The 51,819-nt window shown below is 39.2% G+C and carries 37 protein-coding genes and 5 tRNA genes; 23 read left to right on the top strand and 19 right to left on the bottom strand.

The annotated features are described in order from the left end of the window. Window positions 1–43 precede the first annotated feature (43 nt). The 3 genes from H5089_RS10855 to H5089_RS10845 all read left to right on the top strand — a co-directional run bounded on the left by H5089_RS10855 (window position 44) and on the right by H5089_RS10845 (window position 3,784). Window positions 44–119: transfer RNA gene (locus H5089_RS10855), tRNA-Glu, on the top strand. 283 nt (window positions 120–402) lie between these two features. After that, window positions 403–3,270: a pitrilysin family protein gene (locus tag H5089_RS10850; RefSeq protein ID WP_182712208.1), complete on the top strand. Its 2,868-nt coding sequence runs from the start codon at window positions 403–405 to the stop codon at window positions 3,268–3,270. Between the two features lie 247 nt (window positions 3,271–3,517). Then, window positions 3,518–3,784 carry a DksA/TraR family C4-type zinc finger protein gene (locus tag H5089_RS10845; RefSeq protein ID WP_024605380.1) on the top strand — a complete coding sequence of 89 codons (267 nt, stop codon included), beginning with the start codon at window positions 3,518–3,520 and terminating at the stop codon, window positions 3,782–3,784. Window positions 3,785–4,068: 284 nt separating this feature from the next. Here H5089_RS10845 and gloA read toward each other — a convergent pair whose 3' ends face one another. After that, window positions 4,069–4,470: a lactoylglutathione lyase gene (gene gloA, locus H5089_RS10840; protein WP_024594782.1), complete on the bottom strand. Its 402-nt coding sequence runs from the start codon at window positions 4,468–4,470 to the stop codon at window positions 4,069–4,071. 625 nt (window positions 4,471–5,095) lie between these two features. Between gloA and H5089_RS10835 the strand changes: the two genes are divergently transcribed. From H5089_RS10835 to H5089_RS10780, 12 genes are all read left to right on the top strand, one after another. Beyond that, window positions 5,096–5,974: an NAD(P)-dependent oxidoreductase gene (locus tag H5089_RS10835; RefSeq protein WP_002962960.1), complete on the top strand. Its 879-nt coding sequence runs from the start codon at window positions 5,096–5,098 to the stop codon at window positions 5,972–5,974. A gap of 147 nt (window positions 5,975–6,121) precedes the next feature. Continuing rightward, complete coding sequence (locus H5089_RS10830) at window positions 6,122–8,380, top strand: polysaccharide lyase 6 family protein (RefSeq protein ID WP_182712207.1); 2,259 nt, start codon at window positions 6,122–6,124, stop codon at window positions 8,378–8,380. A 5-nt stretch (window positions 8,381–8,385) separates the two neighbouring features. After that, window positions 8,386–10,602, top strand: a complete 2,217-nt coding sequence (locus H5089_RS10825) for a heparinase II/III family protein (protein ID WP_182712206.1) — start codon at window positions 8,386–8,388, stop codon at window positions 10,600–10,602. A 5-nt stretch (window positions 10,603–10,607) separates the two neighbouring features. Beyond that, on the top strand, window positions 10,608–10,952 hold the full coding sequence (locus H5089_RS10820; RefSeq protein ID WP_002962963.1) for a cupin domain-containing protein: 345 nt from the start codon (window positions 10,608–10,610) through the stop codon (window positions 10,950–10,952). 2 nt (window positions 10,953–10,954) lie between these two features. Continuing rightward, on the top strand, window positions 10,955–12,262 hold the full coding sequence (locus H5089_RS10815; protein ID WP_002962964.1) for an MFS transporter: 1,308 nt from the start codon (window positions 10,955–10,957) through the stop codon (window positions 12,260–12,262). 74 nt (window positions 12,263–12,336) lie between these two features. Next, complete coding sequence (locus tag H5089_RS10810) at window positions 12,337–13,269, top strand: sugar kinase (RefSeq protein WP_182712205.1); 933 nt, start codon at window positions 12,337–12,339, stop codon at window positions 13,267–13,269. 229 nt (window positions 13,270–13,498) lie between these two features. Then, complete coding sequence (eda, locus tag H5089_RS10805) at window positions 13,499–14,116, top strand: bifunctional 4-hydroxy-2-oxoglutarate aldolase/2-dehydro-3-deoxy-phosphogluconate aldolase (RefSeq protein ID WP_058154918.1); 618 nt, start codon at window positions 13,499–13,501, stop codon at window positions 14,114–14,116. A gap of 14 nt (window positions 14,117–14,130) precedes the next feature. Continuing rightward, on the top strand, window positions 14,131–15,213 hold the full coding sequence (fbaA, locus tag H5089_RS10800) for a class II fructose-bisphosphate aldolase (protein ID WP_039489411.1): 1,083 nt from the start codon (window positions 14,131–14,133) through the stop codon (window positions 15,211–15,213). Then, window positions 15,210–16,172 (top strand): class 1 fructose-bisphosphatase, encoded by a 963-nt coding sequence (locus tag H5089_RS10795; RefSeq protein ID WP_182712204.1) that lies wholly within the window; start codon window positions 15,210–15,212, stop codon window positions 16,170–16,172. Before fbaA ends, H5089_RS10795 begins: the two co-directional genes overlap by 4 nt. Window positions 16,173–16,623: 451 nt before the next feature. Beyond that, entirely contained in the window at window positions 16,624–19,356 is a 2,733-nt protein-coding gene (locus H5089_RS10790; RefSeq protein ID WP_182712203.1) for a poly(beta-D-mannuronate) lyase, read from the top strand. 325 nt (window positions 19,357–19,681) lie between these two features. Continuing rightward, window positions 19,682–22,714 (top strand): TonB-dependent receptor, encoded by a 3,033-nt coding sequence (locus tag H5089_RS10785; RefSeq protein ID WP_182712202.1) that lies wholly within the window; start codon window positions 19,682–19,684, stop codon window positions 22,712–22,714. A 523-nt stretch (window positions 22,715–23,237) separates the two neighbouring features. Continuing rightward, window positions 23,238–26,201, top strand: coding sequence for a TonB-dependent receptor (locus H5089_RS10780; protein WP_182712201.1), 2,964 nt, complete (start codon window positions 23,238–23,240; stop codon window positions 26,199–26,201). A 372-nt stretch (window positions 26,202–26,573) separates the two neighbouring features. On the opposite strand, the gene H5089_RS10775 is transcribed toward H5089_RS10780, so the two are convergent. The 16 genes from H5089_RS10775 to H5089_RS10700 form a co-directional block, all read right to left on the bottom strand. Then, the gene (locus tag H5089_RS10775) at window positions 26,574–28,484 is read right to left on the bottom strand and encodes an aminotransferase class V-fold PLP-dependent enzyme (protein WP_033021837.1); all 1,911 of its coding nucleotides are present in this window, start codon (window positions 28,482–28,484) and stop codon (window positions 26,574–26,576) included. A 464-nt stretch (window positions 28,485–28,948) separates the two neighbouring features. Then, complete coding sequence (locus H5089_RS10770) at window positions 28,949–29,233, bottom strand: hypothetical protein (RefSeq protein WP_007587265.1); 285 nt, start codon at window positions 29,231–29,233, stop codon at window positions 28,949–28,951. Window positions 29,234–29,514: 281 nt separating this feature from the next. Beyond that, window positions 29,515–30,876 (bottom strand): S41 family peptidase, encoded by a 1,362-nt coding sequence (locus H5089_RS10765; protein WP_182712200.1) that lies wholly within the window; start codon window positions 30,874–30,876, stop codon window positions 29,515–29,517. 157 nt (window positions 30,877–31,033) lie between these two features. Continuing rightward, window positions 31,034–31,519 (bottom strand): DUF3592 domain-containing protein, encoded by a 486-nt coding sequence (locus H5089_RS10760; protein ID WP_182712199.1) that lies wholly within the window; start codon window positions 31,517–31,519, stop codon window positions 31,034–31,036. Window positions 31,520–31,661: 142 nt separating this feature from the next. After that, a complete protein-coding gene (gene nth, locus H5089_RS10755) occupies window positions 31,662–32,294 on the bottom strand; it encodes an endonuclease III (protein WP_024595475.1) in 633 nt (210 codons plus the stop codon). A gap of 49 nt (window positions 32,295–32,343) precedes the next feature. Beyond that, entirely contained in the window at window positions 32,344–33,042 is a 699-nt protein-coding gene (locus tag H5089_RS10750; RefSeq protein WP_002962263.1) for an electron transport complex subunit E, read from the bottom strand. Continuing rightward, the gene (rsxG, locus tag H5089_RS10745; RefSeq protein ID WP_182712198.1) at window positions 33,039–33,680 is read right to left on the bottom strand and encodes an electron transport complex subunit RsxG; all 642 of its coding nucleotides are present in this window, start codon (window positions 33,678–33,680) and stop codon (window positions 33,039–33,041) included. Before rsxG ends, H5089_RS10750 begins: the two co-directional genes overlap by 4 nt. Further along, entirely contained in the window at window positions 33,677–34,735 is a 1,059-nt protein-coding gene (rsxD, locus tag H5089_RS10740; protein WP_182712197.1) for an electron transport complex subunit RsxD, read from the bottom strand. The genes rsxG and rsxD overlap by 4 nt, the downstream gene beginning before the upstream one ends. Next, window positions 34,732–37,308: an electron transport complex subunit RsxC gene (gene rsxC / locus H5089_RS10735; protein ID WP_182712196.1), complete on the bottom strand. Its 2,577-nt coding sequence runs from the start codon at window positions 37,306–37,308 to the stop codon at window positions 34,732–34,734. The genes rsxD and rsxC overlap by 4 nt, the downstream gene beginning before the upstream one ends. Window positions 37,309–37,316: 8 nt before the next feature. Then, window positions 37,317–37,871, bottom strand: a complete 555-nt coding sequence (gene rsxB / locus H5089_RS10730; RefSeq protein WP_007585357.1) for an electron transport complex subunit RsxB — start codon at window positions 37,869–37,871, stop codon at window positions 37,317–37,319. 1 nt (window position 37,872) lies between these two features. Continuing rightward, window positions 37,873–38,454: an electron transport complex subunit RsxA gene (rsxA, locus tag H5089_RS10725; RefSeq protein WP_008172491.1), complete on the bottom strand. Its 582-nt coding sequence runs from the start codon at window positions 38,452–38,454 to the stop codon at window positions 37,873–37,875. A 212-nt stretch (window positions 38,455–38,666) separates the two neighbouring features. Beyond that, complete coding sequence (locus H5089_RS10720; RefSeq protein WP_182696126.1) at window positions 38,667–40,610, bottom strand: EAL domain-containing protein; 1,944 nt, start codon at window positions 40,608–40,610, stop codon at window positions 38,667–38,669. Window positions 40,611–40,758: 148 nt separating this feature from the next. Next, a tRNA-Asn gene (locus H5089_RS10715) sits at window positions 40,759–40,835 on the bottom strand. A gap of 29 nt (window positions 40,836–40,864) precedes the next feature. Further along, window positions 40,865–40,941, bottom strand: a tRNA-Asn gene (locus tag H5089_RS10710). A 21-nt stretch (window positions 40,942–40,962) separates the two neighbouring features. Beyond that, window positions 40,963–41,039 (bottom strand) — tRNA-Asn (locus H5089_RS10705). Between the two features lie 21 nt (window positions 41,040–41,060). Further along, window positions 41,061–41,137: transfer RNA gene (locus tag H5089_RS10700), tRNA-Asn, on the bottom strand. A 1,051-nt stretch (window positions 41,138–42,188) separates the two neighbouring features. Here H5089_RS10700 and H5089_RS10695 point away from each other — a divergent pair. The 5 genes from H5089_RS10695 (at window position 42,189) to H5089_RS10675 (ending at window position 48,305) form a co-directional block, all read left to right on the top strand. Next, window positions 42,189–43,568 (top strand): MATE family efflux transporter, encoded by a 1,380-nt coding sequence (locus H5089_RS10695; RefSeq protein ID WP_138489356.1) that lies wholly within the window; start codon window positions 42,189–42,191, stop codon window positions 43,566–43,568. After that, the gene (gene uvrB / locus H5089_RS10690) at window positions 43,565–45,559 is read left to right on the top strand and encodes an excinuclease ABC subunit UvrB (RefSeq protein WP_039487290.1); all 1,995 of its coding nucleotides are present in this window, start codon (window positions 43,565–43,567) and stop codon (window positions 45,557–45,559) included. The genes H5089_RS10695 and uvrB overlap by 4 nt, the downstream gene beginning before the upstream one ends. Before the next feature lie 2 nt (window positions 45,560–45,561). Then, window positions 45,562–46,500 carry a class I SAM-dependent methyltransferase gene (locus H5089_RS10685; RefSeq protein ID WP_182712195.1) on the top strand — a complete coding sequence of 313 codons (939 nt, stop codon included), beginning with the start codon at window positions 45,562–45,564 and terminating at the stop codon, window positions 46,498–46,500. Beyond that, window positions 46,501–47,181 (top strand): tRNA (adenine(22)-N(1))-methyltransferase TrmK, encoded by a 681-nt coding sequence (locus H5089_RS10680; protein ID WP_182712194.1) that lies wholly within the window; start codon window positions 46,501–46,503, stop codon window positions 47,179–47,181. Window positions 47,182–47,282: 101 nt separating this feature from the next. Continuing rightward, a complete protein-coding gene (locus H5089_RS10675; RefSeq protein ID WP_182712193.1) occupies window positions 47,283–48,305 on the top strand; it encodes a hypothetical protein in 1,023 nt (340 codons plus the stop codon). A gap of 4 nt (window positions 48,306–48,309) precedes the next feature. Here H5089_RS10675 and H5089_RS10670 read toward each other — a convergent pair whose 3' ends face one another. After that, complete coding sequence (locus H5089_RS10670) at window positions 48,310–48,552, bottom strand: hypothetical protein (RefSeq protein WP_010553668.1); 243 nt, start codon at window positions 48,550–48,552, stop codon at window positions 48,310–48,312. Between the two features lie 469 nt (window positions 48,553–49,021). Between H5089_RS10670 and H5089_RS10665 the strand changes: the two genes are divergently transcribed. Continuing rightward, entirely contained in the window at window positions 49,022–49,471 is a 450-nt protein-coding gene (locus tag H5089_RS10665) for an isoprenylcysteine carboxylmethyltransferase family protein (RefSeq protein ID WP_007378935.1), read from the top strand. A gap of 94 nt (window positions 49,472–49,565) precedes the next feature. Here H5089_RS10665 and queC read toward each other — a convergent pair whose 3' ends face one another. Further along, window positions 49,566–50,222: a 7-cyano-7-deazaguanine synthase QueC gene (gene queC / locus H5089_RS10660; protein ID WP_002960416.1), complete on the bottom strand. Its 657-nt coding sequence runs from the start codon at window positions 50,220–50,222 to the stop codon at window positions 49,566–49,568. A 145-nt stretch (window positions 50,223–50,367) separates the two neighbouring features. On the opposite strand from queC, the gene queE reads away from it, so the two are divergent. Both queE and H5089_RS10650 read left to right on the top strand, forming a co-directional pair. Then, window positions 50,368–51,033, top strand: coding sequence for a 7-carboxy-7-deazaguanine synthase QueE (gene queE, locus H5089_RS10655; protein ID WP_024591014.1), 666 nt, complete (start codon window positions 50,368–50,370; stop codon window positions 51,031–51,033). Window positions 51,034–51,259: 226 nt separating this feature from the next. Continuing rightward, on the top strand, window positions 51,260–51,819 hold a 560-nt coding region (locus H5089_RS10650; protein WP_182712192.1), incomplete at its 3' end, for a class I SAM-dependent methyltransferase.

Genomic DNA, 51,819 nt, shown 5'->3' with positions numbered 1-51,819 from the left:
AAACGAGTCTAAAAATTCAGTTGTCCTAGTGACACATTTATGTGTCCCCATCGTCTAGAGGCCTAGGACACCGCCCTTTCACGGCGGTAACAGGGGTTCGAATCCCCTTGGGGACGCCACTTACTTATTTTAAGTATTGTGTAAAGTAGTGTGACACCGCACTCTCTATGCACGACGTTATCAAGAGTACCAATCTCTTAGATATGTCATTTACTACTTAGATAGGAAAGTGCAGTGTTATTAGAATAAAACCACAAATTAATACCCTCATTTTATACTTCATTTTTATATCAATCTATTTACACTTTGTTACAAAACCAAACCCATAATCGCTCCATATTCCTTGTTGTACTTTTAATTAGTCTTTAAACTCATTGAGTTAATTTAAATATGGACTAAAAAATGAAACTCACAAAAATTGCACTTGCTGTTTTACTTGCATCAGGGTTGGCTGCATGTAATAGCTCAACTCAAGCTGTTGATAAAAATATTGTTACAGAAACATCAATTCCTGGCGTTACACTTATTGAATCAGTGAAATCTAATGCAGGTGAAATCAACATACCGTATAAAAAATATAAACTAGATAACGGTTTAACTGTAATTGTGCATGAGGATCATTCAGATCCCTTAGTACACGTTGATGTAACATACCACGTTGGTTCTGCTCGCGAAGAGTTGGGTAAGTCAGGCTTTGCTCACTTTTTTGAGCATATGATGTTTCAAGGATCAGAGAATGTTGCTGATGAGGAACATTTTAAAATAATATCTGAAGCAGGCGGTACTTTAAATGGTACAACTAACTCTGATAGAACAAATTATTTTGAAACAGTACCTGTAAATCAATTAGAAAAGATGTTGTGGCTAGAAGCTGACCGAATGGGCTTTTTACTCGATGCTGTAACCCAAGAAAAATTTGAAGTACAACGCGAAACAGTAAAAAATGAGCGCGGCCAACGTGTTGATAATCGCCCTTATGGTCGTTTAGGTGAACGTGTTGCTCAAGCGATGTATCCAGACGGCCATCCATATTCATGGCCTGTAATTGGTTTTATGGACGATTTAAATCGCGTAAATGTAAATGATTTAAAAGCATTCTTTTTAAAATGGTACGGGCCAAATAATGCAACGCTTACCATTGGTGGTGACATCAGCGCTAATGAAATACTGCCATTAGTTACTAAATATTTTGCACCAATCCCAAAAGGTCCTGAAATACCTAAAGTTGAAAAAACAGCTGTAATACTAGATGCCGATAGATATATTTCAATGGAAGATAAGGTTCACTTACCTTTATTAAGTATGAGTTTCCCAACGACTTATGCTCGCTCTGAAGATGAAGCACCTCTTGATATACTTGCTGAAATATTAGGTGGAGGTAATAATTCACTACTATACAAAAACCTAGTTAAAACTCAACTTGCTGTTCAAGCAAGTGCAAATCATCCATGCCAAGAGTTAGCGTGTTCAATTAGTCTTTATGCTTTACCAAATCCTACAGCAGGGAAAACGTTAGCTGATATGGAAAAAATCATTCGTGATTCATTTGTTGAATTTGAAGAGCGTGGCGTTACACAAGATGATTTAGATAAAGTAAAAGCTAAAATAGAGTCAGGTGCAATTTTTGGTCTGCAAAGCGTATCAGGAAAAGTCTCTCAACTAGCCGCATCTGAAACGTTTACAGGTAACCCAAACTCAGCTAAAGATGAGATTGCACGTTATAACAAAGTTACAAAAGCTGATGTTATGCGTGTTTTTAATCAATATATCAAAGGTAAATCTGCCGTTATTATGAGTGTTGTGCCAGAAGGTCAAACTCAACTTATAGCTGCCCCAGATAACTTTACGCCTAAAGCGCATGATTTTGGAGGTCCATCTACAACTTCAGCTGATGATTTAGTAGCACGAAGAGCTGTTGATACATTTGATCGAAGTATTCACCCTGTAGCCGGCGCAAATCCTGCTGTTGACGTTCCTTCTCTTTGGCAAACTAAGACCGAAAACGGTATTAAAATATTAGGTACGCAAAGTACAGAAACGCCAACCACCGCTATTTTCATTAAAGTTCCGGGTGGCTTGTATAATGAGCAAGCTAGTAAAGTGGGTTTATCGTCAATGACTGCATCGTTAATGAGCGAGTCAACGCAAAACTACACTACAGAGCAAATGAGTAACGCGCTTGAAAAACTGGGTAGCCAGGTAAGTATCTACTCAGACAAAACACATACAAATGTGTATGTTTCTAGCTTAACTAAAAATGTAGATGCAACGCTAAAGCTTGTTGAAGAGAAATTATTTAAACCAGCATTTAATGCCGATGACTTTGAGCGTAATAAAAAGCAAATCATTCAAAATATTCAACATTCAATGAAGGATGCAGGGTATTTAGCATCTAATACATACAGCAAATTACTATATGGCGACAATATAGCTGCACTTCCAAGTACTGGAACGCTTAATAGTATTGAGGCTATTACATTAGATGACGTTAAAGCTTTTTATAACGCAAACTTTAAACCACAAGGCGCGCAAGTCATTATTGTTTCTGATTTAAAAGAGTCAACAATTGAGCCAAAGGTTAAAGCTACACTTGCAAACTGGCAAGGTAAATCGAGCCCAGTTACTGTTGATTTCAGCGAACCTAAAGTCGAAACTAATGTCATTTATCTTGTAGATAAACCAGATGCCCCTCAATCAGAAATTCGTATTGGTAAACGCGATATGGTTGAAGACATTACTGGTGAGTTTTTTAAAGCTAACTTAATGAACTTTGCATTTGGTGGCACGTTTAACAGCCGTATCAATCTAAATTTACGAGAAGATAAAGGCTACACTTACGGTGCTCGCTCTCGTTTTTGGGGTGATAAAACATCAGGCGGCTTTACAGCTTCTGCAGCGGTGAGAGCCGACTCTACTGCAGCGTCTATTACAGAGTTTACTAATGAGCTTAATAACTATGCTCAAAACGGTGTCACGAATGAAGAGCTTATGTTTATGCGTAAAGCTATCAATCAAAAAGATGCGCTTAAATACGAAACGCCTAATGCAAAACTTGGCTTTTTAGCACAAATATTAGAGTTCGATTTAAAACCTAGCTTTGTAAAAGAAAGAAATGAGATTGTTAGCAATATTAGCAAAGAAGAAGTTAACGCCTTAGCTAAAAAACACTTAAACACTAAAGATATGATTTATTTAGTAGTGGGTGATGCTAAAACACTTCGCCCTGAGCTTGAAAAATTAGGCATGAAGGTTGTTGATTACAGCCTTTAATATTTAAATAAATAATTAGAATTACAAAGCAGCTTTTTTAGCTGCTTTTTTTTGCCTGATTTTAGAGTGTTGATCTTTTTGAAAGTAGATTACAGGGAGCAACTACAGCGTCTTTCTTTAGATATAAAATATAGTTTTATAGTTGAAGCCTTCAAATAACACCCCATTCCTAGCTTTATTATTCAGTACTTATAAAGATTCAATTTGGTAGCATAAATTTAAACATCCAACTTTATTAGGAGGATTTATGGCAAGTGGATGGGCACGAGACGGTGCAATTCAAGATCAAATTGATGCAAGTGTTAACGACGCCGTACAGTATGCAAGAAGCAATTTAATATCTGGTGCAAGTGCTGAGCTATGTGACGAGTGCGATGAAAAAATCCCACAAGCACGAAGGCTCGCGCTACCAGGAGTTCGCTACTGTGTTGCATGCCAAGCTGAAATAGAAGGCAATGGTGCCAGCGCTAAATCGTTTAATAGGCGTGGTAGTAAAGATAGTCAGTTGCGTTAAAAAAAGGTGCTGCAAAGCACCTTTTATTTAATACCAATCTGCATAACCATTTGAACTATATATAAAATTAAACCTCTCCATAGTTATACCAACCAGCATAAATCTTTGATCAATTTAACGAATTAAATTGCACTATTACGTCGATAAAAATTTTTTATTTAGAACAACTAGATACAAAAATTTTGCCTAGTTCTAGCGTAATTTTTTTAACGTTAAATAGACCCCATATATAAGCAGATTGGCATTAAGCAAATTGTTATAACTTGAATTAGTTGTTAAGTAATTTAAAATTTACTCATGTCTTCTTTTTTCTGAATTAACTCAATTGCATAGCCATCTGGGTCTTTTACAAAAGCAATTTCAGTAGTACCGCCTTTTACAGGCCCTGGTTCACGGCTTACATTGCCACCAGCAGCTTTAATATCTGCACATGCTTTGTAAATATCATCAAACTCAATAGCAATATGACCATATCCATTACCTAGGTCGTAGCTATCCTCGTCCCAGTTATAAGTTAGCTCTAATACTGTGTTATCTGCTTCGTCGCCATATCCAACAAAGGCAAGAGTGTATCTGTATTCACTGTTATCAGCTCTGCGTAATTCTTTCATACCTAATATTTCAGTATAAAAAGCAATTGATTTATCCAAATCCGCTACACGAAGCATAGTATGTAATAAACGCATTTTTAGTTCCTTTAGTTATTTATTCAAAGTTAAGAGTATTTTTAACTAAGCGCTATTATCAAGCGCGTTTTAGGGGGGTTATATGTATTAGCCATATATGTAGGCATTACATATAAATCACAACCTTAATATGAGAGTGGGCTTAAAACAGTTTGAGTTCGACCTTTATAAATTACCAATTAATGAATCATTTTATTAAATTTTGGATGTTTAAATAACCAGTACTCAATTATTGGTCAACCTATTAGTATAAAAAAAGTTACTGATTGTTCAACAAAAGTTAACCTTTGCTTAATTGTGCTGTTGATATATAACCATTTGTTTTAATAGGATATTAAATTAATTTTTGTGTAATTTTTAAAAATGTGGCGTTTGCTTGGTTAACTTATTGGTTGACAAAAAAGTCGTATGGTAATACAGTTTTTGCATACCAATTGGTAAGTTGCTTGGTTTGAGTGAGTACAATGTATTGGTAATTAATCAGAGTTACGTTTTGCACAGGTTAATTTATAAATAACTCAAGCTTAAAGTTACTCTACAAATTGAAACAAAAGACACAGCGTATTTATAGAGTAAATTTTACTTGTTCTTATAAAAGTATGCGCCACATATTTAGGAGTTATTCATGTCAAAACCAGTCATCGGTTTCATCGGCTTAGGCTTAATGGGCGGCAACATGGCCGAAAATTTACAAAACAAAGGCTATGAGCTAATTGTTATGGACCTTAGCAAAGATGCGGTTGCAGCATGTGTTGCTAGAGGCGCAAAAACAGCAAGCACTGCAAAAGAGCTAGCTGAAGGTTCAGATATTGTTATGTTTTGTCTTACAACGTCTGCCGTTGTAGAAAAAATTGTTTACGCAGAAGACGGTATCCTAGCGGGTATTAAAGAAGGTGCAGTATTAGTTGATTTTGGTACTTCTATCCCATCATCTACTAAAAAAATTGGTGCTGATTTAGCAGCTAAAGGCGCAGGCATGATCGACGCGCCACTAGGTCGTACACCAGCACATGCTAAAGATGGTCTATTAAACATTATGGCTGCAGGCGATATTGATACATTCAATAAAGTTAAACCAGTACTGGAAGATCAAGGTGAAAACGTTTTCCATCTTGGCGAGCTAGGTGCAGGTCATACAACTAAGCTTATCAATAACTTCATGGGCATGACGACAGTATGTGCTATGTCACAAGCATTTGCAGTGGCAGAGCTTGCTGGTGTAGACCGTCAACAACTTTTTGACATTATGTCGACTGGCCCATCTAACTCACCGTTTATGCAATTTTGTAAAAACTATGCAGTTGATAATGTTAGCGACCTTGGTTTCTCGATTGCTAATGCAAACAAAGATTTAGGCTACTTCCTACAAATGGTAGAAGACCTAGGTACTGAATCAAAAATCGCTGAAGGTTCATCAGCTAACCTACAAGCAGCGTTTGACGCTGGTATGGGTCAAGGTAACGTTCCTGAAATTTTTGATTACTTCAAAAAGTTAGAAAAGTAATACTTCTCGACCTTATTGAGCGCTTTGAGCTTTAACTTAAAGCGCTTTAACACACATGACACCAATTGACTAAAGTCTTTGTGCAATGTCAGCTTTTTTTAATTCTGATGAAGCACTACTTTCAGTCACAACGAAAAAGAGTTAACTATGCGTTTGATTAATACAATAAAGCTTAGTCTAGTTCTCATCGGTTGCATATCCACACAAGTAGCGGCCAAAGATTATTTTATAGAAAATAAACAAGCTTTTAATGATATCGCAGCTAATCTAGTTGCTGGCGACAAAGTAGTACTTAAAAATGGTACTTGGTCTGACTTCGAAATTTTACTTGAAGGCCAAGGTACAAAAAACTCTCCTATTATATTAACCGCTGAAACTAACGGAAAAGTAATTCTATCAGGTCAATCTAATCTAAGACTTGCAGGTAAATACCTTGAAGCTTCTGGTTTAGTATTTAAAGACGGCTACACACCGAGCTCAGCTGTAATAGAATTTCGTAAAAATAAAAATGAATTAGCCTACAATTCACGAGTTACTCAAACAGTAATCGATAATTACAGTAATCCAGACAAGCGAGAGTCTGATTATTGGGTTGCCTTATATGGACAACATAACCGCTTTGATCATAGTCATTTAGTTGGCAAACGAAATAAAGGTGTGACAGTTGCTGTTCGTTTAAACACTAAAGCAAGCCAGGAAAACTATCATCGTATAGATAACAACTATTTTGGCTACCGTCCAACTTTTGGTTCTAACGGTGGTGAAACCCTGCGTATTGGCACAAGCCATTACTCACTAACTGATTCGCATACATTGGTTGAAAATAATTACTTTGAACGTACCAATGGTGAAGTAGAAATTGTTTCGGTTAAGTCAGGTAAAAACATCCTTCGTAATAACGTATTTTATGAAGCGCGCGGTACATTAACGCTGCGCCATGGTAACGGCAATCTTATAGAAGAAAATATCTTCATTGGTAATGGTGTTGATCACACAGGTGGTATCCGCGTTATCAATAAAGATCAAATTGTAAGAAATAACTACCTACAAGGCCTAACAGGCTATCGTTTTGGCAGTGGTTTTACTGTAATGAACGGCGTACCAAATTCATCTATTAATCGTTATCACCAAGTAGAAAATGCGACGATTGAAAACAACACATTTATAAATGTGCGTCATATTCAACTTGCTGCAGGTAGCGATGCTGAGCGTAGCGCAGCCCCAAAAAATAGCGTAATGAAAAACAACTTAATCATAAACCAAGATGGTGAACAGCCATTTACAACATTCGACGATGTAAGTGGGTTAGTATTAAGTAACAACATTGCAGATACAAAAGTGCTTTCTGAGCTAACGTACGGTGTAAAAAAAGAAAAAATCACGCTTGAAAAAGCAAGTAATGGTCTACTTTACCCAACCTCTAAAAGTTTAAATGTAGGTGCAAAGCGCGATTTAAAAGTACTTAAAAAAGAAGATACCGGTGTTAGTTGGTATGCAAAAGTACCTGCTTTAGTTGATTTTGATTCTGGTAAGACACATTCTGTTAAAGCTGATGTAAGTGCATTACTAGATGCTATTGATAATGCAGAGTCGGGCGATGTTCTAGAACTAGCGCCTGGCCAGTATGATGTGTCTAAACTGGTTAAAATTGATAAAACGTTGACAATTAAAGCAAAGCAGAACACAAAGTCTAAACTTACTTTTCAACGCTCTACCTTGTTTGAAATACATGATGGCGGCAGCTTAAAACTAGATGGTTTATCAATTTCAGGTGAAAACGCGCCAGATGCAATAGGTAACAGCATTGTTCGTACGCAAAAATGGGGTATGGTTGATAATTACCGCTTTGTAATGACCAACTCAGAGTTAAATGCTTTAGATATTAATCATTCATTCCATTTCTTTATCACTGGTAAAGGTGCAATGGCTGACGAAATTATTGTTACAGGTAATACCTTTAATACAGTAACAGGTGACATTTTACGTCTAAATACTGAAATTGAAGACTTAGGTGTTTATAACGCGGAATACGTTATTGTAAATGATAATACATTTAATGATGTAAAAGGCGGCATAGTTAAGCTTTACCGTGGTGGCACTGATGAAAGTACATTTGGCCCTCATTTTGAAATGACAAATAACACGCTTAATAACGTTGGCCTTGGTAAGCGTAACAAAGAGCAAGCGAGCATTTATGTTCACGGTGTTCAGGTTACTAATATTAAAGATAATAAATTTGTTAAATCTGCTCCTATTATTGTAGAGCACACAGTAGGCGAGCCTACAACTGAAATCTCAGGAAATACATTTGATGCAACTAAAGCACCAAGTGTTAAAGAGTTAAGAGTTAAAGGCCCGCACACGGCAGTATTAAAAAATAACAACGTTTTAAATAAGGCAGGGTAAATACTATGTACTTATTAAAATGCCAAACACGTTTTAAAATAGCTGCTGTAGCTGCAATTACATTACTTACATCATTGGGGGCGCATGCAGCGCACCCAAACTTAGTGATTACTACTGATGATGTTAAGCAAATGCGCCAAGCAATTAGTAGCAACGGTAGCACAAAGTTTGCTACTGCGTTTGAATCGCTAAAAGCGCAAGTAGATGAACAAATTGCACAGCCTATCACTGTACCAGTTCCAAAAGATGGCGGTGGTGGTTATACACATGAGCGCCATAAGAAAAATTATCAACTTATGTACAACGCGGGCATTATTTATCAATTAAGCCAAGATGATAAATACGCAAACTATGTACGTGATATGTTGCTTGAGTATGCAAAATTATACCCAACGCTTGGTCTGCATCCAAAACGTAAAATGGACTCGCAAAATCCAGGTAAGTTTTTTTGGCAAAGCCTAAATGAAGCAATGTGGCTTGTGTACACAATACAAGCTTATGATCTAATTCATGACTCGTTAAATGCCGATAATATTAAAACAATCGAGAATGACTTACTCCGTCCTGTTTCGTTGTTCACATCTGTAGGCCAACCGTCTACATTTAATAAAGTACATAACCATGGAACATGGGCAACAGCGGGTGTTGGCATGGCAGGGTATGTATTAGGCGAACCTGAGTGGGTAGAAAAATCATTATACGATTTAGAAAAGTCGGGTAAGGGTGGCTTTATTAAGCAGCTAGAGATGCTGTTTTCACCACAAGGTTACTATAACGAAGGTCCTTACTATCAACGCTTTGCACTATTACCATTTGTAACGTTTGCTAAAGCGATTGAAAACAACGAACCACAACGAAAAATCTTTGAATATCGCGATGGCATATTATTAAAAGCGATTGATACGACGATTCAACTTAGCTACAACGGTTTGTTCTTCCCAATTAACGATGCAATAAAAAGTAAAGGCATCGATACCATTGAGTTAGTGAATGGGGTAACGGCAGCGTATGGTTTAACCAACGATGCAGGTTATTTAGATATTGCTAAGCAACAAGACCAAATAATTCTCTCTGGTGATGGGCTAAAAGTAGCTCAAGCACTTGATAACAACATGGCAAAACCTTATTCGTTTAAATCCGTTGCCTTCGGTGATGGTAATGACGGTAAACAAGGTGCTCTAGTTGTAATGAGAACGCAGGTAGGTGGCGATCAAGCACTGCTGTTTAAACCTGCTGCACAAGGTTTGGGCCATGGTCATTTTGATAAATTAACATGGCAGTTTTACGACCACGGAAATGAAATTGTATCTGATTATGGCGCAGCACGTTTTTTAAATGTAGAAGCTAAATACGGCGGTCGTTATTTACCTGAAAACGAAACTTACGCTAAACACACTGTTGCGCACAATACGGTAGTGGTTGACGAAACAACGCATTTTAATGCAAATGTTGAAGTAGGAAATAGTAATTACCCTACACTTAACTTTTTCGAAACAAATAAATACGGCTCGGTTTCAAGCGGCGAAATAAGCACAGCTTATAAAGGCGTTGATCTTGAGCGTACGCTTGCACTTATTAACTTACCTGAACTACAAAGCACAGTTGCACTTGATATATTTGATGTTGCTGCAAATAAAGCGCATCAACTTGACTTGCCTTTGCATTATAAAGGTCAGCTTATCGATACCAGCTTTGAGTTAAAAGCAAATGCAACGCAGTTGTCTGCGCTAGGTACTAAAAATGGCTACCAACATTTATGGCTTAAAGCTCAAGCGCAACCTCAAAGTGGTTTAGCTAAAGTAACGTGGCTAAACGAAAATGGTCGTTTTTATACGCAAACAAGCTTGGTTAAAGGTGATGAGTCTTTCTTGTTTACTCAAATAGGCGCAAATGACCCTCACTTTAATTTACGCAACGAAAATGGTTTTATTCGTCGTGTTGAGGGTCAAAAGCAACATAAGTTTATATCTGTATTAGAGCCACATGGTGAGTACAACCCAAGTAAAGAATATACCCTAGAAGCTGTTAGTCGAGTTACAAAGCTTGAATATAGTCAGCAGGGCGATTTAACACTTGTTGAACTTGATATTAAAGGCAACTCATATTTAGTGGCAATTAATAAAGCACAAACATCAGCTAAAAACACATTCAATTATCAAAATAAAGAGTTCACTTTAAATGGCCGATTAGGCGTTTATATGATGAACAATAATCAGGAGTAAATAGGATGCAAAAGCAAAGCGCAAACTTTTCATTTGGTAACGAGACCGAAATAGAAGACTTAGGAAATGGTCTAAAACGTCAAATGCTAGGTTATAACGAAGAGCTAATGGCTGTTAAAATTTGGTTTGAGAAAGGGGCTATTGGTTATAACCATGCTCACAGACATTCTCAAGTAACGTATGTTGTTGAAGGTGAGTTTCACTTTAACATTGATGGCGTAACTAAAATCTTAAAACCGGGTGATAGCTGCTTAATCCCACCATTTGCTGATCATGGAGCTACCTGCCCAACAGGCGGAATCCTGATTGATACTTTTAGCCCAGCGCGTGAAGACTTTCTTGAGGATTAATTATGCAACTTAAAGGCTTACGTTGGTGGGTTATAGCGCTAATAGCGCTAGCTACCATTATTAACTATATCGACCGCCAAGCACTTAGTGTGCTTTGGCCGGACATTGTTGAAGATTTATTTCCTGATGAATCAGCGCTAGAACGCAAACAAATATACGCTAATATTTCTATTGTGTTTGTATTTGCTTATGCATTTGGTCAGGCAATCTTTGGTAAAATATTTGACTGGGTGGGCACACGCTTCGGTTTTGTACTATCAATAGGTGTTTGGTCTATTGCAACCGTTGCGCATGCATTTGCACAAGGTGTACTTAGTCTTAGTATTTTTCGCGCAATCTTAGGTGTAGCAGAAGCCGGTAACTGGCCTGGTGCAGCTAAAGGTAACGCAGAATGGTTCCCTACTAAAGAACGTGCTTTAGCACAGGGTATTTTTAACTCTGGCGCCGCAATTGGTGGCATTATTGCTATTCCTTTAATTGCTTATTTAACTATCTACTTTAGCTGGCAAATGGTGTTTGTTTTTGTTGGTGCATTAGGTTTCCTTTGGTTAGTTCCATGGTTAATTTTAGTTAAAGCACCGCCTAGCTCACATCCTTGGCTGACTGCCGAAGAACGTGAATATATCTTAACGGGTCAAAGACGTGTTGATGACAACGGTGATGTAACTGGTGAAGACGAAGAGGAATATAACCCTACAACTGCTGAGTTACTTTCTCGTAAGCAAAGCTGGGGTGTAATCATTGCCTCTGCCGCAATTGACCCAATTTGGTGGTTATTTGTATTTTGGATCCCTATTTACCTAAACGAAGTATACGGCATGGATGTTAAATCTATTGGTATATACGGTTGGGTACCTTATGTTGGCGCTATGTTTGGTGCTTGGTTTGGTGGCTTATTGGCTCAAAATCGACTCAAAGCAGGTTGGAATACAGATAAAACACGTAAGCTTACTATTACGCTGGGTTGTTTAATTATGTTACCAGCGCTACTTGCAATGGCAAATCCAGGCGGACCAACAACAGCAGTACTAATTATGGCTGTTATCTTATTTGGTTTTCAAACTGCAATTGGTAACGTGCAAACACTACCAAGTGATTTGTTAGGTAAAAAAGCAGTGGGTACATTATCAGGTTTTTCTGGTATGGCGGCAAAACTTGGTGCTGTAGGTCTTACATCGTTAGTACCTTTTCTTACTGCTGATGGTAACTACACACCAGCATTTGTAATTGGTGCTTCTTTAGCCATCATAGCAATGGCAGCTGTTTGGATTTTAATTCCAAAAATAGAACCTCTTAAAAAGCCTCAATAATCTAGATAATAACTGCTATGCCAACATATTTTGTATAAGTGCATAGCAGTTAACTACATAGGGTAACTTCCAAGATGAAAAATATTTACTTTATCGGTGAATGCATGGTCGAGCTTAGAGCTATGAGCGCGGCAACACTGCACCAATCATTTGCAGGCGATGTTTATAATTCTGCAGTGTATTTAAAACGTTGCTTCCCGCAGGTTACTACTTCGGTTGTTACGGCTTTAGGTCAAGATAATTTAAGTAAAAAAATGCTAGAACGCTTTGAAAGTGAACAAATAAATACGCAACTTGTATTTGCTCACGACACCAAAGTACCTGGTATGTACTACATAGAAACTGATGAGCATGGTGAGCGTAGCTTTATTTATTGGCGCAATGATTCTGCAGCTAAAAAGGTTGTTGATTTTTTAGATGCTGATGCACTCGAGCAGCTTAGCCAAGGTGATATGTTTTTCTTTTCAGGGATTTCATTAGCAATAATTGAAGAAAGTGCACGTGAAGACTTTTGGAAAGTGGTAAAGGAGCTTAAAGATGCTGGGGTTAAAATCGTTTTTGATCCTAATTACAGAGCACGTTTGTGGAATAGTGTAGAGGAAACAAAAGAGCAGTATCATTTAGCCTTTACGTTTGCAGATATTACCCTACCAGGCGTTGAAGATTTAACAACACTTTATGACGTTCATAGCGTAGAAGCAGTAGTTGAATATTTAAAGCCTTACCAAATTGAAGAAATTGTTGTTAAAAATGGCCCTGAATCGGTAGTGACAAAAGAGGGCGATACGCTTCAAAGCCACACCATAATACCGGTAACAAATGTTGTAGATACGACATCCGCAGGCGATGCCTTTAACGGTGTTTACTTAGGTGCACGTTTATCTGACAAATCAATTTCAAGTGCTGTACAACTTGCTGCAAAAGCGGCAGGGACTGTTATACAGCAACCAGGTGCTATTGCTCCAAAAGATATATTTCAGCTAGCAATGGCTGAAGCTGGGATCTGATACCAATTTTATTAAAAACATGATGACCTTAGCGTATTAAATAATTCACTAACTACGATAAAAATTATTTATATAGAGCAACTATGTATCATAATTTTAGCCTTGTTATTGAGCTATTTTCTTGTCGCTATAATAGCTCATTAATTTAATGCAATTGGTATAACAAAATAATTAAACATTAAAGGCCGCCATACCTCGGCCGCATTACTTTTTATAAAGGAACAACGTTATGACTCGCTTTTCTGAACTTATGGCAGGACAAACACTGCTACCTATAATTCAAGCAGATACTCCAGAGCAAGGTGTTCAAATAGCGAAAGCTATGGCCAATGCTGGGCTTACTTTAGTTGAAGTAGTGCTAAGAACAGAGGCATCAATAGAGGCATTAAAAGCTATTAAAGCACAGGTGCCTGAGCTAAAAGTAGGTGCGGGAACAGTCATCAATACTGATATTTTGGAGCAAGCACTTGAAGCGGGTTCTGATTTTATTGTAACCCCAGCGGTGTCTCCTACGTTACTTGAAGCACTTGCTAAATGTAATGTGCCGGTACTTCCTGGTGTATCAAACACCGGTGATATTTTAATGGCGCTTGAATATGGCTTTGAAGAGCAAAAATTATTCCCAGCATCGCTTGCCGGTGGCGCTCCTTTTGTGTCAGCTGTGTCGTCAGTATTTAGAGCAGTCAGCTTTTGTCCTACAGGTGGCGTTAGCGAAAGTAACAAAATGGACTATCTTTCTTTAAATAATGTATTCGCCGTTGGCGGTACTTGGATAGCGAAAAAAGAATGGGTTGAACAAGAAAATTGGCAAGCAATTACTGATTCTTGTATCCAGGCTTTAAAATAGAAAGGATTTCATAAATGAATTATTTAGCCCCAACAATACTACCAGGCGTAATCGTTGGCGACGAAGTAAGTGCTGTGTACGAGCATGCACGTACTAATCAATATGCGTTGCCAGCGGTAAATGTTGTTAGCACAACATCTATTAATGCGACGCTAGAAGCTGCTAAAAAGAAAAACTCGCCCGTTATTATTCAGCTTTCTAATGGTGGAGCACAATTTTTTTGTGGTAAAAGCTTATCTTTACCAGAGCAACAATCAGCTGTGCTTGGGGCGGTAAGTGCTGCAAGATATGTACATTCAGTGGCAGCACATTATGAAGTAGCAGTGATGCTTCACACTGATCACGCAGCTAAAAAGCTACTACCTTGGATTGATGGTTTGCTTGATGAAGGTGAAAGACACTTTGAACTGACTGGCAAACCATTGTTTAGCTCACATATGATTGATCTGTCAGAAGAGCCTTTAGAAGAAAATATCGAAATTTGTGAACGTTACTTAACGCGTATGGCAAAAATAGGTATGACGCTTGAAATTGAGCTTGGTTGCACGGGTGGCGAAGAAGACGGTGTTGATAACTCACACCTAGATAGTTCTGCTTTATATACTCAGCCTGAAGATGTTGCATTTGCTTACGAACGCTTAAGTCGTATTAGCCCTAACTTTATAATTGCAGCCTCTTTTGGCAATGTTCATGGTGTATATAAACCGGGTAACGTTGTTCTTACGCCAACTATTTTAAAAGATTCACAAGCTTACGTATCAGAAAAATTTAATCTACCAAGCAACTCAATTAACTTTGTATTTCATGGTGGTAGTGGTTCTGAGTACAGTAAAATTGCAGAGTCTTTAACGTATGGCGTAGTGAAGATGAATATTGATACCGATACGCAGTGGGCGTGTTGGACAGGTATTTTAGATTACTACAAAGACAAGCAAGCATACCTACAAGGGCAAATTGGTAACCCTGACGGAGATGATAAGCCAAACAAGAAATACTATGACCCTCGTGTATGGTTGCGTCATTCAGAGCAAAGTATGGTTGCAAGGCTAGAGCAATGCTTTGACGATCTAAATTGTGTAAACAGGTATAGCGCATGAAAAGATTAAATACAGTATTGAAAGAAGACGGTGTAGATACAGATCTTATTTTACTTATTCGCACAATTTTAGCGACCAGTAAAGAAATTGCTTTTCGAGTAAGCCAAGGTGAATTAGCCGGTGTTTTAGGCTCAACTTTGAATGAAAACGTTCAAGGTGAAGTTCAAAAAAAGCTTGATGTAATCGCAAACCAACTACTTAAAGACATCCTACTTGATGATAGCAGTGTACGATCTGTTGCATCAGAGGAAGAAGATCATGCGGTAGGTGGCCACCCTGAAGGTAAGTTTATTGTTGCTTTTGACCCGTTAGATGGCTCTTCTAATATTGATGTTAATGGGCAAATAGGCACTATATTTACTATTTACTTAGCCCGTGATGATGTTCCTTTTGACAGCGACGAGCAATTTAGTCAGCCCGGTGTAAATCAAGTGTGTGCAGGCTATGTGTTATACGGCCCTTCATCATTAGTTGTAATGAGTACTGGCGGTCCTACGCGTTGTTATACGTTAGACTCAACACATGGCGGTTACTTACTGACAAACAAGCAGTTAAGTGTGCCAGAACAAAGCCGTGAATTTGCCGTTAATATGGCTAACTACCGTTACTGGGACGAACCAACACAAGTGTATTTTGATAAATTGCTATACACCTGTGAAAGCTTTGAAAAAAGCTCAATGCGTTGGAATGCAGCGATGGTAGGCGACGTTCATCGTATTTTATGCCGAGGCGGGTTATTTTTGTATCCACAAGATAAACGCAGTGGTAATGATAACGGAAAAATAAGACTGCTTTATGAAGCAAACCCGTTAGCACTTTTAGTTGAAAACGCAGGTGGTAAAGCAACCTCTAGAGGAACGCGAATTTTAGATATTGCGCCAACTAGCTTGCACCAGCGTGTGCCTGTTGCTTTGGGTTCAAATGAGCCTGTAGAGTTTTATAATAACGCCATGTTATAAAACAGCACTCAAAAAAAGGGGTAAGAAAATTGCCCCTTGTTTTACCCTTAATTTTAATTCTCTTTGTAAATCATCCTCTTTATACAAACTCACTTCTTTTCTTATTGTCTTCAAATAAGAATACTTCACATATATTTAATAATATTACCTTCTAAACCCTATATAAAACTAAGTTTTTACTATAAGGCTATGTATCTTCAACGTTATTTTTCACAATTGAATTCAATTTTTAACCAACAATAAAAGCCCAAGGTTAACTTGGTGTTTATTTATTGTTATTTAATTAGGTTGGGATAGTGGAAAAACTTATTTTATTGTGGTTATATTACCAAGTTGGTTAACAATTTATTTGCAATTTAAATGAATTTGGTAATAAACACATGATTTATTTGGTAACACACACAATAGATAGCCAAATATTAAAACTATAAATTTGGAGAATAGAGCCACCATGAAATTCAAACATTTTGCGCTATGCGCTATTGCAGCAGCAATCGTTGGTTGTGACACAAACTCAAACAACAATGACAACAACTTGGGCTCTATTGCTCTTAGTGGAACTGTTACAAGCGGACAAACATTAACAGCTGAAGTTAGTGACCCTGATGGTATCTCAGTTGACGTGACTTACTACTGGTATGCAGATGGTGAGGCAATTGCTGGTGCAAATAGCGCTTCATTTACATTGACTGACGATCAGATAGGGTTACCAATTACAGTTCAAGGGCTTTATACAGATGATGGCGGTATTAATGAATCGCATATTACAGAACCAACCGCAGATGTTGCCGCAATCGCATTTCCTGCAAGTTTAACTATTACAGGTGACGCACTAGTTGGTTCGCAACTAACTGCTAATGTAGCTGACGACAATGGCTTTGATGGCGATACAGTAACTTATAAATGGTTTGCAGATGACGTAGAAATTGCTGATGAAGCACTTTCAACGCTCACGTTAACAGACGCACAGTTTGGTACAGTTATTACAGTTAGTGCATCTTTTGAAGATAGCCGTGGGTTTAACGAGTCTGTAACTTCAGCCGGTACAGAGGTTGTCGCACGAACAAACTCAGAAGGCGAAGTTACAATTAGCGGCACGCCAACTGTTGGAAATACTTTAACAGCAGAAATTAATGATACCGATGGGGCGACAGGAGATATCACTTATCAATGGCTTGCTGACGCACAAGAGATAGATGGCGCAATAGAGAGCACCTTTACAGTTGATGCATCACTTTTAGGTCAAAAGGTAAGTGTTAAGGTTGCTTATACAGATGATAATGGGTTTATCGAGGATAATACATCAGAGGAAACAATTGCTGTTTCTGCTGTTGCGGTTGACGAAGCCGGTAGCGTAGCCATTATGGGTGTAGTGCCTTATTTAACAAATGGCGAGTTAACCGCTGAGATAACTGATAACAACGGCGTTGAAGAGGCTAACGTTACTTATACTTGGTCTGCTGATGGCGTTGAAATAGCTGGGAGCAATAGTAAAACATTTACGCCTTCTGATTACGCTGGCTCAATAATGTCAGTAAAAGCCACGTATACAGATAATGATGGCTTTGCGAGTGAGGTTACAAACTCACTTGATACATTGGTTTACACACAATTAGTTAGTAGCCCTGAAGCACTCCTTGGTGCTATAAGTGGCGGTTTAGCTGACGGTGATGTTATTGGTTTAAACACGGGTGTTTATGCTGATATGGACGCAATTTTATTAACCAGTGCAGTAACGCTTCGCGCTGTAGAAGGTCAAACTCCTGTACTTAGTGGTGAAGTATGTGTGCATGTAGCTGCTGGAGTAGATGGCGCTGGGTTAACAGGGCTTACCTTTAAGAATATAGATACTAAAGCGGGTGCATTTTGTGAAACCGAAGAAGGTGCTGTTATTTACTCAGAAGGGGATAACTTTACTTTTTCGCAAAACACGATGGATGGAGAAGAAGCTACACTCAATAACTCTGAATACCATTGGCTGATGATAAAAGGTCAAAGTGCGTTGGTTGAGCGAAATACATTCTCTAATCGAAATGTAGCAGAAAAAGGGTCTGTGATAAAAATATCATCATCAAGCTCTGATCACGTTATTCAATATAATTTATTTAGTGACAGTGATAATCCAAACTTTGATCAATCAAGTTTATACTTAATCAATGCTGGTAGTACAACGGGTAGTGGTGCAGCTGATAACGCAAACTTTACTATTCAGTATAACCGCGTAGAAAACTTTGTAACGGGTCGTCGTTTAATGCGTGTACAAACTTCTGGCGCAACCATCAAAGGCAATACAATCATAAATCCTAATGGTGGTATTTCATTAGAAGATGGTGGGTTTAATAGTGTTACAGACAACATTATTATTCGTACTACAGATATTGCAAGCTCAAGCGATAGACCTGCTGGGGTATTGATTACACCACTTGGTCACACCGTGAGTAACAACTACATTGCTGGTATTCGTTCTGGTAATAAAGAAGCGGGCGGTATTGTATTTACAGCTAACCCATTTTCACAAGCTGATGGCGGTGTGCCAAACTCGGGTAACCAAGCTGTACTTGATGCGGCTGGCGACTTTACACTAAATGTAACAAACAATACGGTTTTGAACTCACAGCAACCTATTGTATTTAGTACGGAAATAGGCTCTAAAGCACCAACAAGTGATTGTGATGAGTTAACCGCAGCGAATGCGCCGGTTCTCTATGGGCTGACCAAAAATGCGTTTGTTATAAACTTTAATGGAAATTTAATTGCAAACGGTTTAGGTGATCAAACAGACGCAGATACAATAAGCAGCAGTGCTACAACTCAAGGCCTATTTTACCCAAATACACTTGATAGTGACCATGCTTTTGAATATGACTGTGACTTAATTAATCATGATAGTTCGGTGCTAAGTAACAACTTTGGCTATATGGATAGTCGAGTATCAGGCGATGCAAGCGGTGACTGGGTTGAAATTAGAAAACTAAATGGTAATGGCGCATTCGATACTGATGGTGCAATTGACCAAGACCCAGCAAATAACGGTAAAGAAGTGCTTGAGTACGTTACAGCAGCAAGTACGTTATTAGAAACTGACCCTGCAGGCCTTCAGGCAGAGGCAGGTGCTAAAGGTCTTCATTATATTCAATCATCTGAAGTCGGTGTTGGATCTACATGGAAAATACAAAACGATTAAGTAACCAATTAATCAGTTAACTTTTAAAAGCCCCAAATTTGGGGCTTTTTTATTATTTATTAATAATCACCACACTTTTCTCAACCTACATTACCCATTTATCGACTAGTTTAGAGCTGTTTATATTCTAGCAAAAAACCTGCCTGACCTACTGGTAATGCCGTTAAGTTAAAATTGGTATACCTTATGGTAATATTAAAACGTCAAATTGGTTGATCATCGTGCTGGGTTTAAGTATATTAATATCAAAGGTCACATAAAATATACATCAGCATAACAAGCTAACACACTAAAATCACACAACAACAACCAGCGGAGAATTCAAATGTCGTTGAAGTCACGAGATAACAATAATTCTACAACAGGGCAGTTTGCAATGCGCCCAGTTGCAAAATGGGTAAGAACAGCGGTCATCGCAGGTATGGCAAGTTCTTGCGTATTTACAGCAAGCGCACAGGAAGATCAGGGAAAAGCGACAGAAGTTGAAGAAGACGTTGAAATAATTAGTGTTACAGGTACACGTAGAACGATACAAGATCAAATAGCAATTAAACGTGAAGCAACAACAGTAGTTGATGGCCTGTCATCTGAAGATATTGGTGATTTACCAGCACTGTCAATCGGCGAAGCACTAGAATCAATTACAGGTGCTGCATCTCACCGTGAAAACGGTGGTGCTACAGAAATCACTATCCGTGGTCTTGGTCCATTTTTAAGTGCAACACACATTAATGGTCGTGAAGCGACTAATGGTAGTGGTGACCGCTCAGTTAACTTTTCGCAGTTCCCTTCTGAACTTGTAAAAAAAGTAGCGATATATAAAACGCAAGATGCCTCAATGATTGAAGGTGGTGTTGCAGGTGTTATTGCACTTGAAACTATAACTCCACTTGATTTTGGCAAACAACGTGTATCAGCTGAGGTTAAATTAAATTACAACCCAGACGAAGGTAATGTAGATAACTCGCTGCAAAGTGACGCGGGTTACCGTGGCACGTTTAGTTATGTTGATCAGTTTGAATTTGATAACGGCCAAGCCGTTGGTGTGTCTTTTGGTGTGCAGCGCCAAGAAATTAGTCAACCAGAGGCTGAATACAGAAGTTCTAGCCCATCAGGTTCTTCATTGTGGGCGTGTTTAAACGATCCGACTAATACCAATGAAGGTTTTTATCGTAGCAGCGCAGGCGACTGTGAAGACCAAGTTAATGGCAGTAGCAACCAAGGTTACGATACAGAAATCGATCCAGAAACAGGTAAAGCAGTAAGTGATGGTACTCCGTATGCTTGGACTGGCAGTAGCCGAAGCTTTCGCCAAAACGAGACATCAGATGAACGTGATGCAGTATTTTTTGCACTGCAATACCAACCGTCAGCTGATTGGGATGTTAACTTTGATGCACAAATTTCAGATAGAACACAACAAGAAGCACGCCACGATTTAATCTTTTTACAAAAACGTGCAACACCAGGTGTAACCGGTCCAACACTTGTAACTAACGATGTAGGCGGTATTTTACATTGGGAAGGTGAAGAGCGTATTGAATCAGCGGGTGAGCAATTTTCTCGTGAAGAAAACTACCAAGGTTACGGCATAAATATAGAACATACAGTTACCGATAGATTAACTGTTGACTTAGATTTAGCGTATTCAAAAACTGAACGTGAAGAACTTCAAATATCTAACCGTGGTAGAACATCAGGTCGCAATTTCTTTTCTTGGGATATGGGCGATGAAATTCCTCATTTCACACTGACAGATTTTGACGTAACAGATATTTCAAACTTTACAGATAGCCTAAGAACACGACTTGACCGTGAAAATGTTCGTGAAAACGAAGTTATATCAGCGCGACTAGATTTTGACTATGCGCTAGATGGCAACGTTTTTACAAGTATTCAAGGTGGTATTAGAACATCTGAAATGACCTTCCTACAGTATGGTGGTAGCCAAGGTAACGGTTCAAGAAACGAATTTACACTAGACTCTGGTACTGAAGCGCTTGACGTATTACAAGGTTGTCAAATCGATTTCCCTGAATCAGGCTTTTTATCGAGTGTATCTGATGGTGATATCGTAACAAATATTGATAGCGACGGTAACGTTGTAGCTAGCGGTACAGGTTCATCATGGGCTACATACGACAACGTATGTTTCTCACAAGCTGTAGCTGGTTCTAACGTTGATGGTGTGTTTGCTTACCCAGAAGTGGAATATGAAAATGCAGGTACAATTGATGTAACAGAAAAAACAACATCAGTGTACTTAATGGCTAACTACGATACTGAAATGTTTGGCAAATTCATTCGCGGTAACTTTGGTCTTCGTATTGTAGACACAGATGTAACTTCGATTGGTTTTAGAAATAGCTTTGATGTTGTAACAAGTGATACCGGTGTACTGTCTCTAGTTGAGTCTGATAACGGTTCACTGGATAAAATAAAAAGTGGTGGCGATTACACTAAGTATTTACCAAGCTTTAACCTAGTTATTGATTACAGCGAAGATATTTTATTCCGAGCAGGTATATACCGTGGTATGTCACGCGCAAATCCATCTAATTTAGGTTATAGCCGTACATTCCAAGAAGATACAGAAGGTACAGCAACATCAATCAGCGATTTATTAGTGGGTGTAAATGGTTCTGGTAATCCAGACACTCAACCACTTATGTCTTGGAACTACGACGCTGCGTTTGAATGGTACCCTAACGAAGATTCAATCTTAGCGTTAAGCTTATACTACAAACAGTTCAATGGCGGTTTTCAACAACAAACCGTAATTGAAGATTTTACTGTTGCCGGTGAAACAGTTTCACTACCAATCACCAACTCTGTTACGTCAGACGAGGACAGTGAAATATTAGGTCTTGAAGCTTCATTTTCTTACCACTGGGATAATGGCATCGGTATGAAATTTGGTTACAACTATGCAGACACTGACTTTGAGTTCCAAGATAGCTTATACGGCGATACGTTTGTTACTGATGTAGACGGTAATACTACACAATTAACTGACGGTATTGTTGAGTCAGCTTCAGTACCTGGCTTCTCAAAGCATGTATTTAGCAGCCAGCTGTACTACCAAATTGGTGGGTTTGATACTGCTGTTATTTACAAATATCGTAGTGAGTATTTCCAACCATATACTACAAATGGTACTCGACTTCGTTATGTTGATTCTGTAGGCGTTTGGGAAATGCGCGCATCATACAAAATTGATGAGCACTTTAGAGTTAAAGCAGAAGCAATTAACTTGTTCAGCGCACCTAAATCACAAGATTTCTTTGTTGAAGGAAACTTAGGTGAAGTGAATGACTACGGCCCACGCTTATTCTTAGGTTTAAGCTACAAGCTGTAATAATAGTTAAACATTAAATCTCATTAAAAAGGCGGTTTTACCGCCTTTTTTGATCCCTAAATTCTTCAATTTTATATTTTCAATAGCGCTAATAAATAGTACTCAACATAGCTCGCTTTCTAATAAACGCTTCTTGACTCAAAACCAAATTGGTTAACCAATAATGCCATTTATTCAGCACGCCCAACATCATCGGTTTCTCCTTCCTAAATTATTTCATTTTTAAAACGATAACTCTTTTAACCCTTGTAATTAACAGCTCAATTTCTAATTAAATTTAAAATCAATAAATAACAAGAACTTAAAATATACTTTATGATTTTAAATTATAGGTTAGTTAAGTTTTTCTATTTTGGTAATAACATATTGCATAATATTTGATCTAAATTTATTACCAAAAGGTTGACCTTTTTATAGTTGGGTGTAAATATAAGGTTAAGGGTTTGTAATAATTAAGGGCTTTTAATAAAAACAATAAAGTAGCTGGTTAAACATAGCATTTCACACACACAGGAAAAAAACTATGAGTCACAAGTTATCTAAAATTACACTGGCAGTTATATCGGCAACCGCACTTGGTATGTCTTTGTCTACACAGGCGCAAGAAGCTCCAAAAAAAGCTGCAGACGATCTTGAGGTTATCGAAGTTTCAGGCATTCGACAATCGCTTACAAATGCGCTTGCACAAAAGCGTTCAGCAGATAGCCTTGTTGAGATTATTGAGGCTGTCGATATTGGTAAGCTACCAGATCAAAACCTCGCAGAAGTACTTGAAAATGTAACAGGGATTCAAATTACCCGTGAAGCAGGGGTAGGTACAGGTGTTCAAATTCGTGGTACCAATGCCAATCGTACAGAAGTGAACGGCGTATCAACAGTTGGCTCAGGGTCTGGGCGAAGTGGCATTAGTTTTGAAGATGTATCAGCTGCAATCATCTCCGGTGTAGAAGTAATTAAGTCACCTGAAGCAAAAACAATCGAAGGCTCTGTGGGCGCAACAATAAACCTTAAAACAATTCGCCCGTTACAGTTAAATGAAACTCTAGGCTCAATTAGAGTTCAAGGTGAAGATAGTAGCTTATCAACAGATGGTGTTACTCCTAGGGTATCGGGTGCTTGGGGTGATAACTGGGAGCTTGATTCTGGCGGTAAGTTTGGTGTTGTATTTAGTGGCAGTTACAGTGAGCAAGACGTAACCGCATTTCGTCCTCGTGCTGATAGAGATAATTCGGTAGCCGCTGATAGTGGTGCTGCAAGTGCACAATCGTTTGATTTTCTACCAGTACAATTTTTAATTCAAGATTACGATAATTACGAATACGAGACAAAAAACTTCGCAGGTACATTTGAATATGCACCAAACGATAATATAAAATTCTTTTTTGATGCAGTTGTTAACGATCAAGAGCGCCGCCAAGAAAGCTCAAGAGTACAAGCATCTGGCCTAAGTGATCTTAGAAATGTATCAATACCGAGTGAATTTGAAACAGTTAATTTTGGTTCACTTGACGGACAAAACCTAGGCAGCATACAAGCGGCCGTAAGAGGCGTTATTCCGGTTGAAGACGGTGGTGGCGATCCTAATTTACGTTTTTCTAGTGATACTAATTCACGCATAACAAAAAGCAAAATATTTAGAATAGGGGGCGAATGGCAAGGCGATAGATTATTTGCAAGTGTTGAAGCCTCAACCTCTCGTTCTGATTCAACTACACCAAGCTTTAATACAACGCTTAATTTTATAAATCCAAATGTCGCTACTAATTCGTCAAATGAAAACGGGACTCCTTTTGAGTATGATCTTACAGGTGATGCACTTACATTTGGTATTGCAACGGGGGAGGCAAACGCGCCAACAATGGCTCAATTACTCGACCCTGCAAATGTTGTTCTACGTGACGTAAACCAAGGGCAAGATGAGTCAGAAAATACAGAAGATGCGTTTCGTACAGATTTTACATATTACTTAGATGATGTAATAACGTCAGTCGATTTTGGTTACCGCTACAGTAAAACGAGCAGTATGTCGGATCAAGTTCGCTCTAACGTTGGTTTAAGAAATATGGCTGATAGCCCAACGGGTGATTTATTTGCACAATTATTAACAGCGGGCCCAGATAACTTTAATGATGGTGATGGGCGAGCACTTTATATTCGTGATTTCTTACTTATAAACCCAGAGCTTGCATCCTCTGATCCACAAGCTGTATTAGCAGCACTTAACCAAGCGATTGAAGCTAATAATGCAATAACAGGTTCTGATCGTGGTCCAATAAGTTCACCAACGTCTCAAGTAAATGCGTTTTTTGATATTGAAGAAGAAACACATGCCTTATATGCACAAGCTAATTTTGAGTATGGCATGTTTCGCGGTAACTTTGGCTTACGTTATTTAGAGACTGAAGTTACATCGCTAGGTAACTCTGTTACTCAAGATGGAAGTGGCAACGAACTGGTGACTCAAGTAACGTCAAAAGGTGATTACGATTTCTTTTTACCACGATTTAATTTAGCCGCGAATGTAAGTGAAGATGTGATTGTTCGTCTAGGTTGGTCAAAAGATATCAGACGCCCAGATTTTGATGACCTATCTACATCCGTTACGTTTGGCACCAGCCCTAATAGTGCAGTTTCAATAGGTAACTCAGGCTTAGAGCCAGAAGAAGTAACCTCTTTCGATATATCCACTGATTGGTATTTTGCACCCGCTGCTTTATTAAGTGTGGGGTACTTTCATAAAACACGTAGCGATTTGCACGTTACACAGCAAGTTGACCCATTTGAAGACCCAAACACAGGCTTTCGCGATACAAATGGTCCTGAATGTGAAGGCGGCGGCATATTTAACCCAATTGCTGACATAAACGTATTTGGCCCAGATGCTGGTGTAGGGTTATGTGTACCAACACAAACTACTATTAATGATTCTGGCGAAACAACACAGCAAGGCATCGAGCTTGCAGCTCAATACGACTTATCAAATTTTGAAAAAGAGCTAGGCTGGGCATCAGGTTTTGGTGTTGTTGCTAACTACACCTATCAAGAATTTTCTGGTGGTGAATCATTTGACACCGCAACGAGTCGTGCAAATGCTGTTTTTGCATTAACAACCGGTAACCCGGATGCAGACATCAGTGCTAAGCAATCACTCATTGATTTGTCAGAAAACGCATATAACATCACATTTTATTATGAGAAATACGGTCTATCTGCTCGAGCGCGTTACACGTGGCGCGAAGGGTACCGTTCAACTGACTTTGGTAGCACTTCAAGCTTCCCATGGGGTTTCCCTGTTGTACAAGAAGACAGAGGGCAGCTTAATGCCAGCATAAGTTATGATGTGAACGATCAGCTAAATATCGGTATTGAAGCCGTTAACTTAACTGAGTCAGAAGTTAGCCAGTCTTGTGTAAACGAAGGTGCTTTACTTTGTTTCCAAGGTATTACAGACCGCCGTATTACATTTGGCGCAAGCTATAGATTTTAAAGGTTATAGTTAAATCGAGTCTATAAGTGTGTGTATTTAAAGACGCTAAAAGCAAGCCACCTGGCTTGCTTTTTTTTAACTATAATTAGTTAACATTTACAAAAATGATTTATTCCACTTTGTATTTTACTTATCAATACCGTTACAGCGGCAATGTCTTGCGACACTGCCACCAGTAATTATACCAACCTGCATAAATCTTTGATCAATTTAACGAATTAAATTGCACTATAACGTCGTTAAAAATTTTTTATTTAGAACAACTAGATACAAAAATTTTTGCCTAGTTCTAGTGTAATTTTCTTAACGTTAAATAGACCCCGTATATAAGCAGATTGGTATTATTATTGAGATAGTATTAAACCAATGCCTTTATTTTTTAACCTTACCCTTAAGAACATAAATTTCACCATCGAAACTGCCTTGAATAGTCAGTCCTTGGCTTGCCAACTCTTGCAAATATTCAACATGATCATCAGTAATATGCTGGCCTGGGACTAAAAGCGGAATACCCGGTGGGTATGGAGTAACTAAACCTGCACAAATACGATTGTTACTTTTGCTGATAGGCACAGATTCGCGGTCGCCATAAAAAGCATCGCTTGGAATACACGCCAAGTCTATAGCTGGTAAGTTTTCGGGTAAGCGAGCTCTACGCGTCGATTTCGATAGCTTTACCTTACCGCTGTCTAGCTTTTTCAATGCATTGTACAAACGAATTATTTTTGAGCGCGTGCCGCCAAGCGTCAGTAAAACCAAAATGGTGCTGTGTGTGTATTTTTCTATCTCTAGCCCAATTTCATCCAGTAGATATTTATGAATATCTTTTAATGAGTAAGGTAGCTCACTAATATCAATAAGGATCTTTAATGGATCGTGACCCATATTATCACCACTAAAATGCGGGAATATTTCCATAAAGTCTTGCTTAGCTAATACTTTAATTTGCTTAAGCGAGGCCATCTGTTGTTTAAACTCCTCAACATGATTTAGCAGCGCATTGAGCAGCTTATAGCCTTCCATCTCTAATTGCTTTTGGCATACGTCAAGCGATGCAATAAGCTGATATTTAGGCGATGTACTAGCGTAGATACTATAAATCTCTCGAAAGAAATCGGCATCAAAATCGGGATCGTTAATATGAATATAAGACGCTTGAGAAAACGCCGATACTACTTTATGCGCCGAATGCGTAATGTAGTCAGCCCCTGCATGTATCGCAGAATAATGACGAAAGCTAGGATGAAACAAAGAGTATGCAAACCAGGCTTCATCTATAAATACCTTAATACCATATTGATGAGCATAATCCACGACTTGTTTCAGGTCGCTAAGCAGGCCATCGTAAGTACAACCGGTAAGCACTAGTAATTTAGCATCAGTATTGTTTTCAATTGCTAACTTGATGTCGGCCAACGATGGTGGCGCGAAAATACCATATTTTGGATTTAAGATACTCGCCAAATAAATGGGGTAACTAGCTGATTGCAAGATGCCATAGTGTACTGATTTATGGCAATTACGGTCGACAATTACTTTATCTCCCTTGCGCAGCAGTGTCTGCAAGATGATTTTATTTGAGGTGGATGAACCATTTGTAACAAAGTAGGTGTGCTTAACTTCAAACGTCGCCGCTGCTGATTCTTGGGCGCGACCAATAGTATTAGTGCTGTCTGATAATGAACCTAGCGAGTCTACCGAAACCGACAGGTCGCCAACAAATACATTGCGGCCGTAAAACTGATAAAAATCTTTGATGTAAGGTGAGTTTCTAAAGCTAGAACCCCCACTATGACCCGGTGTGTGCCAAGAGTCGTTTGCTTCACCAACGTAACGACGGTACGCCGTCCAAAATGGGGTTTCAGAGCGGTCGTCAAAATCGTTGATCATATAACCTAAAATTGCTTCAGGGTCAGAAATCACTTCATCTTTAAAAAAGAAAGATTCAATTTCTTCTGATTCGTTTACGATCTCCAGCCCTTTAGTGTCGTCGCCGATAACATAAACCGGTAACTCAAGACGAATTGCCTTTAAATCCTCGATAAAGCGACTATACATTCGCTCACCCACTTTGTTGTGCATATCCCAGCTTAGAACTACGGCTTGAATATCACCATCTTCCTCTACACATTCCAGCGCGTGTTTAAGCTCGAGGCATTCAATAATATCGATATGAATATCGTCTCGCTCAAAGTTAGGAATGGTCTTTGACAGATTCGTTGAAAGCCCTTGTAAAGTGGCTGGGTCTTGCTCAATTATCAAGATACGAAGTAGAGGTAGCATAGAGGGTTTCGCAATATAATTTTATAATGCTCACTAGCATAACCAAAGGAGTGTAACTTGTGAAATTAATACTTTGATAATGTTCTAATAATTATTCTATTTCATTGGCTACTACAAATAAGAGGCGCAATGAAATTCATGTGTTTTCTGTTTGCATCGTAAGCATAAAGATTTTGATCATTATCAACGACAATATACTTCCCTTTAAGTTTTATACCACTGCAGTATAAAAATCATACTTATTTGATGGGCAGTTTTGTGCCAGTGCAGGTCGAATAAGCGAAGTGCCATCCGACACAGTAAAATACCTTACCAATTATTATCAGCATTTTATGTTGTCGAGTGGCTGGAGAGTGCCATGAGCGGACGGTGGTAACGCCCCAAGCAGGGGATTTCAAGAGCGTTTTTCAGCGAGTAAAATTCCCGCTGACTTGGCTTGTTAGGTTGCTGGTCTACAACAAACACTATTGAGCCTCGACGCTGTGATAATCAGCTGATGTTTCATAACAATTGACACACACAACTGACATTTTATTAAAGGCTCGAAACTTCTCAGTCATACCATCTTCTTCATCAAACAAGGCTTCACATTTGGAACACCACGCTTGAAGGTCATTAGGTTCGCTAGAGTTTTCAATAAAGCCTACAGGTACACCTTCTGGTTTCAACAAATGGCAACAGACGACGGCCGCAACTCGCTTACCATGTTCGCCACAATCAACATACATTGGTTCAATCTCAGTGCTCATATGCAACCTAACAACTTTATCAGAGGACACTTTTCCTTTTTTAGCGCGAAAACATCCTTATTTTATGAGTTTCTATTAATAGCAAATAGTGTAAGTTATTGCCATCTATAAATATTAAGCTTAGGAAAGGTTATTTTACTATGTGAAAAAGAGGGAGGTTTTCACTTATTCTTACTAAGTTAATGACGACTCACCTGAATGGTCGGTTATCGCTCTTTGCCGAAGTTCGGCTTAGTGCCATCAGCAGATATTGGTAACGCCTCATTATACGCCAAATGCACTTATCTAAAAGCTTTAATTGCCTCATTAAGCTGCACATCTTTTCCGCTTTCAATATTCTTCACATCAAGAAATACAAATTCATGATCTACAGGCAATCCAATGTTTTCATAATTATCCCCATGAGAATTGAGATATCTTTCATTTGATAATGTGATCCCCCAACCATTGGGCAAAGCTTTTGTTAACGCATCGCTAAAAGCTCCGTAGCTTCTTTCACCAATAAAAGTAACGTTGCCTCTTGCTTGTAAACCTAAAAGAAATACTTCAGCCGCACTAGGTGTTTTTTGACTAGTTAGAACAACAATGCTTCCTGTGTAATGATTAATTTTTGATGGGGCGACAACAATTTTTTGAAGTTCACTATAACCTGTCGATGTTTTAAATTGTTTCCCCCCCAAGGCTAATTCTGAATCTATTAAGTAAGATAAAATAGAAAATGCTACTAAGTCACTTCCACCCATACTAAAACGTAAATCAATAATTAAACCATTGCTTTGTTGGATGATAGGCGTAAATATCTCCATAACCTCTTTTGTTGCTTTTACGTCATTATTTGAGAAATCATCAAAGTTACTTATTTTTAAATAGGCAATATTTTGAGGCGTTTTTGCTAAGGTAAAATTATCGTGATATTGAAGAGTGGAATAGTTTTTATCAATGTAATTGATAATGTTTTCCTGAGACTTTTCAATTAATGCGGTATGTAATTCCCAGTAAGTTGAGTATTCAGGGTAGTTTTCTGAGTGCGCTTTTAATTCATCCCAAAATGACCACTTTCTTGGTGAGTAATGTGAAAGCCTATCAAGATCTTGATTGAGTAATATGGCATGACCGTCGCGTAATTCTTTAAGAAAGTCATCTATGATACTAAATAGCTCATCTTGCGTAGTTTTTGAGGTTATTCTTTTTTGCCAAAGTTTTCTCTGCTCAACCCAATTAATATTTTTATCTTTTGAAAATGCATAGTGCTCTTCAAAATTATTCATTAGAACGTCAAGAACAATATTGGCATTAAATTCATAGTTTTTGTCTTTAATACTAACAATTTTTTCGGATTGACATTGAGCGGGTAAACTATCTAATTTCGTTAGCTTTAACGGAAACAAACCACCAAAGTTAAGTAAGCGAGTATCTTTATTCACTTTTTTTGTTTCTTCAATGAACGAGATTTGTTCAAACTCATCGGTGATAAAGTGGTTTTCCAAACAATGCTTAGTTGTTAAATCAAAGGCTGTTGTTTTATTGTCCACAGTATGAAAAACGTAACCATAACCTTGGGTTTTCCAAGTTGTCTCAGTGGAGTTCGCAGAATTAATGGTACAAAGTACGGTGAGTAGAAATAACAAAATCCCTTTATTCAAAGTTTACTCCTAATAGTGAATCACAACCGAACTAGACTAAGCGTAGAATGCTGTCTTAAGCGGCAAATTGCTGTTGGCTAAAAGAACTGAGGTCCACCATTTTTAAAATTTGTAATTAATAGCTGATTTTACTGGTCGTCCACCTTAGGGCATGTTGTTAGGCAACGCTTTGCGCTATATTGCCCCGTAACCTTTTTATTTGGAATAGACTTACAAAAATAAAACTAATGCCTATGCCTAACAAAAGCAGACTTGGTAACCATAAGGACATAAACCCACTTATTACAGGAGCTTTAACATTACCACCGCTATAAAGAACGGTTACTTGCTCTTGTTCTTTATAGCAAGCGGGACTACAACCATAATTAGACTCAAAAGTATGTTGTTTTTCAGTTTCATCCATGAAGCTTACTACAGGATATAGCGAGTCGTCTTTTCGAATTAACTCAATTACAGTGCCTTTTGCTGATAACGCGTTGTCGATAAAATCTGACGTACTTTTAGTAATATACAAGCCACCCAAAAACATCAGAACACCAAGTACCAGATACATATATCCTATCTTAATGTTGTTGTTCATTTTGCTGACGATACTGAACATACTTGAGTTACCTAAAAATTTAATAGTGCGCTCATCGCGCATATTTCTGCCGACTTAACGCTCATTAATCTACTTTATATAGTTTTAACAAATTACCTAAGGTATTACTATTACTAAGGTTTCTAAAATTTTTAAGTGAAATTAAATGAACTAATATGTGCTCATCGCTCAAGGCAGCCTATAGTTACTCTGTTTTATCTTTAAACTCACACAAGTCTTCAATAATACAGCTGCCACACTTAGGTTTACGTGCTACGCATGTGTAACGTCCGTGAAGAATCAACCAGTGATGTACGTCTACTTTAAATTCTTTTGGTACAACCTTTTCAAGCTTTTGTTCTACAGCGACAACATCTTTACCCATGGCAAGCTTGGTACGGTTAGATACACGAAATATGTGTGTATCTACGGCTATTACAGGCCAGCCAAAGGCGGTATTGAGTACAACATTAGCGGTTTTACGGCCAACGCCTGGTAGGGCTTCTAGGGCTTCACGATTTTCTGGCACGATGCTGTTATGTTCATCCACCAAAATTTGGCACATTTTGTAAACGTTGGCAGCTTTAGAATTAAATAAGCCGATGGTTTTTATATAATCACGCAGTGTATCGTGACCTAAGTCTAAAATGGCTTGTGGCGTATTAGCAACAGGGAACAACTTTCGAGTGGCTTTATTAACGCCTACATCGGTTGCTTGCGCTGAGAGGGTTACTGCTACTAGTAACTCAAACGGGCTTGAATATTCAAGCTCAGTAACTGGGTGCGGATTATCGTCGCGCAGGCGCGACAGTATTTGGTGACGTTTTTCTTTATTCATGCAACTTAAAACGTATTAGTGCTAATTGTTGCTCTAATACGTTTTCCCCTTAAGTTAAGCTAGTAACACGTGCTCGAGGGCCTTTTTCAGCCTCTGGCGGTGCAACTTGTTTTGATTTTATTTGTGCGTCAATTACGTTTTTAGCCGCAATAAGCAGCCCCAGGCCTAAAAAGGCACCGGGTGGCAAAATGGCGAGTAAAAATTGGTTATCAAAATTAAATACTTCTATGCGCAAGCTCTGTGCCCATGGGCCAAGTAATAAGTCGGCACCGTCAAACAGCGTACCTTGGCCGATTAGTTCGCGCATAGTACCTAATACTAATAGTACAGCCATAAAGCCTAAGCCCATCATTAGGCCGTCAAATGCTGATAAATGAACAGGGTTTTTAGAGGCATATGCTTCGGCGCGGCCAATAATGGCGCAGTTAGTTACAATCAACGGGATAAAAATCCCTAATGATTGATATAAACCAAAGGTATAAGCGTTCATAAGTAATTGAACTATTGTTACAAAGCCCGCGATGATCATTACAAATACAGGTATACGAATATCTTTTGGCACCCAGTTACGCACAATTGATACGGTAACATTTGAGCCTATTAGTACGAGTAAAGTTGCTAAGCCCAAACCTAAGGCATTTGTTACAGTTGAGGTAACGGCAAGCAGTGGACATAAACCTAAAAGCTGCACAAGGGCAGGGTTATTTACCCATACACCTTCTTTGTATAATGTTTTTAACTCACTCATTTAGCTACCTCCATACATTCGGCATTAGGTGCTGCAAAAATATCATCAAAATTAGTTTGTGCGAACAATACGGCATTTTTAACAGAGCCCACAACAGCACGTGGCGTTATGGTCGCGCCTGTAAATTGATCAAACTGGCCGCCATCTTTTTTAACAGCCCAGCGAGCGTCTTCTTCACCTTCAACCGTTAAGCTTTTAAATGTTGTGATCCAAAGTGATTTTTTAACTTCTACTTTGTCGCCTAAACCAGGGGTTTCTTCGTGTTTAGTCGTACGAACGCCAGCAATAGTGCCATCGCTTAATACCGCTGTTAATAAGTTAATATCGCCACTGTAGCCGTTTGGCGTAACATGCCTAATAACAACAGCGACTGGTTTATTGTTTTTACGAGCACGGTAAATTACTTGATTTGCGTATGGGCCTAGTTTTTCGTCAGTAATAATCACGCAATCTTGTGATAATTGATTGTCGTACGATTTTGGGTCGAGCACTTCTTGTAGCTGCGCAGTAAGTTGCAGTTGTTCTTGCTCTGCAATTTTATCGGCAGTAAGCGCGTTGATAGAGGCAACTAAGCCCGTTGTTGCTAACGCAAACGCAGTTAAAATAGCACCATTTTTAGCCATTGACGAAATGATCATTTTACTGCTCCATGGCCATAAGTACGTGGCTGTGTGTAGTAGTCTATTAGCGGCACTGCAATATTAATCAATAATACGCTAAATGCGATGGCATCAGGAAAACCGCCAAAGGTACGAATTAAATAAATTAGTAAGCCAATTAGCGCGCCATAAATTAAGCGCCCTTTGTTAGTTGTTGCTGCAGATACCGGATCGGTTGCTATAAAAAAGGCTCCCATCATAGTGGCACCACTTAATAAGTGAAATAGGGTGCCCGGCTCTGTACCAGGTGATGCGATATAACCAATAGCACTACATACAGCTAAACTTGCGATAAAACTGACAGGAATATGCCAGTTAATTATTTTTGCTTTTAATAAGTATAAACCACCCACTAAAAAGCCTAAGTTAACCCACACCCAACCAAGGCCAGCCCATTCGTTAAATAATGGCTTTTGCATGCTTTCGGTAACGGTTAAACCGTGGGCTATATCTGTTTTAACAGTATCCAGCGGTGTTGCCATTGTTAGGCCATCAACCCCTGCACGTACTTGATCTAGGCTAAACCCAGAGGCCGTAAAATCGGTGAATATTAGCCTTAGCTGATCAGCAAAGCCTATTGGCGTATTTATTAAATCGGTAACAGGCAACCATGCAGTCATTTGTACCGGAAACGAAACTAAAAGCAGTACATAAGCCGCCATTGCTGGATTGAATAAATTAAACCCAAGGCCGCCATAAAGCTGTTTAACTATAACAATAGAAAATAAACAGCCAATAACGATTATCCACCAAGGCGCAAGTGGTGGAATACTCAGTGCCAATAACACGGCAGTAAGCCACGCACTGCCATCACTTAATGCAGGCCAAACAGGGCGCTTTCGTATTAGCATTATTGCAGCTTCAAATACGCTTACAGCAACAAGCGCGAGCACCAGTTGAATAAGTACACCTGTTCCAAAAAAGAAAACTTGAGCAATTAGCCCAGGAATACACGCAGCAATAACGCTAAGCATTAATCGCGTTAACGATTTATGGCTGTGATTATGCGGCGAACTGGTCATGGTTAATTTCATGACTGATTATTTCCTTCTTTTTGTAACTTTTTAGCTTTTGCTCTCGCAATTGCAGCAGCCACGGCGGCTTTTTTCTTATCGTCGGCTGATTTAGGTTTATCTGCGTTAATAAGAACTGATGAGTCATCGGTGTTACTTTCTGCACTCTTAGGTGCTGCGCTATCAACTTGTAGCTCTTGGGGCTGAGTTTGTTCGGTATCTTCTAGTGCTTTAGCTGCTTTTTTAGCTTTTGCACGAGCAATGGCCGCCGCTACGGCTGCTTTTTTAGCATCAGCAGGCGTATCGCTTTGTGGCGCTTCACTCACGGTTTGCTCAGCGTCTTCTAATGATTTAGCCGCTTTTTTAGCTTTTGCACGCACAATGGCCGCGGCTACCGCTGCCTTTTTGTCATCAACAGGGGCATCACTTTGTGGCACTTCACTTGCTGTTTGCTCAGCTTCTTCTAATGCTTTAGCCGCTTTTTTAGCTTTTGCACGCGCAATGGCCGCCGCTACGGCTGCTTTTTTATCATCAACAGGGGCATCACTTTGTGGCTCTTCACTTGTTGCTTGTTCAGCGTTATCTAATGCTTGTGCTGCTTTTTTAGCTTTAGCACGCGCAATGGCCGCCGCTACGGCTGCCTTTTTGTCATCAACAGGGGCATCACTTTGTGGCACTTCACTTGCTGTTTGTTCAGCGTTATCTAATGCTTGTGCTGCCTTTTTGGCTTTAGCGCGAGCAATGGCTGCAGCTACCGCTGATTTTTTGTCATCAACGGGGGCATCAGTTTGTGGCTCTTCACTCACTGTTTGCTCAGCGTTATCTAATACTTGTGCTGCTTTTTTAGCTTTAGCTCGAGCAATGGCTGCAGCTACTGCTGATTTTTTATCATCAACGGGTGTAGTCTCGGCCGATTCATCTGTTTGCGATTTTTGCTCTTTATATTTACGCGCTTGTTCTTTACGTAGTGCGCGCTCTTTTGCTACTTCGCTGTTATCTGGCTCTAGTTCTTCGCCTTGTTGCTTTTTAGCTTTAGCGCGTGCAATAGCGGCAGCAACAGCAGATTTTTCATCGCCGTTATCTGATTTATTTTTAACACGGGCTAGTGCCTCAGCTACTTTTTGCTTTTCGTCAGCAGACTTAGCAGCAGGTTTGCGTTTATGGCGGTTTTGGCGTTCTTCTTGCTCACGCTCTAAACGTTCTTTTCGGGCATCAAAACGCTCTTTTGCTCTGTCGGCTTTAATTTTGTCAGCTTGTTGTTCTTTAATTTCAACTTTGGCTATACGGTAGTACTGTACAAGAGGGATTTCGCTTGGGCACACGTATGCACAAGCACCACATTCAATACAATCAAATAAATTGTGCTCTTGTAGTTTGTCGTACTCTTTTGATTTAGCAAACCACTGCAATTGTTGTGGCAATAAAGAAGCAGGGCAGGCATCGGCACAGGCGCTACAACGTATACAGGCTTTTTCAGGGCCGGGTTCCGCTAGCTCTTTATGATCAGGCGCTAAAATACAGTTAGTGGTTTTAACTATGCCAATACGTACTGTGGGTAGCGTAAAGCCCATCATTGGGCCGCCCATCACAACACTTTGCTGCGGTACAGGAGAGAAACCTTGGCAATCTAGTAAATGCTTTATTTCAGTACCAAGCAGTGCCCATACATTTCCAGGTTTATGAATAGTGTTACCTGTTACCGTAACTATACGCTCAATTAGCGGTTTGCCTTCATAAACGGCTTGTTGTACGGCAAACAAAGTACCCGTGTTATGCACTAAAATACCAATATCGGCTGGAATACCAATGCTAGGAACTTCACGGTTAGTAAGTAATTTAATTAATTGCTTTTCACCGCCAGATGGATAAATAGTTGGCACCGTTTGAATAATAATTTTTGAGTTATGCTCAGCTGCTTGCTTCATTGCTGCAATAGCTTCAGGCTTGTTATCTTCTATACCCACAATGCACAGTGTTGGGTTTAAAAGTTGCTGCATTATTTCAATGCCTTGGATAACTTCTTTAGCGTGTTCGCGCATTAAAACGTCATCGGCAGTAATATAAGGTTCGCACTCAACAGCATTTACAATCAAAAATTCGATAGGTTGCTTGGTATCTGCTTTTACATAAGTAGGAAAACCAGCACCACCCATACCGCTAATACCGGCTTGGTGAATAATATTTATAAGCTCATCATGGCTAAGCTCAGCAGGATTTTTATTTTTATTTAGAGCTACCCATTCGTCTTTGCCGTCTGGTTCAATAATAACACTTAGTTCAGGCAGGGCCGATGGATGTGCTGATGGCATAGGTGCAATATCAGTAACTACACCAGAGCTTGGCGCATGTACAGGTACCGACCAGTTAGCAGCGGGTTCTGTTAGTGGTTGGCCTTTTAATACGTGTTGGCCTTTTTCTACAAGTAACTTACCATTTGCGCCTATGTGCTGCTTAAGCGCAACAATGAGTTTGTCGGGCAAGGGTAGGCGAGTGATACTCGCACTATTAGAGAGTGATTTTTGTTGTGGTGGGTGTATGCCGCCAGGAAATGCCCACACGGTGCCTTTTTTTATTTGTTCAAGTAACTTGTCCACTCAAACCTCTAATCTATTTGTGTAACAGGAATAGCGTCTAGCTGCCATTTCCAGTTTTGTTTAGTTTCGGCTACAGGTAGCATATCAATGCAATCTACAGGGCAAGGCTCAACACATAAATCACAGCCAGTACATTCATCAATTAACACGGTATGCATTTGACGAGTTGCGCCCAAAATAGCGTCAACTGGGCAGGCTTGAATACATTTGGTACAGCCAATACATTCATCTTCGCGAATATAAGCCACTGTTTTTATAGGTTCTGCTTGCTCGCCACCGGCAAGTGGTTTTTCATCAACCCCCATTAAGCCGGCAAGCTTTTTCATGGTAGATTCGCCGCCTGGTGGGCATTTATTTATTTCATCGCCATTAGCTATGGCTTCGGCGTAAGGGCGGCAGCCCGGGTAGCCACATTGTCCGCATTGAGTTTGCGGTAAAATCGTATCTATTTGCTCAACAATAGGGTTACCTTCAACGCGAAAGCGAATTGCTGCAAACCCTAAAATAAGTCCAAAAATGAGTGCTAGCGAACCAATCGCTATCAAGGCATAAAACAAGGTCATATTAAAACTTCACTAATCCAGTAAAACCCATAAACGCCATCGACATTAAGCCTGCAGTGATCATTGCAATAGAGGCGCCTTTAAAAGGCGTAGGAACGTCAGCAGCTGCTAAACGCTCTCGTAGTGCTGCAAACAATACAAGCACTAAAGAAAAACCAACCGCAGCACCAAAACCATATACCGCAGATTGTAAAAACGAATGATCTTCTTTGATATTTAATAAAGCCACACCTAATACCGCACAGTTAGTGGTGATCAGCGGTAAAAATATGCCTAATAAACGATATAGAGTAGGGCTGGTTTTACGCACAACCATTTCGGTAAATTGCACTACAACGGCAATCACTAAAATAAAGCTCATGGTGCGTAAAAAGGCGATATCCAGAGGGATTAAGATATATTGATTAACTAAATAGCTAGTTACAGAGGCAAGGGTAAGCACAAACGTGGTTGCCAAAGACATACCAATCGCCGTATCAAGCTTACCTGATACGCCCATAAACGGACATAAGCCTAAAAATTGTACTAATACAAAGTTATTAACTAGAACGGTTCCAATCAATAACAAGACATATTCTGTCATGTGTGCCTCACGCTATTAAAGTCCTGCTTATTATCCTTTTTTCTGCCCCGATAAACAACATTTGCGAGTCGTTATCAGTTAAATAAACGCAAGGACAAACATATTGATCACAAGGCTGTAAAATTAATGTGATTTTGATGTAAGGAATTAGTCAAATAGCAGAAACAAAAAAAGAGCAACGAATGCTCTTTTTTGTATTAATTGAAAACTAATTAAATGTCTTTAGGTTTTTCTATGTAATAACCTTGAACGCCATCTAAACACAACGTTTCTATAATGTGTTTCTCTTCTTGGCTCTCAACGCCTTCAGCAAATACGCTAACACCAATGCGGTGGGCTAAATCGACCATTAAGCGCATAAAGTACTGATTATTTTTATCATCTTCTAGGCCGCGAGTATAACTTGCATCCATTTTAATAAAATCAGGTTTTAAATCGCGGAAAAACTTAAATGAAGTTAAGCCAACACCAAAACGTTCAACAGTTACGCGTGCGCCAACACGGTGAACCATGTCGATAAAGCGCTTACTAGCTTTGATGTTTTGCTGTAAACCAAACTCGCTAACCTCAAATACTAGTTTAGATGCAATATGCGTATCTTTCAATAATCGGCGCTCTAGCCAAATTACAAACTGATCGTTGTGTGCACTTGAGGCTGTTACGTTTAAACCAAAAAATTTTTCAGATAAATTACGGCTTTTAACTTTTTCAAGAGAAGAGTCGATGATCAGGCGATCAATTTCTATTGCCATATCAAGTTTTTCGGCCATTGCTAAAAAAGAAGCGGTAGGCAGTACTTGATTGTCTTCTGTTTTAAATCGAACTTGTACTTCAGCGTAGGCTTTTATGCTTTTACCAAGCGGCATAATGTTTTGCATCACTAAATGCACACGCTTAGATTCTATAACTTCCTTAATAACCTTACGCCAGTTTTGATTACCAAACCCCGCACTTACGTTATTAACTAAATCGGTTTCGCGTTGTACGTGCCATGCATTAACTTGCTTTGACTGCGCCATGCTCATCGCGTTATCAACAACAGAAAGCAGTTCGCCTAACGGTTTACCTTTTTCGTAACCTACAATACCCGTATTAGCTACCGAGCTTAACTCTTGGTTTTGTTGGTACTGCGTGAAGCGCGATTGCAGGTTTTCACCAAAGCGCTCAGCTTCTTTTAAAGGAATGTGGGGGAGTACTACCGCAAAATCAGAGCTGTTTAATCTAAATACTTGGCTACCCGTGTAAGTGCCGCTTATGTGTTTAATAATATCGGCAACGCCTTTAACGTACTCGTCACCTTTTTGATAACCACGGCTTTGGTTTATAGCTTGTAGTTCGCTACAACGAACCATAGCTAAAGAGCCAAATGTACTTTGCTCAGTGTTTTCAATATTTTTTTCGTAGTACTCAACAAACATATTACGATTACCAAGCGAGGTAATTACATCTTTGTACGCTTCATGCTTGATAGTCATAGCAGCGCTTTGTATGTCTTCGTTCTTGTTTTTTAAAAAATGTGATAACCGATTAAAGCTAGGTACTAAATCTTTTCCCATTTTTTTCAATCGAGTGCCATCTAATGCTGTTTCTAAATCATTATCAACTTGGTTTTGATTGATATAAATATCGATAATGTCAGCAACTGTTGTACTTATATTTTTATTTAAATGATAAAAAATAGATTTCATTAGAATTATTGGAATAATAACTAAAATGGCAGAAATCAAAATAACAATAAAAAGGGAAGTTTGTAGCTGCGATGCTAAATGCTCAATGTTAAGTACAAATTCAACTTTTATATCTGCGGCATCGTTTACAGCAAACTGTGGGCGTACAGAGTTAAAGTTAGAGAGTACAAAATCAGCAAACATTGGTAATTGAGTAGGGGGGTTAATGCTAAATACTTCAGCACCTTGGTAATCTCTTAGGGTAAAGCTTGAAAACGTATTACCATCTGCAATTGATTGTTTTAAATTTTGAGCAGAAATATCGTCTAAAGAAAGGTCATTAATATACTTAGTAACAGTTGTTTGTGCATTTTTTTGTGCATCACTTACCGCAGTATCAAAGCTTATAGATATGAAGTAGCTTCCTGCTGCAACACACAATAACCAAGAGATAATTTGTATAAAAATAAGTTTTTTAAATCCAGCCATGTTTTCAGTCTTTTAATAATCAAAAGGGAAGGAATCAAGTCCTTGATTAATAAACTAAGTACAGCGCATTAAAGAATTAAACTAATGCTTTAGTTATATAAGGAAGAGTAGTGGAAATAGCTTGGAATGTCTATGAAATTCTTAGAATTGGCTCCCCCTCCCCGACTCGAACGGGGGACCTGCGGATTAACAGTCCGTCGCTCTAACCAACTGAGCTAAGGGGGAACTAAAGTACTGATATTATTATGATGATTTGGCTCCCCCTCCCCGACTCGAACGGGGGACCTGCGGATTAACAGTCCGTCGCTCTAACCAACTGAGCTAAGGGGGAACTACATCATAAACATAAACTTGGCTCCCCCTCCCCGACTCGAACGGGGGACCTGCGGATTAACAGTCCGTCGCTCTAACCAACTGAGCTAAGGGGGAATCGTTTATGGTTGAAAAACTTGGCTCCCCCTCCCCGACTCGAACGGGGGACCTGCGGATTAACAGTCCGTCGCTCTAACCAACTGAGCTAAGGGGGAAGCGTCTTGCCTTTCAACGGGGCGAAATATTAATGACCGAGCCGCAAAGTGTCAACATATAAAAGTCATAAATTGAAAAAAGAGGTTTATTCGTTGTTTTTGTGTTCGATCTGCGTGATTTATAGCTCTATTAAAGCTGTTTTTTTAAGAAATTAAGAATACTAATGCGAGTTTTATTATTGTTGAGTCTTTAAATTGGTTAAATTAAACACGCCATTAAAGCCACTTGTAATTAAAAAACAACTCAAAAACATAAAATTTCATTTTTTACTTTCGGGTATTCTTCGTATTTATTTACTTTTTTATTTTAATTTTCTAAAAATATACCTGCATGAATAGTCATAAAAGTATTTTCCCTCTTAATAGTGATCCAATTTTGATCTATAAATTGAGCAATTATTATCTTCGCTCAAAAATAGAACAATCAATAACTTAACTTTGTATTAAACGTTTTTTATTTACTAACGTATAACTATGTTAAGAAGAAAAATCGGCAAGCTTGCGTTTTCAGTGTGAGTTTATAAAAATGCCACAATTAGCAAATCAACAATTGGTTGGACCTCAGCGAAAATTGCGAGTCTCTCAAGGCCTTTATAAATGCGGCTTTGAATGAGTTATCCACGGTTTCTGTGGATAACTCTGTTTATGAAACTTTAAGAACATCATCGGCACCAATGTTTTAGGGTGCTACAACGATTTCAAGCTTTTAAATCACTATTTTTTATTCATTGTAAAACAGTGGGTTATGTTTTGGTGGCTAATAGATGTAACTCCATGAATGAATTTTTTCGTAACGATAAACCAAGTAGTTGCTTTGTGTAAAAAAGCATCAGATAACACAGGGTGTTTGTAATAAAAGTTATAAAAATGTGTTTTAATTGTTTTTTGGCGTGTTTAGGCTCTATTTTAACAAAAAGATGTAAAAACCAAGTTTTACTATTTTTTAGAATATTTACTTACGTAATTACATCAATTGTAGTGATAAATCCGTGGCTTGAACTGTCTTGATGCTTTAAAATGATTCGTTCAGTAAAAGAGGCCTATTTATTTCATGCGCGCAATTTCAAAATCTCAGACTCGCCCAGATTTACTAAACGATCCTATCTTGCCTACATTAAAGACGATGACCATACCGATGATATTCGGCATGATCACACTAATGATGTTCAATATTGTAGACACCTTTTTTATAAGTTTACTTGGCACCGAACCATTAGCTGCCGTGAGCTTTACATTTCCAGTTACTTTTACCGTTATCAGCTTAGCAATAGGGCTGGGGATCGGTACATCAGCAGTAATAGCGAAAGCGCTCGGCAGTAATAAAATTGATGAAGCACGTTTTGATGCCAGTATTTCTTTAATGGTTGGTGTGGTTTTGGTTATTGTGTTGTCATCTGTTGGATATTTACTGATTGACCCCATATTTACTTTACTAGGAGCGGGCGCGCAAGTATTGCCGTTAATACATGAATACATGAATGTATGGTTTATCGGTAGCGTATTTTTAATAACCCCAATGATTGGTAATTCGGTACTGCGTGCCAGCGGTGATACCAAAACGCCAAGTATAGTAATGGGCGGAGCCGGGCTGATAAACGCCGTACTTGACCCAATACTGATATTTGGCTTTGGGCCGGTACCCGCGTTAGGAATTCAAGGCGCTGCCATAGCAAGTGTTGTCGCATGGTCGGTCGCTGTGGTTATTATTTTATATATATTAGCGGTTAAAAAACGTTTGTTGAGTCTAAAAGCGGGCAAGCAAACTGTAACTGGCGCTATTCGTAAAATATTAAAAATTGGTTTACCTGCTGCAGGTGCAAACATGCTTACACCCGTTGCAATGGCTGTAATGACCGCCTTAGTAGCGCATCATGGGCCAGAAGCCGTGGCCGCATTTGGAGTAGGAAGCCGGATAGAATCTATTGCAAGTATTTTAGTGCTTGCGCTATCGATGACATTACCGCCATTTGTGAGTCAAAATTTTGGGGCTGGCAAATTATGCCGTGTTAAAGAAGCGTATACCGGCACACTAAAATTTGTGATGGTATGGCAATTTGCCATTTACGTATTACTAATTGCATTTTCAGGTGTAATAAGCCAATTATTTGGTAAAGAACAAGCCGTAATAGATGTAATTAAGCTCTTTATTTATACCATCCCACTAAGCTATGGCTTACAAGGGGTGATCATATTATCAAACTCATCGTTTAATGCTTTACACAAACCAATGAACGCATTGGTACTAAGCGTTATTCGTTTATTCATATTTTATGTACCATTTGCTTATATCGGCAACGAAATAGCCGGATTATTAGGGTTATTTATAGGCGCTGCCATAGGTAATTTATTTACAGCAATAGTGGCATATAAATGGTTTATGAAAAAACTAGAAGCGCTGAGCGGCGAATCGTTACAGGAGTGCAATAATTGAGCGACCATTTTCAGTTAAAATCACATTTCAAACCAGCTGGCGATCAGCCTACCGCCATTAAACAGCTATGCGAAGGGTTAGAAGCGGGGCTTGCACACCAAACGTTATTAGGTGCCACCGGTACAGGTAAAACCTTTACTATGGCCAATATTATTAGCGATTTAAATCGTCCAACAATAATAATGGCGCACAATAAAACATTGGCTGCGCAGCTATACGGCGAGATGAAAGAGTTTTTTCCTAAAAACGCGGTTGAATACTTTGTATCGTATTACGATTACTACCAGCCAGAAGCCTATGTTGTATCTAGCGACACATTTATTGAAAAAGATGCTTCGATAAATGAGCACATAGAGCAAATGCGTTTAAGCGCGACCAAAGCATTACTTGAGCGTCGCGACACCATTATTGTGGCATCGGTATCGGCTATTTATGGTTTGGGTGACCCTAAATCGTACATGAAAATGATGCTGCTTTTAAAAGTGGGCGAAAAAGTAGATCAACGCGACATGCTACGCCGCCTTGCTGAAATACAATATACCCGCAATGATATAGATTTTAGCCGAGGTACATACCGCGTACGTGGCGAAGTAGTTGATATATTCCCAGCAGAATCAGACACTTTTGCTGTTCGAGTAGAAATGTTTGATGATGAAATAGAACGCTTAAGTATTTTTGACCCGCTTACCGGTGCAATTGAAAAGCACATAGTGCGCGCTACTATTTATCCTAAAACGCACTATGTTACCCCGCGTGAAAAAATACTTGGCGCTATCGAGAAAATAAAAGAAGAACTAAAAGAGCGACGCGCCCAGTTACTCAGTGCAAACAAATTAGTAGAAGAGCAACGTGTAGCTCAGCGAACGCAATACGATATAGAAATGATGACCGAGCTTGGTTATTGCTCGGGTATAGAAAACTACAGCCGTTATTTATCTGGGCGTACGCCAGGCGATCCGCCGCCAACATTGCTTGATTACCTACCTGATGACGCATTAATGATTATTGATGAATCGCACGTAACCGTATCGCAAATTGGCGCCATGTATAAAGGCGACAGAAGCCGTAAAGAAAACCTTGTTGAGTATGGTTTTAGAATGCCATCCGCAATGGATAATAGGCCACTGCGTTTTGAAGAATTTGAAGCCATAGCACCACAAACTATTTATGTATCGGCAACGCCTGGCGACTTTGAGTTAGAGCGCTGCGCGGGCGAAATAGCAGAGCAAGTAATTCGCCCAACAGGGCTGCTCGACCCACTTATAGAAGTACGTCCTGTGGGCGATCAGGTTGATGATTTACTCTCAGAAATATACAAAAGTGTGGAGAAGGGCGAACGCGTACTGGTAACTACACTTACTAAACGTATGTCTGAGGATTTAACAGACTACCTAAGCGAGCATAATGTAAAAGTACGTTACTTACATTCAGACATTGATACCGTTGAGCGCGTAGAAATAATTCGTGACTTACGAGCAGGCGTGTTTGATGTGTTAGTGGGCATTAACTTACTGCGAGAAGGCCTTGATATGCCAGAAGTGGCACTTGTTGCCATACTTGATGCTGACAAAGAGGGCTTTTTACGCTCAGCTCGCTCGCTGATACAAACTATTGGCCGTGCTGCTCGTCACTTAGATGGCCGCGCTATTTTATATGGCGACAGAATTACAAAATCAATGGCAAAAGCCATGGACGAAACAGCACGCAGGCGAGAAATTCAGCATGCATACAACGTTGAGCACGGTATAGAGCCTCATGCTCTGGCTAAAAAAATACTTGATGTAATGGATGTAGGCGAGGAAGCTGCTCCTAAAGACAACCTTAAACTTATACGTAAAGAGTCTAAAAAGGTTCTTAGTGCGAAAGAAATTGCCGTGCAAATTAAGCAGCTTGAAACCAAAATGCATGCATACGCAAGCGACCTAGAATTTGAAAAAGCGGGCTCTGTTCGCGATGAAATACATGAACTACAACAACAGTTGATTAATTAAAAATGACAGCAAACTTTACACCTCTTATTACTGCGCTTGAAGACGCGCCAATTTTAAAAAATGAACTGTGTCGTGTTTTTCATGGCCGAGGCCACAGCGTCGAAGCATTAAGCCATATTAATTTAGACTTTTACCCGCCAAGTTTATTTTTGGTTTCGTACGATGAAATTGATGAGCAAACACTAAGCGAGCTCACCAATGTTGTGTGGCAGTGGGCGCAAGAAAACCAGCCTGAGCTTATTACGTCACTTGTGTACCAGCAACGTGCTGGCGTACAAAGCCAAAACACCGTGGTTTATGGACAATTACCTAATCCACATGTTGTAACCGAAAATGGCATTAGCTTTTTGGTTGATTTACAGAGTCGCCAAAATACCGGAATATTTCCCGATATGCGCAGCGGCCGTGAATTTGTAATGGCTAACAGCAAGCATGGCAAAGTGCTTAATTTGTTTTCGTATACATGTGGGTTTTCGCTTGCCGCCATGCAAGGCGGGGCAGATCATGTGATGAACATGGATATGAGCAAAGGCGTGCTTAAAGTCGGCAAGCAAAACCATCAACTAAATGGTTTTGAGCGCGGCGTAAGTTTTTTACCCCACGATATTTTAAAATCTTTTGGAAAACTAAAAAAAGCAGCCCCGTTTGATTTAATAATAGTTGATCCGCCAAGCTTTCAAAAAGGCAGCTTTATATTAACTAAAGACTATCAAAAAGTGCTGCGCAGGTTGCCAGAGCTACTTTGCGATACCACACAATTACTATTGTGTGCTAATAGCCCAGAGCTTAGCGAAGATGCATTTAAAGCATTAATAAACGAGAACACCCAAGGCGCAATTGAATTTGTTGAGCGCCTAGCCCCCACCGAGCGTTTTATTGAAGTAGACAGCGACAAAAGTTTAAAAGCGCTTGTCTATAAAACGTCACAAACACCTGCTTAAATGAAGCTCAGTAAACGCCTAACTGCCATTGATAAATTAATTTCGCAGCATCACGATATTATTTGGGATTGTTGCTGCGACCATGGTTATTTAGGCATGGCGCTATTAAAACGCGCAGCTGCAAACCACGTTATTTTTGTAGATATAGTCGCCACTTTAATGAACGACCTAGAAGCGCAATTATCATCTATTAATAAATTACAAAAAACCTGTGATAAAAATCCGCAGTGGCAGGTCTTATGTCAGGATGTAGGCAAAATAGAAATTACTCAAAGTAAAAGCCAAGTAGTTGTAATAGCAGGTGTTGGCGGTGAGCTGTTGTTAAGTTTAGTACAACAAATTATTGCTAATAACGCAGTGGAGCATTTAAATAATGTTCGGTTTATTTTATGCCCAGTGCATCACACTTATAAGTTGCGAGTGGGTTTAAAACAACTCGGTTTAGGGCTTATAAGTGAACAAATAGTCTACGACAACAAACGTTTTTATGAAGTGATTGAAGTGAGCTTTAGTACCAATAATGAGATTAGCCATACCGGCAACAAAATGTGGGACTTTGCTAGTACAGAGCACGCTATGTACCAACGACAACTCATAAATCATTATAATAAAATGCTCAATAAAGATAAGCCATACTATCAAAAAGTTATAACAGACTATCAAGAACTCACCGATAGTTAAAAAAGCCCAAAAGTAGGGCGTACATGTGATCTAATTACGACATTGACGACGTAATGTGTTCATAGTTTATATCGCACTACGCGAGTTTATTTGGTTTATTTATGTCAGATAACAAGAGTCACATTAATCATTTGCTTAGCAATGAGCAAAAATGGCAACACAGTTACGAGCAACCTATTTCTTATGCACCCCTGGTGCAATTGGCTAATAGTAATTGGGTGGTGCCACAGCATTTTTTACGTTACAAGCACACGCTTCAAAGCGTAAACGAAGTACTTGAGAGTATTGAGTTTTCGGCTCACTTTAGAGTGCTCGCTGCACAAAAAGGTGAAGAGATTTATCTGCAAGTAGCAGTGCTGAGCCCTGATAACTACCAAAAAAGCGCATCTACTAATGAAGCCAAAGCTAAAAAACTATTATTTGGCAGACGCTGGATTGTAGAGGAAAACCTACCTACTTCAGAACTTATCCAAACTGCATTTTTAGCGTTAAAAGTAGCGCGAGAACATGAAGTAAGAGAGCTTTTTCAGTTAATGCAAAGCGGCGCAACAAGCACGCCATTTAACAATCACCACGACTTACCTGTAATGGCGCAAAACCCTGAACTTGTTAAAAGCGAAGCGGTTACAAGTAACGTTGATGAAGTGCTTAAACGTATTGTATTTGCAGGAAAAAGTATTGAGCTGAAAAGTCAGCAGCAAGTAGCCGAGCAACATTTATATACTGTTGAACTGTTGTGTGAGGATTGCCAGCTTAGCGAGTTTAATAAAAAAACAATTGCGTTTTTAACAGCAGACTCATCCGCTAATAGTTTTTTACACGGCTTAATTGCGGCATTGGTGGCCATAAGTAATGACTACGTAAACGAGCAGTTTAAATACAAAGGTTTTGCCCGTTTTAGCAAGCACGTAGTGGTTGAACAAATAGGTAACCTAAGTATCGCTATGCGCTCGCCAAGTACCGTAGGGCTTTGCTCTATGGGTAAGCAACATGCTAATCAGTTAAATTTTGAGATAGACAGTGGGCGAGCACCACAGGGCTGCGGGCAAGCTATTGGTGGGTTTTTAGCTGCTCACGGCATTGAGCAGCCAGAAAATGCGCATTTATATCCAAATTACTTATAAAAACTTAAAGTTTATTAATTTCATCTTTAACGTTAAAGCTTGAATCAGTAACAATAGCCTCAAGTGTTTGTACACGCTCTTTTAATGCAAGCACTTGTGCGTTTGTTTCAGCTAGTTGTTTATGGGCATCGCTGTTGTTGTTTTGCATTTTATGCTTAAATTCAAGATGCTTTTTATACATATCGTAAACTACTCCTGAGCCAACCGAAATTAGCACAATAAGTACAATCATCGTAGTTCCAGACATAACCTCATTCCTTATCATTTTATTATTCGTTTATGGTTAAAGTATAACCTTTAAGCGCTTTTGATAAAGCTGACAATTGTAACTTAATTTGTATACTTTATTTAATTCAGCTTTGAGCGTGTTCATCATTTATACACTTTAGATATTGTTTAATGGCTAGGGCGTGTTAATCTTTGTTGATTGAAATTTGTTCAATCTAGGGGCGATTAAATCGCGGCGCGAGGTTTGTAACCTATTGGGCTAAGTAAAAACCGAGCAACAAAGAGTTAATTGTCCCTAGAAAGAACCCAAAGGGCAGCGCATGTTTGGTCTTTATGCTGCGTTATCGCCTATTTATGGGGGATAGCCACACTACATAGGATCTGCCTTGCCTAATAACCAAACATACTGCTGCAAATTCAATCACCAAAGAACAACACGCCCTAATCACCATATAATAAACATACTTTAGCCAATACAGTGAGTTGCCATGTTAAATAATAAAATTCCACCGGTTATCGTTGTGCTGTTTTTTGCAGGCATAATGGCGCTTATTGCGCATTACAGTGTTATTGATTTCACCGCATTTATTACCTACCTAGCAGCAAGTTTGGTCATTATTGGGTGTGTTTTTTGTATTGCAGGGGTAGCGAGCTTTAAAATAGCAAACACCACAGTAAACCCAAATAAACCTGAGCAAGCGTCAAAACTTATTACGAGCGGCATTTATAAAATTTCGCGTAACCCAATGTACGTGGGTTTTGCATTTATTTTAGCAGGGTGGGGTGTTTGGTTAAGTTCCTTGTGGGCGCTTTTATGTATTATCGGGTTTATTGCGTATTTAACGTTTTTTCAAATAATACCCGAGGAGCGTGCGCTCACTAAATTATTTGGTGAAGAGTTTACCGCCTATAAAGCGCGCGTAAAACGCTGGCTGTAATCAATACCATTGACTTAAAACCTGACAAACAAAAAAGGCTATCGATGATAGCCTTTTTTTGTTTGCAGCAATTGTATTACTAATTAATTGCGGCTTATTCGTATTCTAACGGGTCTGTAATGTTATTTAGTGCAAATGCTTCAAGGCGTTCTTGGCACGCGCCACATTTACCACAGGCCTTTTCACGGCCGTTATAACAGGTCCACGTTTGGCTGTAATCTAAACCCATTTCAATACCGTCGGTTAAAATACCAATTTTAGTATTATTTAAATACGGGCTAAAAATTTCTACCGCGTCGTAGTTAGCAATACGACACACATCATCCATTTTTTGCACAAATTCAGGACGGCAGTCAGGGTAAATAGCATGATCCCCAGAATGAGCGCCGTAATAAACTTGGCTAGCTTTAAGTGATACCGCGTAACCAACAGCAAGCGAGAGCAAAATCATATTACGATTAGGTACAATCGTACTTTTCATGCTTTCTTCTTCGTAATGGCCTTCAGGTACGTCAATATCATCAGTAAGTGATGAGCCACCAATAAGTTGGTTAATCGCCGAAATATCAACAATTTTATGTGGAACGTTTAATTTTTCACACACACTTGCCGCTACTTTAAGCTCTTTTACATGACGCTGACCATAGTCAAATGAAAGGGCATATACATCATGGCCTTGTTGCAGGGCTTTATTTAATACGGTAAATGAGTCCATACCGCCGGAATAAATAACAACTACTTTTTGCGTCATATCTGTTTTGCTCTTAGTTTTAATAGAGGTTTATATCAGGGCGCGATATACTACACGGCCGCAGCTTAAATAACAATTTTTGCACAGCGCTTTTTGGTTTTTTAATAGTAGCAATTTGGCTGCTAGGTAGTAAGTGAGATCTCTTTTGTACAAAATTAATGAAGTGTTTGAAACCATTCAAGGTGAAGCTAGCTTTACTGGCACACCCTCAATATTTTTACGTCTGCAAGGTTGCCCTGTAGGCTGCTCTTGGTGCGACACCAAGCAAACGTGGGATGTTGATAATGTATATAAAGTATCGCTGGATGAAACCGTAGAAAAAAAAGCCGACTCAGATCATTGGGCTAACGCCAGTGCAGAGCAAATTTTAGCTTTGTTTCAATCACGTGGTTACACCGCAAAGCATGTTGTAATTACTGGCGGCGAGCCATGCATGTTTGATTTAAATCCAGTATGTAACTTATTACATGAACACGGTTTTAGCACACAAATAGAAACCAGCGGCACGTTTGAAATACTCGCCCCAGAGCAAACATGGGTAACGGTATCGCCAAAAATCAATATGCGCGGCGGTTATGAAGTACTCACCAGCGCTATGAAGCGTGCCAATGAAATTAAACACCCCGTTGCCATGCAAAAGCATGTAGAAGAGTTAGAAGAATTATTTGCTAAAACAGGCGTTAACCCTAAGCTTGTTTATTTGCAGCCAATTAGCCAAAAAGTATCAGCAACAAAATTAGCAATCGACACCTGTATTGCCAAAAACTGGCGCCTATCAATACAAGTACATAAGTATTTAGGAATTAGTTAAAGCCAGCTTAAAGTTATATTACGTATGTTGGGTAGAGCGAAGCTAAACCCAACAAATCTCCACTTCCGCACCATTTTCTAATAACGTTTTATAATATTTAAATACGTAGGTCGGATAAGCGAAGTACCATCCGACAACCCTAAAACTCATATCTTCTTCGCTAATAGCCATAACTAGTTTACTATGCGCGACTTAAAAATATTCTACTACTTACCACTAGGCTTATATGTCCGCAAACGCGCTTTACACCGACCTTTCTGATTACTACGACTTAATGTGTGCAGATATTAATTATCAAGCCCAAAGCAATTCTATTCACAGGCTGCACCAAATTTTTGGTAATGGCGCAAACACCCATCTCGATTTAGCATGTGGCACCGGCCCGCATGTACGCCACTTTATTGATAACGGTTATAAAAGTAGTGGGCTTGATTTAAACCAGCCAATGCTAGATAAAGCAAAAACTCGCTGCCCAGAAGCGCAATTTTCGTTGCAAAACATGAGTGAATTTAAGGTAACCGAGCACTTGGATTTAATTACCTGCTTTTTGTATTCAATCCATTACTGCGACGGCATTAATAAGTTAAAAGAATGCCTTGCCAGCGTACACAGCGCATTAAACGTAGGTGGAATATTTTGTTTTAACACGGTTGATAAAAACAAAATCGACAGCGATTCATTTGTAGAGCACACAGCAACAAGCGAAAATAGCTTCTTCACATTTCGTTCTGGCTGGCACTATAGTGGCAGCGGCAGTAAACAGTTATTAAAACTCAGCATAGAAAA

The sequence above is a fragment of the Pseudoalteromonas sp. SR45-1 genome (genome assembly GCF_014163655.1).
Classification (GTDB): domain Bacteria; phylum Pseudomonadota; class Gammaproteobacteria; order Enterobacterales; family Alteromonadaceae; genus Pseudoalteromonas; species Pseudoalteromonas distincta.
This window is presented reverse-complemented; position numbering and strand designations above follow the sequence as displayed.

What these genes read in the sequence shown, in the direction of transcription:
- H5089_RS10850 (WP_182712208.1), top strand. Translation starts at nt 403, where the DNA reads ATGAAACTCACAAAAATTGCACTTGCTGTTTTACTTGCATCAGGGTTG.
- H5089_RS10845 (WP_024605380.1), top strand. Translation starts at nt 3,518, where the DNA reads ATGGCAAGTGGATGGGCACGAGACGGTGCAATTCAAGATCAAATTGAT.
- gloA (WP_024594782.1), bottom strand. Translation starts at nt 4,470, where the DNA reads ATGCGTTTATTACATACTATGCTTCGTGTAGCGGATTTGGATAAATCA.
- H5089_RS10835 (WP_002962960.1), top strand. Translation starts at nt 5,096, where the DNA reads ATGTCAAAACCAGTCATCGGTTTCATCGGCTTAGGCTTAATGGGCGGC.
- H5089_RS10830 (WP_182712207.1), top strand. Translation starts at nt 6,122, where the DNA reads ATGCGTTTGATTAATACAATAAAGCTTAGTCTAGTTCTCATCGGTTGC.
- H5089_RS10825 (WP_182712206.1), top strand. Translation starts at nt 8,386, where the DNA reads ATGTACTTATTAAAATGCCAAACACGTTTTAAAATAGCTGCTGTAGCT.
- H5089_RS10820 (WP_002962963.1), top strand. Translation starts at nt 10,608, where the DNA reads ATGCAAAAGCAAAGCGCAAACTTTTCATTTGGTAACGAGACCGAAATA.
- H5089_RS10815 (WP_002962964.1), top strand. Translation starts at nt 10,955, where the DNA reads ATGCAACTTAAAGGCTTACGTTGGTGGGTTATAGCGCTAATAGCGCTA.
- H5089_RS10810 (WP_182712205.1), top strand. Translation starts at nt 12,337, where the DNA reads ATGAAAAATATTTACTTTATCGGTGAATGCATGGTCGAGCTTAGAGCT.
- eda (WP_058154918.1), top strand. Translation starts at nt 13,499, where the DNA reads ATGACTCGCTTTTCTGAACTTATGGCAGGACAAACACTGCTACCTATA.
- fbaA (WP_039489411.1), top strand. Translation starts at nt 14,131, where the DNA reads ATGAATTATTTAGCCCCAACAATACTACCAGGCGTAATCGTTGGCGAC.
- H5089_RS10795 (WP_182712204.1), top strand. Translation starts at nt 15,210, where the DNA reads ATGAAAAGATTAAATACAGTATTGAAAGAAGACGGTGTAGATACAGAT.
- H5089_RS10790 (WP_182712203.1), top strand. Translation starts at nt 16,624, where the DNA reads ATGAAATTCAAACATTTTGCGCTATGCGCTATTGCAGCAGCAATCGTT.
- H5089_RS10785 (WP_182712202.1), top strand. Translation starts at nt 19,682, where the DNA reads ATGTCGTTGAAGTCACGAGATAACAATAATTCTACAACAGGGCAGTTT.
- H5089_RS10780 (WP_182712201.1), top strand. Translation starts at nt 23,238, where the DNA reads ATGAGTCACAAGTTATCTAAAATTACACTGGCAGTTATATCGGCAACC.
- H5089_RS10775 (WP_033021837.1), bottom strand. Translation starts at nt 28,484, where the DNA reads ATGCTACCTCTACTTCGTATCTTGATAATTGAGCAAGACCCAGCCACT.
- H5089_RS10770 (WP_007587265.1), bottom strand. Translation starts at nt 29,233, where the DNA reads ATGAGCACTGAGATTGAACCAATGTATGTTGATTGTGGCGAACATGGT.
- H5089_RS10760 (WP_182712199.1), bottom strand. Translation starts at nt 31,519, where the DNA reads ATGCGCGATGAGCGCACTATTAAATTTTTAGGTAACTCAAGTATGTTC.
- nth (WP_024595475.1), bottom strand. Translation starts at nt 32,294, where the DNA reads ATGAATAAAGAAAAACGTCACCAAATACTGTCGCGCCTGCGCGACGAT.
- H5089_RS10750 (WP_002962263.1), bottom strand. Translation starts at nt 33,042, where the DNA reads ATGAGTGAGTTAAAAACATTATACAAAGAAGGTGTATGGGTAAATAAC.
- rsxG (WP_182712198.1), bottom strand. Translation starts at nt 33,680, where the DNA reads ATGATCATTTCGTCAATGGCTAAAAATGGTGCTATTTTAACTGCGTTT.
- rsxD (WP_182712197.1), bottom strand. Translation starts at nt 34,735, where the DNA reads ATGAAATTAACCATGACCAGTTCGCCGCATAATCACAGCCATAAATCG.
- rsxB (WP_007585357.1), bottom strand. Translation starts at nt 37,871, where the DNA reads ATGACCTTGTTTTATGCCTTGATAGCGATTGGTTCGCTAGCACTCATT.
- rsxA (WP_008172491.1), bottom strand. Translation starts at nt 38,454, where the DNA reads ATGACAGAATATGTCTTGTTATTGATTGGAACCGTTCTAGTTAATAAC.
- H5089_RS10720 (WP_182696126.1), bottom strand. Translation starts at nt 40,610, where the DNA reads ATGGCTGGATTTAAAAAACTTATTTTTATACAAATTATCTCTTGGTTA.
- H5089_RS10695 (WP_138489356.1), top strand. Translation starts at nt 42,189, where the DNA reads ATGCGCGCAATTTCAAAATCTCAGACTCGCCCAGATTTACTAAACGAT.
- H5089_RS10685 (WP_182712195.1), top strand. Translation starts at nt 45,562, where the DNA reads ATGACAGCAAACTTTACACCTCTTATTACTGCGCTTGAAGACGCGCCA.
- H5089_RS10680 (WP_182712194.1), top strand. Translation starts at nt 46,501, where the DNA reads ATGAAGCTCAGTAAACGCCTAACTGCCATTGATAAATTAATTTCGCAG.
- H5089_RS10675 (WP_182712193.1), top strand. Translation starts at nt 47,283, where the DNA reads ATGTCAGATAACAAGAGTCACATTAATCATTTGCTTAGCAATGAGCAA.
- H5089_RS10670 (WP_010553668.1), bottom strand. Translation starts at nt 48,552, where the DNA reads ATGTCTGGAACTACGATGATTGTACTTATTGTGCTAATTTCGGTTGGC.
- H5089_RS10665 (WP_007378935.1), top strand. Translation starts at nt 49,022, where the DNA reads ATGTTAAATAATAAAATTCCACCGGTTATCGTTGTGCTGTTTTTTGCA.
- queC (WP_002960416.1), bottom strand. Translation starts at nt 50,222, where the DNA reads ATGACGCAAAAAGTAGTTGTTATTTATTCCGGCGGTATGGACTCATTT.